General features: G+C 56.3%; 53 protein-coding genes, 1 other RNA gene and 1 pseudogene (1 of these 55 running past the window's edge). 22 read left to right on the forward strand and 33 right to left on the reverse strand.

Annotated elements, in window-relative coordinates; all coding sequences use genetic code 11:
* The first annotated feature begins 72 nt into the window (after positions 1-72).
* From ACMGEE_RS15475 to ACMGEE_RS15485, 3 genes are all read left to right on the forward strand, one after another.
* A non-coding RNA gene (locus ACMGEE_RS15475) (RtT sRNA) lies at positions 73-197 on the forward strand.
* Between the two features lie 153 nt (positions 198-350).
* Complete coding sequence (locus ACMGEE_RS15480) at positions 351-1,868, forward strand: hypothetical protein (protein ID WP_436830317.1); 1,518 nt, start codon at positions 351-353, stop codon at positions 1,866-1,868.
* A gap of 175 nt (positions 1,869-2,043) precedes the next feature.
* Positions 2,044-2,394: a FlxA-like family protein gene (locus tag ACMGEE_RS15485; protein WP_253459500.1), complete on the forward strand. Its 351-nt coding sequence runs from the start codon at positions 2,044-2,046 to the stop codon at positions 2,392-2,394.
* Here ACMGEE_RS15485 and ACMGEE_RS15490 read toward each other — a convergent pair.
* Positions 2,391-3,311 (reverse strand): LysR family transcriptional regulator, encoded by a 921-nt coding sequence (locus ACMGEE_RS15490; protein WP_301251982.1) that lies wholly within the window; start codon positions 3,309-3,311, stop codon positions 2,391-2,393. The two genes, ACMGEE_RS15485 and ACMGEE_RS15490, sit on opposite strands and share 4 nt — an antisense overlap.
* Positions 3,312-3,406: 95 nt before the next feature.
* Between ACMGEE_RS15490 and ACMGEE_RS15495 the strand changes: the two genes are divergently transcribed.
* Positions 3,407-4,423: a bile acid:sodium symporter family protein gene (locus tag ACMGEE_RS15495; RefSeq protein ID WP_253459494.1), complete on the forward strand. Its 1,017-nt coding sequence runs from the start codon at positions 3,407-3,409 to the stop codon at positions 4,421-4,423.
* A gap of 32 nt (positions 4,424-4,455) precedes the next feature.
* On the opposite strand, the gene ACMGEE_RS15500 is transcribed toward ACMGEE_RS15495, so the two are convergent.
* The 3 genes from ACMGEE_RS15500 to zipA form a co-directional block, all read right to left on the reverse strand.
* Positions 4,456-4,671 carry a DUF3820 family protein gene (locus ACMGEE_RS15500; RefSeq protein WP_125289609.1) on the reverse strand — a complete coding sequence of 72 codons (216 nt, stop codon included), beginning with the start codon at positions 4,669-4,671 and terminating at the stop codon, positions 4,456-4,458.
* Positions 4,672-6,690: an NAD-dependent DNA ligase LigA gene (gene ligA, locus ACMGEE_RS15505; RefSeq protein ID WP_301251984.1), complete on the reverse strand. Its 2,019-nt coding sequence runs from the start codon at positions 6,688-6,690 to the stop codon at positions 4,672-4,674.
* A 73-nt stretch (positions 6,691-6,763) separates the two neighbouring features.
* Positions 6,764-7,792 (reverse strand): cell division protein ZipA, encoded by a 1,029-nt coding sequence (gene zipA, locus ACMGEE_RS15510; protein ID WP_436830318.1) that lies wholly within the window; start codon positions 7,790-7,792, stop codon positions 6,764-6,766.
* A gap of 219 nt (positions 7,793-8,011) precedes the next feature.
* Here zipA and cysZ point away from each other — a divergent pair, with 219 nt between their 5' ends.
* From cysZ to crr, 5 genes are all read left to right on the forward strand, one after another.
* Positions 8,012-8,773: a sulfate transporter CysZ gene (cysZ, locus tag ACMGEE_RS15515; RefSeq protein WP_253459484.1), complete on the forward strand. Its 762-nt coding sequence runs from the start codon at positions 8,012-8,014 to the stop codon at positions 8,771-8,773.
* A 128-nt stretch (positions 8,774-8,901) separates the two neighbouring features.
* Positions 8,902-9,870: a cysteine synthase A gene (cysK, locus tag ACMGEE_RS15520; protein ID WP_301251988.1), complete on the forward strand. Its 969-nt coding sequence runs from the start codon at positions 8,902-8,904 to the stop codon at positions 9,868-9,870.
* A 390-nt stretch (positions 9,871-10,260) separates the two neighbouring features.
* Positions 10,261-10,518, forward strand: coding sequence for a phosphocarrier protein Hpr (ptsH, locus tag ACMGEE_RS15525; RefSeq protein WP_125289603.1), 258 nt, complete (start codon positions 10,261-10,263; stop codon positions 10,516-10,518).
* 185 nt (positions 10,519-10,703) lie between these two features.
* Positions 10,704-12,431 carry a phosphoenolpyruvate-protein phosphotransferase PtsI gene (gene ptsI, locus ACMGEE_RS15530; protein WP_253459478.1) on the forward strand — a complete coding sequence of 576 codons (1,728 nt, stop codon included), beginning with the start codon at positions 10,704-10,706 and terminating at the stop codon, positions 12,429-12,431.
* 43 nt (positions 12,432-12,474) lie between these two features.
* The gene (gene crr, locus ACMGEE_RS15535; RefSeq protein ID WP_436830319.1) at positions 12,475-12,978 is read left to right on the forward strand and encodes a PTS glucose transporter subunit IIA; all 504 of its coding nucleotides are present in this window, start codon (positions 12,475-12,477) and stop codon (positions 12,976-12,978) included.
* Between the two features lie 48 nt (positions 12,979-13,026).
* Here crr and ACMGEE_RS15540 read toward each other — a convergent pair whose 3' ends face one another.
* The 11 genes from ACMGEE_RS15540 to ACMGEE_RS15590 form a co-directional block, all read right to left on the reverse strand.
* Positions 13,027-13,710: a GntR family transcriptional regulator gene (locus ACMGEE_RS15540; RefSeq protein WP_436830320.1), complete on the reverse strand. Its 684-nt coding sequence runs from the start codon at positions 13,708-13,710 to the stop codon at positions 13,027-13,029.
* A 57-nt stretch (positions 13,711-13,767) separates the two neighbouring features.
* Positions 13,768-15,117, reverse strand: a complete 1,350-nt coding sequence (locus ACMGEE_RS15545; RefSeq protein WP_301251990.1) for an ATP-binding protein — start codon at positions 15,115-15,117, stop codon at positions 13,768-13,770.
* Positions 15,114-15,794, reverse strand: coding sequence for a response regulator transcription factor (locus ACMGEE_RS15550; RefSeq protein ID WP_253459466.1), 681 nt, complete (start codon positions 15,792-15,794; stop codon positions 15,114-15,116). The genes ACMGEE_RS15545 and ACMGEE_RS15550 overlap by 4 nt, the downstream gene beginning before the upstream one ends.
* 168 nt (positions 15,795-15,962) lie before the next feature.
* The gene (gene cysM / locus ACMGEE_RS15555) at positions 15,963-16,853 is read right to left on the reverse strand and encodes a cysteine synthase CysM (protein WP_301251991.1); all 891 of its coding nucleotides are present in this window, start codon (positions 16,851-16,853) and stop codon (positions 15,963-15,965) included.
* A 74-nt stretch (positions 16,854-16,927) separates the two neighbouring features.
* A complete protein-coding gene (gene cysA / locus ACMGEE_RS15560; RefSeq protein ID WP_253459460.1) occupies positions 16,928-18,022 on the reverse strand; it encodes a sulfate/thiosulfate ABC transporter ATP-binding protein CysA in 1,095 nt (364 codons plus the stop codon).
* The gene (gene cysW / locus ACMGEE_RS15565; protein WP_253459457.1) at positions 18,019-18,879 is read right to left on the reverse strand and encodes a sulfate/thiosulfate ABC transporter permease CysW; all 861 of its coding nucleotides are present in this window, start codon (positions 18,877-18,879) and stop codon (positions 18,019-18,021) included. Before cysW ends, cysA begins: the two co-directional genes overlap by 4 nt.
* Positions 18,879-19,712, reverse strand: coding sequence for a sulfate/thiosulfate ABC transporter permease CysT (gene cysT, locus ACMGEE_RS15570; protein WP_253459455.1), 834 nt, complete (start codon positions 19,710-19,712; stop codon positions 18,879-18,881). The genes cysW and cysT overlap by 1 nt, the downstream gene beginning before the upstream one ends.
* Positions 19,712-20,728: a sulfate ABC transporter substrate-binding protein gene (locus ACMGEE_RS15575; protein ID WP_436830321.1), complete on the reverse strand. Its 1,017-nt coding sequence runs from the start codon at positions 20,726-20,728 to the stop codon at positions 19,712-19,714. The genes cysT and ACMGEE_RS15575 overlap by 1 nt, the downstream gene beginning before the upstream one ends.
* 345 nt (positions 20,729-21,073) lie before the next feature.
* Positions 21,074-21,685 carry an RpoE-regulated lipoprotein gene (locus tag ACMGEE_RS15580; RefSeq protein ID WP_253459451.1) on the reverse strand — a complete coding sequence of 204 codons (612 nt, stop codon included), beginning with the start codon at positions 21,683-21,685 and terminating at the stop codon, positions 21,074-21,076.
* A 94-nt stretch (positions 21,686-21,779) separates the two neighbouring features.
* The gene (locus tag ACMGEE_RS15585; protein ID WP_253461253.1) at positions 21,780-22,232 is read right to left on the reverse strand and encodes a DUF2919 domain-containing protein; all 453 of its coding nucleotides are present in this window, start codon (positions 22,230-22,232) and stop codon (positions 21,780-21,782) included.
* Positions 22,233-22,251: 19 nt separating this feature from the next.
* A complete protein-coding gene (locus tag ACMGEE_RS15590; RefSeq protein WP_125289591.1) occupies positions 22,252-22,677 on the reverse strand; it encodes a GNAT family acetyltransferase in 426 nt (141 codons plus the stop codon).
* A 276-nt stretch (positions 22,678-22,953) separates the two neighbouring features.
* Between ACMGEE_RS15590 and amiA the strand changes: the two genes are divergently transcribed.
* The 4 genes from amiA (at position 22,954) to tkt (ending at position 28,175) form a co-directional block, all read left to right on the forward strand.
* Entirely contained in the window at positions 22,954-23,814 is an 861-nt protein-coding gene (amiA, locus tag ACMGEE_RS15595) for an N-acetylmuramoyl-L-alanine amidase AmiA (protein WP_253459449.1), read from the forward strand.
* A 48-nt stretch (positions 23,815-23,862) separates the two neighbouring features.
* Positions 23,863-24,771, forward strand: a complete 909-nt coding sequence (gene hemF, locus ACMGEE_RS15600) for an oxygen-dependent coproporphyrinogen oxidase (RefSeq protein WP_253459447.1) — start codon at positions 23,863-23,865, stop codon at positions 24,769-24,771.
* Positions 24,772-25,130: 359 nt separating this feature from the next.
* Entirely contained in the window at positions 25,131-26,081 is a 951-nt protein-coding gene (tal, locus tag ACMGEE_RS15605) for a transaldolase (RefSeq protein WP_253459445.1), read from the forward strand.
* Positions 26,082-26,174: 93 nt separating this feature from the next.
* A complete protein-coding gene (tkt, locus tag ACMGEE_RS15610; protein ID WP_253459443.1) occupies positions 26,175-28,175 on the forward strand; it encodes a transketolase in 2,001 nt (666 codons plus the stop codon).
* On the opposite strand, the gene ACMGEE_RS15615 is transcribed toward tkt, so the two are convergent.
* A complete protein-coding gene (locus tag ACMGEE_RS15615; protein WP_253459441.1) occupies positions 28,172-29,551 on the reverse strand; it encodes a heavy metal sensor histidine kinase in 1,380 nt (459 codons plus the stop codon). The two genes, tkt and ACMGEE_RS15615, sit on opposite strands and share 4 nt — an antisense overlap.
* Positions 29,544-30,224 (reverse strand): response regulator transcription factor HprR, encoded by a 681-nt coding sequence (gene hprR / locus ACMGEE_RS15620; RefSeq protein ID WP_253459439.1) that lies wholly within the window; start codon positions 30,222-30,224, stop codon positions 29,544-29,546. Before hprR ends, ACMGEE_RS15615 begins: the two co-directional genes overlap by 8 nt.
* Positions 30,225-30,358: 134 nt before the next feature.
* On the opposite strand from hprR, the gene hiuH reads away from it, so the two are divergent.
* On the forward strand, positions 30,359-30,769 hold the full coding sequence (gene hiuH, locus ACMGEE_RS15625) for a hydroxyisourate hydrolase (protein ID WP_253461251.1): 411 nt from the start codon (positions 30,359-30,361) through the stop codon (positions 30,767-30,769).
* 100 nt (positions 30,770-30,869) lie between these two features.
* Here the strand turns inward: hiuH and ACMGEE_RS15630 are convergent, their stop codons facing one another.
* The 4 genes from ACMGEE_RS15630 to ACMGEE_RS15645 all read right to left on the reverse strand — a co-directional run bounded on the left by ACMGEE_RS15630 (position 30,870) and on the right by ACMGEE_RS15645 (position 35,287).
* Positions 30,870-31,955, reverse strand: coding sequence for a DUF1176 domain-containing protein (locus ACMGEE_RS15630; RefSeq protein ID WP_436830322.1), 1,086 nt, complete (start codon positions 31,953-31,955; stop codon positions 30,870-30,872).
* A gap of 580 nt (positions 31,956-32,535) precedes the next feature.
* Entirely contained in the window at positions 32,536-33,117 is a 582-nt protein-coding gene (gene nudK, locus ACMGEE_RS15635) for a GDP-mannose pyrophosphatase NudK (protein WP_369895784.1), read from the reverse strand.
* Between the two features lie 116 nt (positions 33,118-33,233).
* The gene (gene ansP / locus ACMGEE_RS15640; RefSeq protein WP_436830323.1) at positions 33,234-34,703 is read right to left on the reverse strand and encodes an L-asparagine permease; all 1,470 of its coding nucleotides are present in this window, start codon (positions 34,701-34,703) and stop codon (positions 33,234-33,236) included.
* Positions 34,704-35,014: 311 nt separating this feature from the next.
* Positions 35,015-35,287: a YdgH/BhsA/McbA-like domain containing protein gene (locus tag ACMGEE_RS15645; RefSeq protein ID WP_125289577.1), complete on the reverse strand. Its 273-nt coding sequence runs from the start codon at positions 35,285-35,287 to the stop codon at positions 35,015-35,017.
* 395 nt (positions 35,288-35,682) lie between these two features.
* Here ACMGEE_RS15645 and ACMGEE_RS15650 point away from each other — a divergent pair, with 395 nt between their 5' ends.
* Both ACMGEE_RS15650 and acrD read left to right on the forward strand, forming a co-directional pair.
* Positions 35,683-37,197, forward strand: a complete 1,515-nt coding sequence (locus tag ACMGEE_RS15650; protein ID WP_253459431.1) for a type IV pili methyl-accepting chemotaxis transducer N-terminal domain-containing protein — start codon at positions 35,683-35,685, stop codon at positions 37,195-37,197.
* Between the two features lie 180 nt (positions 37,198-37,377).
* Complete coding sequence (acrD, locus tag ACMGEE_RS15655; RefSeq protein ID WP_436830324.1) at positions 37,378-40,494, forward strand: multidrug efflux RND transporter permease AcrD; 3,117 nt, start codon at positions 37,378-37,380, stop codon at positions 40,492-40,494.
* A 94-nt stretch (positions 40,495-40,588) separates the two neighbouring features.
* Here the strand turns inward: acrD and ypfM are convergent, their stop codons facing one another.
* Together ypfM and ACMGEE_RS15665 are read right to left on the reverse strand one after the other, a co-directional pair.
* Positions 40,589-40,651 carry a protein YpfM gene (ypfM, locus tag ACMGEE_RS15660; protein WP_148101251.1) on the reverse strand — a complete coding sequence of 21 codons (63 nt, stop codon included), beginning with the start codon at positions 40,649-40,651 and terminating at the stop codon, positions 40,589-40,591.
* A gap of 414 nt (positions 40,652-41,065) precedes the next feature.
* Positions 41,066-41,260, reverse strand: coding sequence for a hypothetical protein (locus ACMGEE_RS15665; protein WP_125289573.1), 195 nt, complete (start codon positions 41,258-41,260; stop codon positions 41,066-41,068).
* A 132-nt stretch (positions 41,261-41,392) separates the two neighbouring features.
* On the opposite strand from ACMGEE_RS15665, the gene ACMGEE_RS15670 reads away from it, so the two are divergent.
* The 3 genes from ACMGEE_RS15670 to ACMGEE_RS15680 are packed head-to-tail and all read left to right on the forward strand — an operon-like array spanning position 41,393 to position 43,080.
* Complete coding sequence (locus ACMGEE_RS15670) at positions 41,393-41,752, forward strand: ArsC family reductase (RefSeq protein WP_253459427.1); 360 nt, start codon at positions 41,393-41,395, stop codon at positions 41,750-41,752.
* A gap of 2 nt (positions 41,753-41,754) precedes the next feature.
* Positions 41,755-42,882 carry a succinyl-diaminopimelate desuccinylase gene (dapE, locus tag ACMGEE_RS15675; RefSeq protein ID WP_253459426.1) on the forward strand — a complete coding sequence of 376 codons (1,128 nt, stop codon included), beginning with the start codon at positions 41,755-41,757 and terminating at the stop codon, positions 42,880-42,882.
* A 9-nt stretch (positions 42,883-42,891) separates the two neighbouring features.
* Positions 42,892-43,080 carry a YpfN family protein gene (locus ACMGEE_RS15680; protein WP_253459424.1) on the forward strand — a complete coding sequence of 63 codons (189 nt, stop codon included), beginning with the start codon at positions 42,892-42,894 and terminating at the stop codon, positions 43,078-43,080.
* Positions 43,081-43,104: 24 nt separating this feature from the next.
* Here the strand turns inward: ACMGEE_RS15680 and ACMGEE_RS15685 are convergent, their stop codons facing one another.
* The 5 genes from ACMGEE_RS15685 to dapA all read right to left on the reverse strand — a co-directional run bounded on the left by ACMGEE_RS15685 (position 43,105) and on the right by dapA (position 48,961).
* Complete coding sequence (locus ACMGEE_RS15685) at positions 43,105-45,123, reverse strand: tRNA(Met) cytidine acetyltransferase TmcA (RefSeq protein ID WP_436830358.1); 2,019 nt, start codon at positions 45,121-45,123, stop codon at positions 43,105-43,107.
* A 1-nt stretch (position 45,124) separates the two neighbouring features.
* Positions 45,125-45,988, reverse strand: a complete 864-nt coding sequence (ypfJ, locus tag ACMGEE_RS15690) for a KPN_02809 family neutral zinc metallopeptidase (RefSeq protein ID WP_253459420.1) — start codon at positions 45,986-45,988, stop codon at positions 45,125-45,127.
* Between the two features lie 169 nt (positions 45,989-46,157).
* Entirely contained in the window at positions 46,158-46,871 is a 714-nt protein-coding gene (gene purC, locus ACMGEE_RS15695; RefSeq protein WP_253459418.1) for a phosphoribosylaminoimidazolesuccinocarboxamide synthase, read from the reverse strand.
* Positions 46,872-47,035: 164 nt separating this feature from the next.
* Entirely contained in the window at positions 47,036-48,067 is a 1,032-nt protein-coding gene (gene bamC, locus ACMGEE_RS15700; RefSeq protein ID WP_301730789.1) for an outer membrane protein assembly factor BamC, read from the reverse strand.
* 15 nt (positions 48,068-48,082) lie between these two features.
* Positions 48,083-48,961, reverse strand: a complete 879-nt coding sequence (gene dapA / locus ACMGEE_RS15705; RefSeq protein WP_125289566.1) for a 4-hydroxy-tetrahydrodipicolinate synthase — start codon at positions 48,959-48,961, stop codon at positions 48,083-48,085.
* A 158-nt stretch (positions 48,962-49,119) separates the two neighbouring features.
* On the opposite strand from dapA, the gene ACMGEE_RS15710 reads away from it, so the two are divergent.
* Together ACMGEE_RS15710 and bcp are read left to right on the forward strand one after the other, a co-directional pair.
* Complete coding sequence (locus ACMGEE_RS15710) at positions 49,120-49,731, forward strand: glycine cleavage system transcriptional repressor (protein ID WP_125289565.1); 612 nt, start codon at positions 49,120-49,122, stop codon at positions 49,729-49,731.
* A complete protein-coding gene (gene bcp, locus ACMGEE_RS15715; RefSeq protein ID WP_369895789.1) occupies positions 49,691-50,164 on the forward strand; it encodes a thioredoxin-dependent thiol peroxidase in 474 nt (157 codons plus the stop codon). The genes ACMGEE_RS15710 and bcp overlap by 41 nt, the downstream gene beginning before the upstream one ends.
* A gap of 62 nt (positions 50,165-50,226) precedes the next feature.
* On the opposite strand, the gene ACMGEE_RS15720 is transcribed toward bcp, so the two are convergent.
* From ACMGEE_RS15720 to ACMGEE_RS15740, 5 genes and pseudogenes are all read right to left on the reverse strand, one after another.
* A complete protein-coding gene (locus ACMGEE_RS15720) occupies positions 50,227-50,709 on the reverse strand; it encodes a hypothetical protein (RefSeq protein ID WP_436830325.1) in 483 nt (160 codons plus the stop codon).
* 36 nt (positions 50,710-50,745) lie between these two features.
* Positions 50,746-51,474: pseudogene (locus ACMGEE_RS15725) on the reverse strand (zeta toxin family protein).
* 95 nt (positions 51,475-51,569) lie between these two features.
* Complete coding sequence (locus ACMGEE_RS15730; protein WP_369895792.1) at positions 51,570-52,643, reverse strand: AI-2E family transporter; 1,074 nt, start codon at positions 52,641-52,643, stop codon at positions 51,570-51,572.
* Between the two features lie 79 nt (positions 52,644-52,722).
* A complete protein-coding gene (locus ACMGEE_RS15735) occupies positions 52,723-54,321 on the reverse strand; it encodes a sensor domain-containing diguanylate cyclase (RefSeq protein ID WP_253459405.1) in 1,599 nt (532 codons plus the stop codon).
* A 236-nt stretch (positions 54,322-54,557) separates the two neighbouring features.
* A complete protein-coding gene (locus ACMGEE_RS15740) occupies positions 54,558-55,163 on the reverse strand; it encodes a DsrE family protein (protein ID WP_253459402.1) in 606 nt (201 codons plus the stop codon).
* Between the two features lie 658 nt (positions 55,164-55,821).
* On the opposite strand from ACMGEE_RS15740, the gene bepA reads away from it, so the two are divergent.
* A protein-coding gene (gene bepA / locus ACMGEE_RS15745; protein WP_436830326.1) for a beta-barrel assembly-enhancing protease crosses the window boundary here: on the forward strand, positions 55,822-56,396 show its start. 880 nt of this gene lie beyond the right edge of the window; only the first 575 of its 1,455 coding nucleotides appear in the window; its start codon is at positions 55,822-55,824; its stop codon lies off the right edge, out of view.

The following is a 56,396-nucleotide window of genomic DNA, read 5'->3' on the forward strand; positions in this document are numbered from 1 at the left end:
TAATCAATTGGTCGCAGGTTCGAATCCTGCACGACCCACCAATGTAGAAAGGCGCCCTAAAGGCGCCTTTTTGCCGTGCGTAATTCGGGCGGGGTTCGAACCTGCCGCAGGTCGAGTCGACCAGAGGGAGACAGCGTTGCCGCAGGCAACGACCCGAAGGGCGAGGCTTCAGCCGAGTCATCCTGCACGACCCACCAATGTAGAAAGGCGCCTTTTTGCCGTTTGTAATTCGGACAGTTTCCATTTACCACGGGGTGTCATTTTCCTTCAGTCATTGCTACTAAACATTACATCCATTAATCTGTTATCTTCGTTACTGACCTGCGTGGCTGAAGTACGGACTGATGATAATGGATAATATAAGTAAAGTTGCGGGACTCATCACGGCGCTGGCAGCTGTAGCGGCATTGCTATTTTTTAACCATACCGCCTTTTTCTTCTTCCTGAATTATTGGCGAACGCCAATAATTAGCCTTTCAATAGCCCTGATTCTGGCTATGTCCGGTTACTTTTATTACAAAAAGAGGTGGCCTGGCAAAAATGGCTGCGTTGTTTTTATCCTGGCAATAGCAACCAGCCTTACCGCATTGTTCTATAATCCCTATCCATCGGCATCCCTGATCGGTATTTCAGGTTTTTATAGCGAAAAAGACGGCGCATGGGTCAGCGCGGCGACAGATACCAATGCGGAAAAAATTAGCCAGAATTTAAAGCGAATCAGCCAAAAAATTAGCGCGAAAGAAAATCCATATTTTACTTTTACCTCACCAGATGAGACAGAAAGCTGGCGTTTCCCCTCTTTATTTCTGACGAATATGTCGAAAGAAGAACTGATTGCCCTGGCGCAAAAGAAATCGCAGGCGCCGGTCACTCTGGTCGGTTTTTCTCAGGAAGGCAAACTCAGCGAGCTGCGTTACAGTATCAATCAAAACTATATGGATCCTAATGCCCATTCATTGACACATGAAAACGATTGGTATAACCATCTTTTCGCTAAAGTTATCAGTAATAAAACGCTAAGTGAAGATCAGAAGCATTCCATCATTGCTACCATCCTCTTTATCGATATTAACGCGCGGTCATTAAGGGCTAAAAAAGCAGAGATCGGCTCAATTGGTATCGCTAATCAGATCGTTAAGACGCTTGATGCAATCAGTGAACTACAAAAAGCGCATCCCTTTATCAAACCCGAGCTCAATTATTTAATGAGCGGACTCATCATCTCTTTCAGTGATGTCTATAATGATGAGCTCGATAACGCCACACATGCCGAACTGCTGATGCAGGCGCTAACGACTTATCCTTATTACCCCTATACGGATGAAGCAACGTTTAACCGGAATTTTGCCAAAGGTAATTATGCTTCCTGGCAATTAGATAAAGATACCACTGCCGATCTGACACTGATCGATCGTTTGATTCAGATTACGGAGACGCTGCCACAAGAGATTAAAAATCAGGTTATTGGCGATTTTTATGAATATGTCTTTGAAAAAAACCCTACGCCCGTCATGTTCTATTCCTGGTTGGAATTAATCAAGGCCGATCGTCCGCTTAATACGTTTACAAAAGAGGAAGCACCATTTGTAAAATTCCTGGAAGATTTAACGGACCATTTTCTCAAGGAACATGCCGATATGGATGACGATTATATCGCACTAAAAAGCGCGGCGCTCTATGCGGTATACAACTCTTATTATCAACGCATTGGCCAACCTAAAAAAGCACGACGTCTGGAAGAAAAAATCGGTAAGATTTTTTCTGACCATCCTGGCGTGTCGATCCTGTCTACAGAAATAGCTAAAAAGTGTGAGCTGGACGAGAAGGAGGATAAATGCAATAGCGGCGGCAATAAGGCCTCTCCCTGAGCCGGTGTTGCGGATGTTCCATTTTATGCGAGGGTTAACTTTTGCACGCAAATCTGCCATTAATGTAAGTTCTCGCCCCCTTTCGAATTCTTATCACTTCTTTTACGCTTTTTGTAGTCAAGTCTCCCGTGGTGCTTACCGATAACCGTAGTGGTTAAATACAAAGGAGATAGCGATGACAACAATTACAACCAGTACCAACACTTCGATCGGTTCCGGCAGTTCATCGGCCGGCTCGACGTCCAAAATTGCTGCGTTGAACAAGCAGGTAGTCAACCTGCAAAACCAGCTAAAATCGCTGGCGACGGATACCACCCTCACCAATGAGCAGAAAACGGAGCAGGAACAGGTTATCAATAGTCAGATCCAGCTGCTACAGGCACAAATTACTCAGCTGGAGCAGCAGCAGGCGCAGAAAGCGCAGGATAAAAAGGAAGCACAGCAGGATCCGGCCTCGGCCTACAGCAAAGTAGCCGACGGCGTAAACCGGCCAACCGCAGCTAATTCGCTCAACGTTTATATCTAAAACGCTGGCGCAAGCGCGCGTTGCTGCGTCAGCAGGGCAGCCTGCTGGCGCACTTCCTGCCAGATAGCTTCCGCCGCGGGCGACAGCGAGCGGTTCTTGCGTCTGACCAGCATAATCGAGCGATTGATTTCCGGCGTTATTCTTCTTACCAGCAGCGGCCTCCCCTGCGGCAGCGGCAGCGCAAGCGCCGGCAAAATGCTGATGCCTATTCCCGCTTCCACCATCGGGTAAAGCGTCGCCGGATGCCCTATCTCCTGCACGATTTCCACCTTTACCTGTTGCTGGCGCAGCGCCTCGTCGATTAATACCCGACTGCCTGATGAATAGTCCTGTAGCACCAACAGCCGTCGGTTCAGCATTTGCCAGCTAATTTCTTTCTCTGCGGCGAGCGGATCGTCCTGCCGACAGAGCAGCAGAAAAGGTTCTTCCAGGATCGCTTCGCCCTCCAGATCGTCTACCTGGAGCGGCCCTATCACGATCCCGAAATCCACTTCCGCGTTGCGGATGCTTTGCAGTACCCACTGCTGTGGCCTGTCGCGAAGCATGATTTTAATTTCAGGAAAATGCAGTTGGCTGGCGGCCAGGCACTGCGGCATCAGATGCGCGGAGATGGTCTGGCTGGCGGCGATCCTGACCGTGCCGCTGCGCTGCTGACCGTAGCTGCGCACGTCCAGCAGCGTGGTATTCAGCTCTTCCAACAGGCGCTCCAGGCGGCTGGCCAGCTGGACGCCAGCTTCGGTCAGCATCACTTCACGCGTTGTACGGTCCAGCAGACGGATACCCATCTCGCTTTCCAGCTCTTTGACGCTGTGGCTGACGGCCGACTGGCTCAGCCCTATCATCTGGCCCGCCTGGCTGAAGCTCCTCTGCTGCGCGACGGCGACAAACACCCGCAGCTGCCTGAGCGTATAATTCATCGATTTAACTCATATATGAATTCAATAAATCAATTTTATTTCTAAACCCTGCTGACGCACAATAGCGACATTGATTTATTAACGAGGCATTAACAATGCGGTTTCTCCGGCTCGATCCCATGATGGTTAAACTGATTATTACCGTACTGCTGGCAACGTTCCTGCCCGCGCGCGGCCACTTTGTGACTTTCTTTGAGTGGCTGACCACGGCCGCTATCGCCCTGCTGTTTTTTATGCACGGCGCCAAGCTGTCGCGCGAAAAAATCATTGCCGGCGGCGGCCACTGGCGGTTGCATTTATGGGTAATGATCAGCACCTTCGTGCTGTTTCCTTTGCTCGGCCTGCTGTTTGTCTGGTGGCATCCGCTGCCGGTCAGCGCAGAAATCTATACCGGCTTCCTCTACCTTTGTATTTTGCCCGCGACCGTGCAGTCGGCAATTGCGCTTACTTCGCTGGCTGGCGGCAACGTGGCGGCTGCGGTGTGCAGCGCGTCGGCTTCCAGCCTGCTGGGCGTGTTTATCTCTCCGCTGCTGGTCGGGCTGGTGATGAACGTGCATAACGATGCCGCCAACGGTAGCCTGACGCAGATAGGCAGCATTATGCTGCAGCTGCTGGTGCCTTTTATTCTGGGGCATATCTCGCGTCGCTGGATTGCAGAGTGGGTCGAAAAACATCGCGGGCTGATTGGTAAAACGGATCAGGCTTCTATTCTGCTGGTAGTCTATTCCGCCTTTAGCGAAGCGGTGGTAAACGGCATCTGGCACCGCGTCGGCGCGATGACCCTGCTCTATATCCTGATCGGCAGCCTCGGCATTCTGTTTGTGGCGCTGGCCATTAATCTGCTGGCCGCGCGTCTGTTTGGCTTTAACCGGGCGGATGAAATTACCATTCTGTTTTGCGGATCGAAAAAGAGCCTGGCGAACGGTGTGCCGATGGCAAATATCCTGTTTCCTTCTGCTGCGGTCGGCATCATCGTGCTGCCGCTGATGATTTTCCATCAGGTGCAGCTGATGGTCTGCTCTATGCTGGCGCAACGCTATAAAAAGGCAGGAGAAAAACAGGTGGAAAAGCAGGTATCGAAAGCTAAAACGGTGGTGGAATCGCAGAAATAGCCGCAGCGGGGGAAGCGACTTCCCCCGTTATTTCAGCTTTTTTTAAGTGGTTTAAGCAGGCCTTCCAGGCCTTCAATCTTTATTGCCAGCGTAAGACGCATTAACTCGCCCAGATGACCTGCCGGAAACTCGTCCTTACGCGCAAACCACAGCAGATAAGGCTCCGGCAAATCGATCAGGAAACGCCCTTTATATTTTCCAAAGGGCATTTCGGTATTGGCAATCTCAATCAGGTGCTCTTTTTCCATTTATTCACCCAGCAGTCGAATCATCTCCGCTTCGTCGATCACCTTAATTCCCAGCTCCTGCGCCCTGGTCAGCTTGGAGCCTGCTGCTTCCCCGGCAATCACCAGATCGGTTTTTTTCGAGACGCTGCCGCTGACTTTAGCGCCCAGTGCGGCCAGGCGATCTTTGGCCTCATCGCGCGAAAGCTGCGTCAGCGACCCGGTCAGCACCACGGTTTTGCCGGCGAAAGGACTGTCGATCTCCTCCGCTTTGACTACCGCAACCGCTGGCCAGTGAATACCGGCCTCTTCCACCAGCTGGCGGATAACCTCGCGGTTGCTCTCCTCGTCCATGAAATTTCGCACATGGGCAGCCACTACCTTACCGACATCCTGCACGCCGATCAACGCGTCCAGATCGGCGCTGATGATGCTTTCCAGCGAGCCAAAATGCGCGGCGAGGTTGGCTGCCGTCGCCTCGCCCACCTCCGTAATGCCCAGCGCATAAAGGAAACGGGCCAGCGTGGTTTGCTTCGATTTTTCCAGCGCGTCCACCACGTTCTGTGCAGACTTCGGCCCCATGCGATCCAGGCCGGTGAGCTTGCCCGCGGTCAGCTTATACAGGTCGGCAGGCGTTTTGACGTACTCTTTTTCCACCAGCTGGTCGATGATTTTATCGCCCATGCCGTCCACGTCCATCGCACGGCGGGAAACGAAATGTTTTAACGCGCCTTTGCGCTGCGCGCCGCAAATCAGGCCGCCGGTACAGCGCGCCACCACTTCGCCTTCTACACGCTCCACGTCCGAGCCGCAAACCGGGCAGTGCGTAGGAAACTCTACCGCTCTGGCATCTGCCGGACGATCGGCCTCGATCACGCCGACTACCTGCGGGATAACGTCACCCGCGCGGCGGATCACCACCCGATCGCCGATACGCAAGCCCAGACGGTCTATCTCATCAGCATTGTGCAGCGTGGCGTTGCTGACCATCACGCCCGCGACCTGTACGGGCTCCAGCCTGGCGACCGGGGTAATCGCGCCCGTCCGGCCAACCTGGAATTCAACGTCGCGCACGTGCGTCATCTGCTCCTGGGCCGGGAATTTAAACGCTATCGCCCAGCGCGGCGCGCGCGCCACGAAGCCCAGCTGCTCCTGGAGATCCAGCGAGTCCACTTTTATCACCACGCCGTCAATATCGAAGCCCAGCGTGGCGCGATCCTCTTCCACCTTGCGATAGAAAGCCAGCACCTCTTCCGGCGTGTGGCAGAGGCGCACACGGTCGCTGACCGGCAGCCCCCAGGCCTTAAACTGTTGCAGGCGGCCCAGGTGGCTGCGCGGCATTTCACCGCCTTCCAACAGCCCCAGCCCGTAGCAGAAAAACGTTAGCGGACGCTTAGCGGTAATACGCGGGTCGAGCTGGCGCAGCGACCCGGCCGCAGCATTACGCGGGTTGGCGAAAACTTTGCTGCCGGTACGCCGCGCTTCTTCGTTCAGCGCCTCGAAACCTGCCTGCGGCATAAAAACCTCACCGCGTACTTCAACGCGTGCCGGGATATTGTCACCGTGCAGCCGCAGCGGTATAGCGCGGATGGTGCGCACGTTAGAGGTGATGTTCTCGCCGGTGGTGCCGTCGCCGCGCGTTGCCGCCCGCACCAGCAGCCCGTTCTCATACAGCAGGCTGACGGCCAGGCCGTCCAGCTTTAGCTCACAGCAGAAAGTGATTTCATCAACGCTTTTTAGCCTGTCCTGCACGCGTTTGTTAAAGGCAAGGTAACTTTCATCATCAAAAGCATTGTCCAGTGACAGCATCGGGATTTCATGACGCACCTGCTCAAACGCGCTCAGCGGCGCGGCGCCTACGCGCTGGGTCGGCGAATCGGGCGTCACCAGATCGGGATGCGCCGCTTCCAGCTTGCGCAATTCGCCCATCAGGCGATCGTATTCGGCGTCCGGCACTACCGGTTCATCAAGGACGTGATACTGGTATTCGTAATGGCGAAGCGTGGTTTGCAGAGCGATGATTTTGTCTTGTACGGATTCCATAGCGGCACCATAGCGATAAAAAACCCCCGGCTGGCGGGGGTCTTGTGTACAGAGAGGAAGGCGTGCCGGTAACTCAGGCGTTCGCCTCAATAACGTCACGAATGCGGTTTTTATAGGTTTCCAGCTTTTGCGGCGTCATCATCCGGCGCTCGTCATCCAGCACCACGCCGCCAACGTCGTCAGCGATGCGCTGGGCGGACTGCAACATCAGCTTAAAGTTCTGATTCGCATCGCCATAGGAAGGCACCATCATAAAGATAGAGACGCCGGGCGTAGAAAAATCTGACATTTCATCAGGATTAAACGAGCCGGGCTTGACCATATTCGCCAGGCTAAACAGCACCGGGCCGCTGCCCGCCGGGCTGAGATGACGATGGAAAATGTTCATTTCGCCAAACTGGAAACCGGCCTGCAGCACGCCCTGCAGGAGCGCCTCGCCGTTCAGTACGCCGCCGGCATGGGCGCTAACGTGCAGCACCAGTACCGTTTCTTTAGGTTTTTCCTGCGGTGCGACCGGGCGCTCAGGCTGCGGCGCGGGTTCCGGTTCCGGCTCGACGAAGGTCGGTTCAGACTGTACCGGCTGCGGCCGTGCCGGAGCAGGCTGAACAGACGGGGACGGCTGCGGCTGTACCGGAGCAGACTCAACCGGCTGAGGCCGTGCCGGAGCAGACTGAACCGGCTGCGGCGCTTCCGGCTGCCTGCGGCTTACCGGAACGGAAGGTTCGTCATCGGCTTCCTGCGGCAAATCGCCGCCGAAGAGCGGATCCAGCTCGAGAGACTCATCAACCGGATGCTGATGGCGAACAGGTTCTGGCTGAGCGCGCGGTTTTACCGGGCGCGGCGGCGCCTGCTCGTCAAAGCTGCCGACTACCGGCTCATCTTCTTCTGCTTTACGCGGACGCGGGCTTTTGCCGCGAGCACTGCCCGCGTCATCATCGACGTCGTCAAAAGCCTCTTCTCTATCCTGTTTTAAACGTTTGTGAGGACGATCGCGAAAAACGGATGAGCGCTCTTTACGGCTGGTCCAGAAGCCGTGAAGCAGAAGCGCTATTATAGCGATCGCGCCAACAACGATTAATATCAGACGCAAATCCTGCATCATTGTATTCTCTGTTGTTCCAATACCTTGCCACCGCGGCAAACTTTATCCCCTAACTGTATTTGCCCCGCTGCACAAGTGCAAGTCCGTGCAGTATTTTCTGACAAATAAGCGTGAAACGACACGGTTATTTGCTGTTTTTTCGCGCAAATCTCTTCTGCTCAGCGCAAACGGCTGAGTTATGATAGCCGCGCACGGCTTGTTAACTTAAGGAAAGCAGACATGGCTCTTCACCGTACCGGCGCTTCCGGCAATGGGATCCACTATTTTGCCCAAGGCTGGCAGCTGATCCGACTGCCCGGCATTCGCCGCTTTGTTATTGTGCCTTTGGCGCTTAATTTTTTATTGATGGGTGGCGCGTTTATCTGGCTGTTCTTCAGGCTGGAGCAGTGGCTTCCCGCTTTAATGTCTCATGTGCCCGACTGGCTGCACTGGCTCAACTATCTGCTGTGGCCGCTGACGGTTATTTTTGTGCTGCTGGTATTCAGCTATTTCTTTTCGACCGTGGCCAACTGGATAGCCGCGCCCTTTTGCGGGCTGTTAGCCGAACAGCTGGAGGCTAAACTCACCGGAAAACCGATGCCGGACAGCGGCTGGGCGGGCATGGTGAAGGATATTCCGCGCATTATGAAGCGCGAATGGCAAAAGCTGGCATGGTATCTGCCGCGCGCGCTCGTTCTGCTACTGCTCTATTTTATCCCCGGATTTGGGCAAACGGTCGCGCCTGTTCTCTGGTTTTTATTCAGCGCCTGGATGCTCTCGATTCAGTACTGCGATTATCCGTTTGATAACCATAAGGTCAGTTTTCGGCAGATGCGTACATCGCTAAAACGGCATAAAACGGATGTGATGCAGTTCGGCGCGCTGGTGAGTTTATTTACCATGGTGCCGATACTGAATCTGGCGATTATGCCGGTAGCCGTTTGCGGCGCGACCGCCATGTGGGTCGATCGCTATCGCGGCGCGCTGGGGCAGGTAAAATAAGGCTTATGCTTTTTGCTTCACCCTTATTGCCGCAGAACATATATATATACTATTTCTTTACTTCCTTGAAAAATTGAACCGGGTATGCTTGATGCAGTTCCCATTTTTCATACAGTTAAGGACGGGTTATGAGTAAGATCTATGAAGACAATTCGTTAACAATCGGCCATACGCCTCTGGTTCGCCTGAACCGGATTGGTAACGGACGCATTCTGGCTAAAGTCGAATCCCGTAACCCGAGCTTCAGCGTGAAATGCCGCATCGGCGCCAACATGATCTGGGACGCCGAGAAAAGAGGCATTCTGAAACCTGGCGTCGAACTGGTTGAGCCAACCAGCGGCAACACCGGCATCGCGCTGGCCTACGTGGCCGCCGCGCGCGGCTACAAGCTGACGCTGACCATGCCGGAAACCATGAGCGTGGAGCGCCGCAAGCTGCTGAAGGCGCTGGGTGCGAATTTGATCCTGACGGAAGGCGCTAAGGGCATGAAGGGCGCGATTGCCAAAGCGGAAGAAATCGTCGCCGGCGATCCGGACAAATTTGTGCTGCTACAGCAGTTCAGCAACCCGGCTAACCCGGAAATTCATGAAAAAACCACCGGCCCGGAAATCTGGGAAGATACTGACGGCGAAGTCGACGTCTTTATCGCCGGCGTGGGCACGGGCGGCACGCTGACCGGCGTCAGCCGCTATATCAAAAATACCAAAGGCAAAAAGGATCTGATCGCCGTCGCGGTAGAGCCGTCGGATTCGCCGGTCATCGCCCAGGCGCTGGCTGGTGAAGAGATCAAGCCTGGCCCGCATAAAATTCAGGGTATCGGTGCCGGCTTTATCCCTGGCAACCTGGATTTGGATCTGGTCGATCGTGTGGTGGCTATCACCAACGAAGAGTCTATCTCTACGGCGCGCCGTCTGATGGAAGAAGAAGGCATTCTGGCCGGGATCTCCTCTGGCGCTGCGGTTGCCGCTGCCCTCAAGCTGCAGGAAGATGAAGCTTTTGCCAATAAAACTATCGTGGTGATCCTGCCCTCTTCCGGCGAGCGCTACTTAAGTACGGCGCTGTTTGCCGATCTCTTTACCGAGAAAGAATTACAGTAGCGATTGCGGCTGCCTGAAACTGTCTGAAAAAGCACCCGCCAGGGTGCTTTTTTGTGGAGCACGTCAAACTTTTGCCACTTTCCACATTGCTTTTACCTGCGGGTGTCTGGTATCTAAGCAACCAATTATTTCGAACCTCAAAATTAATCGCTGCGTGAATTGCCTGTAGCTGAATCGATTTACCGGTTTGGCGCGAAAGCAGAAAGCACGGCATAATGAAGAGGAAGAAAGCGCAGCCGGTGTGCCATGTTATCCGCGCGCTATCTGTCATATTTCGGCGCATTTCTGGCACGTTGTTAAACACGGACCTGCGCGAGACATTCAGGCCAAAGCGGCGCCGCCAGGCTAAGCTTTGGAATAACGCCAAATAAATTAAGTTGGGGAAACAACATGTTCCAGCAAGAAGTCACCATTACCGCGCCTAACGGTCTACACACTCGCCCTGCCGCTCAGTTTGTTAAAGAAGCCAAGGCTTTCGTTTCTGAAATCACCGTGACCTCTAACGGCAAATCCGCCAGCGCCAAAAGCCTGTTTAAACTGCAGACGCTGGGCCTGACTCAGGGCACCGTCGTGACGCTTTCCGCCGAAGGCGAAGACGAGCAGAAAGCCGTTGAGCACCTGGTCAAACTGATGGCCGAACTCGAATAAGCGTCAGCTTTTTCTACGCGACAGGCACTTTATTGCAACATAATTGATCGCGGACAGCATGTCCGCGTTGTTGTTTTAATACAGTGGAGCGCCTGTCAGATGCGGGTGGCCGCCGGGTTTCTCGCCGGTGCCGGGTTCGCCGCAGTTTCTCGCTCGCGATTATCAGTAATTAAAAAGGTAGGGTTATGATTTCAGGCATTTTAGCATCACCGGGTATCGCTTTTGGCAAAGCGCTTCTGCTGAAAGAAGATGAAATAGTCATCAACCGGAAAAAAATTACTACCGACCAGGTTGAGCAGGAAGTTCAGCGTTTTCTCGATGGTCGCAGCAAGGCTGCCGCGCAGCTTGAGGCGATCAAAACCAAAGCCGGGGAGACCTTCGGCGAAGAGAAAGAGGCCATCTTTGAAGGCCACATCATGCTGCTGGAAGATGAAGAGCTTGAGCAGGAAATCATAGCCCTGATTAAAGACGAGCTGGCCTCAGCCGACTCGGCCGCCCACTCCGTGATTGAAGGCCAGGCGAAAGCGCTGGAAGAACTGGACGACGAGTACCTGAAAGAGCGCGCCGCCGACGTGCGCGACATCGGTAAACGTCTGCTGCAAAACATTCTCGGCCTGCATATCGTCGATCTCAGCGCCATTGCCGAAGAAGTGCTGCTGGTTGCCAAAGATCTGACGCCGTCTGAAACCGCGCAGCTGAACCTGAACAAAGTGCTTGGGTTTATTACCGACCTGGGCGGCCGTACTTCCCACACCTCCATCATGGCGCGCTCGCTGGAGCTGCCGGCCATCGTCGGCACGGGCGACGTAACCAGCCAGGTGAAGAATGGCGATTATCTGATTCTGGACGGCGTGAACAACCAGGTTTACGTTAATCCAACGCCGGAGCAGATCGACGAACTGAAAGCTATCCACACTCAGTACGTGACGGAAAAGAACGATCTGGCCAAGCTGAAAGATCTGCCTGCGGTAACGCTTGACGGTCATCAGGTTGAAGTCTGTGCCAACATCGGCACCGTGCGCGATGTAGCTGGCGCGGAGCGTAACGGCGCGGAAGGCGTGGGCCTCTACCGTACCGAATTCCTGTTTATGGATCGCGACTCGCTGCCGAGCGAAGAAGAGCAGTTCCAGGCCTACAAAGCCGTGGCGGAAGCGATGGGTTCGCAGGCCGTTATCGTACGCACGATGGACATCGGCGGCGATAAAGATCTGCCGTATATGAACCTGCCAAAAGAAGACAACCCGTTCCTCGGCTGGCGCGCCATCCGTATTGCGATGGATCGCCCGGAAATCCTGCACGCCCAGCTGCGCGCCATCCTGCGCGCTTCCGCTTTCGGCAAGCTGCGCATTATGTTCCCGATGATTATTTCCGTTGAGGAAGTGCGCACGCTGAAGGCCGAGCTGGAAACGCTGAAGGCGCAGCTGCGTGAAGAAGGCAAAGCTTTTGACGAGCAGATTGAAGTCGGCATTATGGTGGAAACGCCAGCTTCAGCCGCAATCGCGCATCATCTGGCTAAAGAAGTCGATTTCTTCAGTATCGGCACCAACGACCTGACGCAGTACACGCTGGCGGTCGATCGCGGTAACGATCTGATTTCGCATTTGTACAACCCAATGACCCCTTCCGTGCTGACGCTGATCAAGCAAGTTATTGACGCATCTCATGCTGAAGGGAAATGGACAGGGATGTGTGGTGAGCTGGCAGGCGATGAACGTGCTACACTACTGTTACTGGGAATGGGGCTGGACGAATTCAGCATGAGTGCCATTTCTATCCCGCGCATCAAAAAAATTATTCGTAATACGAATTTTGAAGATGCTAAGGCGTTAGCAGAACAGGCTCTGGCTCAACCGACAGCGGAAGAGTTGATGAACCTGGTCAACAAGTTCATTGAAGAAAAAACACTCTGCTGAGATCCAGAAGCGCTGGCCAAATATTACTGCTTAGGAGAAGATCATGGGTTTGTTTTCAAAACTTTTTGGCGATAAGTCAGATACCGCATCTGGTGCCATTGAGATCGTGGCACCGCTGTCCGGCGAAATCGTAAACATTGAAGACGTGCCGGACGTGGTATTTGCGGAGAAAATTGTTGGCGACGGTATCGCAATCAAACCTGCCGGCAACAAAATGGTGGCGCCTGTTGACGGCACCATCGGTAAAATCTTCGAAACCAATCATGCATTTTCCATTGAATCGGACAGCGGCATTGAGCTGTTCGTTCACTTCGGGATTGATACCGTTGAACTGAAGGGTGAAGGGTTTAAGCGTATCGCTGAAGAAGGCCAGAAAGTGAAGAAAGGTGACGTGATCATCGAATTCGATCTGCCTTTGCTGGAAGAAAAAGCGAAATCTACGCTGACGCCGGTGGTGATCTCTAATATGGACGAGATCAAAGAGCTGCTTAAGCTGACGGGTAGCGTTACCGTGGGCGAAACACCGGTGATCCGCATCAAAAAGTAAGCCGTGCCTGTCTGAAAGGTCGCCTGAGCAATCAGGCGGCCTTTTTTTTCAGGCTAACGCATCGCGCAGGCTGGGCACTTCTTCTATCTCATCCAGCGACAGCTGTAGCTCAAGTTCATGCATATGATGATGCATCAACTGCTGTGCGCGGTGGTTGTCACCCGCCTGCAGCGCAGCGACTATCAAGCTGTGCTGTTCGCAGTGGCTGGCCGGATCCTCATTGCGCTGGTAGAGCGCGACAATCAGCGAGCTGCGTACGGTAAGATTGGTAAGAATTTCGCTGAGCACGCGGTTATCGCTGATTTCCGCCAGCAAAAGATGGAACTGCGACAGCTGCCGTACAATTTCCAGGCGGTTATTGCTGGCAATTGCCTCTTTCTCCGCCTGTCGCTGCGCGATCAGCTCAGTCTGATAGCGCTGCATCTGCTGCGTGGTGATACCGGCTATAATGGCGTTCTCTACCGCTCGCCGGGCGGTAAAGACTTCCCGGGCTTCGCGCGCTTCCGGTTTGGCGACCATCGCGCCGCGATGCGGTTCAATGGTGACGATATGCTGCATCGCCAGACGCTGTAGCGCGCTCTGCACGTGATTGCGGTTGGCCACCAGCACCTCGACAATCTGGGCTTCGATTAACCGTGTGCCCGGCTTAAGCCGATGCTGCGCAATGGCGTTGGAGATGGCATCCACAATCCGCTGCACTTCCTGTTGCTTACTGGACGACGCTTTATTCATCCTTTACCTCATAAATGCGAATAAAAGGTGTCGGACAATGATAGCACCCTCGTTAAGCTAAGCCACCCAGTGCGGTAGCTTCAGCGTCAGTTCCAGCCCGCCGTTTTTACCGTTCACCGCGCTGACCTCGCCCTGATGCGCCAGGATCACCTTACGCACAATTGATAGCCCCAGGCCGTAGCCTTTGCCGGATAGCGGCGAATTCACGCGCACAAAGGGATCGAAAATGCTGGAAAGCTTGTCCGCATCCACGCCGGGGCCCTGGTCGCTGACGCCGATGGTGAGCCAGCCGCTGTCCTGCTGTAGCGAGATCCTGACCTGCTGCCCCTGCCCGGAAAAACGCAGCGCGTTACGCACCACGTTTTCCACTGCGGAACGGATCAGCTTGGCGTCGCCTTTAACCGTGTAGTCGCCGTTCTGGTCCGCATTCAGCATGATTTCCACGCCGGAACCCTGAGCCTCGTAGCGCGCATCGTTGGCGACCGCCTCCAGCAGCCCAAGCAGATCGAAATACTGCTCGTCCGGCAGGCTTTGATGCTCGGCGCGCGACAGCGTCAGCAGCTCGCCGATCATCTTATCCAGCCGCCGCGCCTCTTCGTCGATCCTGTCGAGCGATTGCCCTACCGACTCCGGCGTTTGCCGCGCCAGCCCGGTCGCCAGCTGAAGACGCGCCAGCGGCGAGCGCAGCTCGTGAGAAACATCGTGCAGCAGCTCCTCGCGCGCCTTAACCAGCACGGAAAGGCGTTCAACCATGGCGTCAAAATCCTGCGCCACCACCGACAGCTCGTCATGCCGCCGACGCATTTTGGGAAACAGCCGCACGGAGAGATCGCCTTTGGAGACGCGATCGAAACCTTCTCGCAGCTGACGCATAGGTCGGGTCAGGTTCCACGCCAGAAACAGGCTGAACAGCAGCCCGCCGCCGCCCGCCATAAACAGCATGGGTTCAGGAATATTCAGAAAGCTGCGGTGGCCACCGGCCATATGGCTGTCTTCGCGCAGCCCCTGCACGTCGTAGCGCAGCTGATACTGCTGACCATCGGCACCGGTCACCCATTCGATCACTTCTTTCGGGAACTCGCCGGGCCGCAAATCGCGGTTAAGGTCGCCGTGCGGTAGCTCCTGCGGCGGCTTTTTCATCACCTGTACCGAGAAGAAGCGGCGATCGTTGGCGGACCAGTCCGCCATCATATCGTTGAGCGCATCCATGCCGCCGCGCTGCAATACCGAGACGGCCGAGGTCATCTGCAAATTAACGATGCGCCGGGCCGCCAGGTTTTCCGGCGGTTCGTGGTGCCGGCCATACAGGGAAAAGCTCAGCCACAGCAGCTGGCTCATAATCAGAAACGTCAGCCAGAAACCCAGCAGGATCTTCCAGAAGAGCAGCCCACGAAAGCCCGCCGTCATCGGATGCGATAGCCGATGCTGCGAACGGTTTCGATGGTGATGGCGTCACAGGTTAAAGCGGAAAGCTTCTGGCGGATATTGCTGATATGCACGTCCACGCTGCGATCGTAGGCTTCGCGAGGACGACCCAGCCCCTTTTCCGACAGCTCATCTTTAGAAACCACGCGATCGGGCGAGCGCAGCAGCAGATCCAGCAGATTAAATTCCGAAGCGGTGAGATCGAACGGCTGCTTCTGCCATTCGCTGATGCGCGTGGCCGGGTTTAGCGTCAGCTCGCCCCAGCTGACCACTTCACGGCTTTCCACCACCACCGGCTGTTCTTCAACGCGGCGCAGCACGGCGCGCAGCCTGGCGACCAGCTCGCGCGGATAGCAAGGTTTAGGCATATAGTCATCGGCACCCATTTCCAGGCCGATGACGCGATCGATATTGTCACCCTTCGCCGTCAGCATGATGACCGGCAGGCGGCTACTCTGCCGCACCTGACGCAGCACATCAATGCCGCTCATATCCGGCAGCATGATGTCCAGGATCATTGCGCTATAGCCGCCCGACATCGCCCCTTCAATCCCCGCTTTGCCGCTCAGTACCAGCGTGGCGTCAAATCCTTCGGCAATCAGATACTGGCTGAGCATGGTGCCCAGCTCCAGATCGTCATCAACCAGTAAAATTTTCATGCGTTATCTCTCTCCAGGCCAGGCGCTATTTTCACCTGTTGCTCAAACAATAGCAGCAGGTTTTACCCAATCCTTACAGTGTAACGGCATGAGCACAAATTGAGCGGCCCGAAAGCGTGGGCCTGCCAGGAGGGAGAGCGGGCTGGCGTATGCACGCCGATAGAGGGATCAGTCTGGTGACGAATGCACGCCGGTAGAGAGGTACCTGTCGCCACGATCGCAGACGATAGCGACAATAACGCTGCCGGGCTGCTCTTGCGCAATACGCAGCGCGCCGGCCACCGCCCCGCCGGAACTGACGCCGCAGAAAATGCCTTCACGGCGCGCCAGCAGGCGCATGGTTTCCTCCGCCTCCTGCTGGGTCATATCCAGGATACGGTCGATCAGCTCCGGTCGATAGATGGCGGGAAGATAGGCCTGCGGCCAGCGGCGAATGCCGGGAATGCTGTTGCCTTCGGCGGGCTGTAACCCCACGATAGCTACCGTTCCGCTCTGCTCTTTCAGATAGTGTCCCACGCCGGTGATGGTGCCGGTAGTGCCCATGCTGGAAACAAAGTGCGTCAGCCTTCCTGCGCTTTGCTGCCAGATTTCCGGGCCGGTGGTAACGTAGTGGCCCAGCGGGTTATCAGGATTGTTAAACTGATCGAGCACTTTGCCCTCTCCGCGCGCTTCCATATCGCGGGCCAAATCGCGCGCGCCCTCCATGCCCAGCTCGCGGCTTACCAGCAGCAGCTCCGCGCCGTAGGCCCGCATCGCCGCCTGACGTTCCATGCTCATGTTATCGGGCATCAGCAGCTTGATACGGTAGCCTTTCATCGCGGCGATCATCGCCAGCGCGATGCCCGTATTGCCGCTGGTCGCTTCGATCAGCATATCGCCGGGCCGGATTTCGCCACGCCGCTCCGCCTGCTGGATCATCGACAGCGCGGCGCGATCTTTGACCGAGCCGCCGGGGTTATTGCCCTCAAGCTTCAGCCAGATTTCGCTGCCGTTGTCTGGCGTCAGCCGCTGAAGCTTGATCAATGGCGTGTTGCCGATGGTGTGTTCGAGCGTGGTCAAGTGATGGTTCCTGAAGAAGGCCTTACCGGCAAAAAAGGTCAGGCATAACCTGACCCGGATGGCGGTAGAAAATATCAGGCGCTCTGCGCAAAGGCAACCTGCCGCAGCGGCGTATCGCCTTTATAAAGGCGCGCCTGTTGCAGGCCGACAAAAAGACGCTCGCCGCGGATCGGCGCGGTTTGCTCGCCTTCCATCACTACGGTGATCGGTTCATGCTGCTCACCCCAGCCCGTGGGCTGTGCCACCAGCTGCCAGTAGTGGCCGCGCGGGCTGACTTCCAGCACCTGCACCGGCAGCGGCGTTTCCAGGCTGCTCTGGCGGCTGACGTCGATTTCCCACGGGCGCAGGAACAGTTCGACCGCACCCTGGTGCGCTGGCGCATAGCCCAGTGGCCAGCGATGCGCGCCGACATGGAACTGCGAACCGTGCACTTCAGCATCAAAGCGGTTCACTTCGCCCAGGAATTCCAGCACGAAACGGGTGGCCGGATCGCGCCATACTTCATCCGGCGCGCCAGCCTGCTCGATATTGCCCTGGCTCATCACCACCACGCGATCGGCGACTTCCATCGCCTCTTCCTGATCGTGGGTAACAAAGACGCTGGTGAACTTTAGCTCTTCGTGCAGCTGTCGCAGCCAGCGGCGCAGCTCTTTACGCACCTGCGCATCCAGCGCGCCAAAGGGTTCATCAAGCAGCAGAATTTGCGGATCGACCGCCAGCGCACGCGCCAGCGCCACCCGCTGTTTCTGACCGCCGGAAAGCTGTGCCGGGAAACGCCCGGCCAGATGTCCCAGCTGCACCATCTCCAGCAGGCGCGTGACTTTTTCTTTAATGGCCGCCGCAGAAGGACGCTCGCGGCGCGGCAGCACGGTCAGTCCAAAAGCGATATTGTCGAATACCGTCATATGGCGAAACAGCGCATAGTGCTGGAATACAAAGCCGACGCGACGGTCGCGGGCGTGCAGCCGCGTCACATCGTTGCCGTGAAAGCTCAGACGGCCGCTGTTCTGGCTCTCCAGACCGGCGATAATACGCAGCAGCGTGGTTTTCCCGGAGCCGGACGGGCCCAGCAGCGCCACCATCTGACCAGAAGGGATATCCAGCGAAATATCGTTCAGCACTTTAGTCCGGCCAAAGGATTTGTTGATGTTACTGATTTCAATGCTCATTGTTCCCCCTCCCGTTGCGCGCGGCGTTCTAAACGCCATTGCAGCGCGCTTTTCAGAAACAGCGTGACTATCGCCATCAGGGTCAGCAGCGCGGCGGCGGTAAAAGCGCCCACGCTGTTGTAGTCCTGATGCAGTAATTCTACCTGTAGCGGCAGCGTGTAGGTTTCGCCGCGAATCGATCCCGAAACCACCGAAACCGCGCCAAACTCGCCAATCGCGCGCGCGTTAGTTAATACCAGGCCGTACAGCAGCGCCCAGCGGATATTTGGCAGCGTAACGCGCCAGAACATCTTCCAGCCGGAGGCGCCAAGCAGCACCGCGGCTTCATCTTCGCTGCTGCCCTGGCTCAGCATCACCGGCACCAGTTCGCGCACCACAAACGGACAGGTCACGAAGATAGTGACCATCGCCATACCCGGCCAGGAGAACATCAGCTGAATGCTGTGCTCGTCCAGCCAGCCGCCCGCCGGGCCGTTTACGCCCCAGAACAGCAGATACATCAGCCCCGCCACCACCGGCGACACGGCAAAAGGAATATCAAACAGCGTCAGCAGCAGCTGGCGGCCGGGAAAGGTGAAGCGCGTCACCAGCCAGGCCAGCAGCGTGCCGAACACCAGGTTAACCGGCACGGTGATCAGCGCCATCAGCACGGTCAGCCAGATGGCGTGCAGCATGTCGCCATCTTTCAGGTTGCTGAACATGGCCGTCACGCCATCGGAAAAGGCGCTGGCGAAAATAGCGATAAGCGGCACCACCAGCAGGCCGAGCGAGACGATCATGCCCGTGGCGATCAGCAGCCATTTGCCCCAGCGCGGACGCTCGCGTCCAACGTGATTCAGTTCGGTAACGTCAGCCATTATTGACCTCCAAGACGACGGCCAAAGCGGCTTTGTAGAGTGTTAATCGCAAACAGCAGCAGCAGCGAGGCGGCCAGGATCACTGAAGCGATGGCGCTGGCTGCCGGATAGTCGAACTCCTGCAGACGCACGAAAATCATCAGCGAGGTCACCTCGGTTTTCCAGGCGATATTACCGGCAATAAAGATCACCGCGCCGAACTCGCCCAGGCTGCGGGTAAAAGAGAGCGCCGTGCCGGCCAGCAGCGCCGGGCCAACTTCCGGCAGCACCACGCGGCGGAAGCTCTGAAACGGCGTGGCGCCGAGGGTTTCCGCCGCCTCTTCATATTCCGGGCCAAGCTCTTCCAGCACCGGTTGCACCGTGCGCACCACGAAAGGAATGCTGGTAAAGGCCATCGCCACGGCGATCCCCAGCCAGGTGTAGGAAACTTTAATATCGAACTGCGCCAGCCACTGCCCGTACCAGCCGTTCACGGAAAAAAGCCCGGCCAGCGTCAGGCCTGCTACCGCCGTCGGCAGCGCAAAAGGCAGATCCATTAAGCCATCCAGCAGCGCGCGCCCCGGAAAACGGTAGCGCGTCAGGATCCAGGCCATCAGCATGCCGAAAAAGGCGTTAAACACCGAGGCGACGCCCGCCGATAGCAGCGTCACCTTATAGGCGGCAATCATCTGGGGATTGGTTACCACATCCCAGTACTGTGCCAGCGTCATCTCAGACAGCTGCATCAGCAGCGCGCTGATCGGCAACAGCAGGATCAGACAGGTAAAAAACAGACTACTGCCCAGGCTCAGTCCAAAGCCGGGCAGCACGCGCTTACTTTTAGTGGCAAACATTACTCACGTCCCGCTGCTAACAACTTATCCAGTTCGCCACCGCTGGCGAACTGCGTTTTCATGACCTGCTCCCAGCTGCCGAATACCTGTTCCACGCGGAACAAATCGACGGCCGGAAAGCGCTGCCGCTGCTGCGCCATCAGCTCAGGATTATTTACGCGGTAATAATATTGAGTGATGATTTTCTGCGCCGCAGGCGTGTAGAGATAGTTCAGGTACGCTTTGGCCGCTTTTTCCGTATGGTTGGCCGCCACGTTTTTATCGATCCATGTGACCGGGAATTCCGCCAGCACGTTGCTGTGCGGGATAATTACCTCAAAATCCTGCTGCGGGTACTGATTACGGATAGTGTTCACTTCCGACTCAAAAGTGATCAGCACGTCGCCAAGCCCGCGCTCGACGAAAGTGGTGGTCGCGCCGCGCCCGCCGGTATCAAAAACCTCGACGTTTTTAAGGAACTGCGCCATAAACCGTTCGGTTTTTGCTTTGTCGTGCCCGTCCGCTTTATCCGCCGCGCCCCACGCGGCCAGCCAGGTATAACGACCGTTGCCGGAGGTTTTTGGATTAGGAAATATCAGCTTTACGTCGCTTTTGACCAGGTCGCGCCAGTCATGGATCTGCTTTGGATTGCCCTTGCGCACCAGAAAAGCCATGGTGGAATAGAAAGGCGAGCTGTTGTTGGGCAAACGCTGCTGCCAGTCCGCCGGAATGAGGTTGCCGCGATCGTGCAGGATCTGCACGTCGGTCAACTGGTTATAGGTTACGACATCGGCTTTCAGGCCCTGCAAAATGGCCAGCGCCTGTTTGGACGACCCGGCGTGTGACTGCCTAATCGTCAGCTTGTCGCCGCCGTTTTGCTGCGCCCAACGCTGTTCAAAAGGCGTGTTCAGGGCCGCAAACAGTTCGCGTGAGACATCATAAGAGCTGTTCAGCAGCTCTGTCGCCTGGGCTGACCCGGCCAGCAGCAGCAGAAAGGCGCCGCTACAGATTTTTTTCAGTGTGGTCATGCTGTTCATCCCGGAAAGATGGCCCGTCTCACGGCCTGAGAGGGTTCAGTTTATTTATAACCACACGAAAAGGAGTAACTGTTTTATATACCGTTTGGTGATTTGGAAGTTTAAAAAGCTATAAGCGGGCGGGACAGGTTATGCAGCGGGCAGAAATAGAAAGCCTGTTTGAAGCAACGATCGCGCAAGGGGAACACCATGTCCAGGGAACGGTCGCGGATACGCCGGGCGGCGTGTGCTGGCTGCGCGCGTGGAACAATCGGGAAAGGGACAGCAAGCGCAATGACTATCCCGATCTGTTTCTGATAACGGTAGCGGCGGCTATCTGTCCTGTGACACACAGCCGCAGGCCAATCAGCGGCGCCAGACGATCTGGCTTACCTGCCATTTCTTCAGCGTATCATCAGACGGCAACAGCCCTTCCGGCCCGTGCCATTCGCCGGTAAAGACGTAGCTGATATGCTGGCTGTCCGGCGCGCGGCACTCTACTCCCTTGCCGCCAGCCGCCTTCTGACAGGCACCGAAAGCGCGGCTATAGAGGTCGCTAAAAGGCGTGCCGATCTTCACACCAGAGGTAGTCTGGATGCTGTCATCCATCACCCGCACCTCGCTGACGCTGGTTTCGCCCGTGATTTCCAGCTTCACCTCTTTGCCGTCGAGCGCCTGGAAGAAGGTGATAACCTTGCCGTTTTCGCCGCGCATCCCTTTACGTATCTGATAGTCGTCGTTCAGCGCTTCGCCAACCGCCTGCTCGTTCATCGCGGTCGCGCCGTTCAGGCCGCCAACGCCCTGCTCGCTGACCTCAGTAGCAGAACCGAACCAGTGCCAGGGCGAGAGGCTGGACCAGGAATAGGTCAGCGGGTTCCACCAGGTGGCCCCGTGAGTGGCCGGTGCGGCGTCGCCGGAACTGGCGCAGCCAGCCAGCATAACGGCCGCGGCCAGGGCTAAAGGACGAACGGTTTTCATGAAAACTCCTGACAAAAAGAGAGGCGGCTGCCATAGCACAACGCCTTTTACGGCAGCCCCAAAGAAAGGTTGGAGTACGGATCGGCAGAAAAGTTTATTCGAGGTGCTGCTCTGGCGCAAAACAGTCGCGCAGCCGCGCGCTGAAGGCAAACCAGCCCAGCGCCAGCAGATCGAAACCGGTAAACAGGATCATCCACGGCGACAGCGTGTCCTCGCCCAGCCAGAGGCTGGCGAACTGCACGCAGAGCATCACGGCCAGCGACAGGCAGAGTACCCAGCGCCACGCCTGCCAGAGCCGCGGCAGACGCTGGCGATAGCCGGTCAGCAGCAGCCCTACCGCCGCAGGCACGCCCAGCGCAATGCCCGTCCAGAACGCGCGCGTATCCGGATAGAACAGCGCCAACAGCGCCGTGCCCTGATCGCGAGAGGCACCGGCCATAATAAACAGTAGCCAGGTGCGCGCCTGCAGCAGCAGCACGCCCCAGAAGGCCAGCGGCAGCTTCAGCTGGCCTTTGGCATCGTAGTCGTCGGGCGTGTAGAGGCACATGGCGGAACGGTCGGCTGGCTTAATATTCGCGGTCTTCAATCAGGCGCTTACCAAGTAACATGCTGTCCTGCGTCTCGTAGTCCAGCTTTTCATAGAAACCCAACACCGCGTCGTTCTCTTCCCGCACCATCACGTTGATTTTCGGACAGCCGCGCGCAATCAGCTTTTTTTCAAGCCGGTTGATCAGCGCATTGGCGAAGCCACGGCCCTGATAGTCGGGATGCACGCCCAGATAGTAGGCTGAACCGCGATGGCCATCATAACCGCCCATCAGCGTACCGACCACGGCGCCACCGACCACCGCCACCAGAAACAGGTCGGGATCGTGATTAAGTTTGCGCTCAATATCCATTTCCGGATCGTTCCACGGGCGCAGCAGATCGCAGCGTTCCCACAGGGTGATCACTTCTTCAAAATCGTCCTGGCTAAATACGCGAATTTCCATAGCGTTGTCCCAGATGTTAACCACAATTCGCTGATTATCGCGGTTTCTTTCGCGGGCGCAACCCTCCGAAGAGATAATTGCCAGAAAGTGGCAGAAAGCGGCTACATAATCCCCAGATAGCGCGCGATCGCTTTTCCAGCTGGCTGCACGAGCAGTGAATTTACGCTGCCGTTAGCGGCCTGAAATAAAAAGTAAAACGTTGAAATAGTTCCCGCCTCGCTGTCGTCTTATTGTTACGATATAACAGTAAGCACTTTGCGCCCTGAGGATGTTGTAATGAAAAAGTTTGGCCCGATGACCCCGCTTACTTCCCGCCGTCAGCTGCTGCTTTCCGGCCTGGCGCTGGCGCTGCTGGGCGGCAGTGCCGCCAGGGCAAAAGAAGCACCGCTTAAAACAGCATCCGCGCACGGGGCCACGCCGCCTAAAGCAAAGGGTAAAAGGATTGTGATGATCGATCCCGGCCACGGCGGCATCGATTCTGGCGCGGTAGGTGAAGAAGGTTCGGAAGAAAAACACGTGGTGCTGGAGATAGCCGGACATATCCGTCAGATGCTGAGCGATCATCCTCATATCGAGGCGCGACTGACGCGGGATAACGATCGCTTTATCCCGCTGGGCGAGCGCGTGGAAATTGCACACCAGCACGGCGCCGATCTTTTTATGTCGATACACGCCGACGGTTTTACCAGCCCCGATGCCAACGGCGCTTCGGTTTTCGCCCTTTCTAACCGTGGTGCCAGCAGCCGAATGGCCCGCTATCTGTCCGAGCGCGAAAACGCTGCCGATGCCGTGGGCGGCGTCAAGGTAGCGCAAAAGGATCACTATCTACAGCAGGTGCTGTTTGATTTGGTGCAGACCGATACGATTAAAAATAGCCTGACGCTGGGCAAGCACGTGCTGAGCCAGATCCGGCCGATTCACCATTTGCACAGTCAGCATCCCGAGCAGGCCGCTTTTGCCGTGCTGAAATCGCCTTCTATCCCTTCGGTGCTGGTGGAAACCTCTTTTATTACCAACCCCGCCGAAGAGCGCTTGCTGGGCACCACCGCTTTCCGTCGGAAAATCGCCGGCGCTATAGTGGATGGCGTTATCAGCTATTTTAATGAGTTCGATGCCAACAACCGCCGCCCCGGCTAGGGCATTTTGACGTATACTTCGCGCGTCATTTTACAGTCAGGCAAAACCATGAATACACCCGATATCGCCCTGGTAAAGCAGTTTCTGCTCAGGTTACAGGACACAATCTGTCAGCAGCTGGCGCAGGCTGACGGCAAGGCGCAGTTTGCGGAAGACAGCTGGACGCGCGAAGGCGGCGGCGGCGGCAGAAGCCGCGTGCTGCGCAACGGCGCGGTGTTTGAACAGGCTGGCGTTAACTTTTCTCATGTGCACGGCGACCAGATGCCCGCCTCCGCCACCGCGCACCGGCCGGAGCTGGCCGGCCGCAGTTTTGAAGCGATGGGCGTATCGCTGGTGATCCATCCGTCCAATCCTTACGTGCCCACCAGCCACGCCAACGTGCGCTTTTTTATTGCCGAAAAGCCGGGCGCCGACCCGGTATGGTGGTTCGGCGGCGGTTTCGATATGACGCCTTACTATGGCTTTACGGAAGACGCGGTGCACTGGCATCAAACCGCGGCCGATCTCTGTCAGCCCTTTGGCGAAGAGGTCTATCCACGCTACAAAAAGTGGTGTGACGACTATTTCTTTATTAAACACCGTAACGAGCAGCGCGGCATCGGCGGCCTGTTTTTTGACGATTTGAACACGCCGGATTTTGACCACTGTTTTCGCTTTATGCAGGCGGTCGGCGAAGGCTTCCTCAACGCTTATTTGCCGATAGTGGCGCGGCGCAAAACGCTGCCGTGGGGCGAGCGCGAGCGCCAGTTCCAGCTTTACCGCCGTGGCCGCTATGTGGAGTTCAACCTGGTGTGGGATCGCGGCACGCTGTTTGGTCTGCAGACCGGCGGCCGTACCGAATCCATTCTGATGTCGATGCCGCCGCTGGTACGCTGGGAATACGACTACCAGCCGCAGCCGGGCACGCCGGAAGCCGCGCTGTACACCGATTTCCTGCCGGTTAAAGCCTGGATTTAACATTGATATAGCGAGCCGGAAGCCGCCGCTCGCTATTTTTCCCCTCGCCTTCCCCAAAAATGTAGCAGCCAGTGCTGCCGCCTGCCGTAATCCTGAAGAAGTGCTACACTTTCAGGTACCGCGTTTTACCAGCCATTGGGCTAACCCATTGCAACAATCAGAGAAAACGCATTCCCATTACAGGACGTCTGATGCAATGTTTGGCCTGAGAATAATCCACCGCGTCGGAAGCCGGCCCTGCGTAAATGCACAGGATTGCGGCCCGGTTCGTTCGCTATTGGGCTTTGTAGCCCGGCGACAGCCGATGTTCCGGCACGGTCATCATTAGTTTTGCAGATTGCCCATCAAGGAGCCATGAGATGAACCAGCTAGACGCACTGAAACAATACACCACCGTGGTGGCGGACAGTGGCGATATCGAATCTATTCGTAATTATCACCCTGAAGATGCCACCACCAACCCATCTCTGATCCTGAAAGCCTCCAGCCTCGACTCTTACAAGCACCTGATCACCGACGCTATCGACTACGCCAAAAAACAGGGCGGCAGCAAAGAGACGCAAATCATCAACGCCAGCGACAAAGTCAACGTCAACCTCGGTATGGAAATCCTGAAAAGCGTGCCTGGCCGCGTTTCTACCGAGGTGGACGCTCGCCTGTCGTTTGACCGCGGCATGTGCGTGACCAAAGCCGAGAAGCTGGTGAGAATGTACGAAGACAACGGTATCGACCGTTCACGTATTCTGATCAAGCTCGCTTCCACCTGGGAAGGCATCCGCGCGGCGGAAGAGCTGGAGAAAAACGGCATCAACTGTAACCTGACGCTGCTGTTCTCCTTTGCCCAGGCGCGCGCCTGTGCGGAAGCGGGCGTGTTCCTGATTTCGCCGTTTGTCGGCCGTATCTACGACTGGTACAACACCCGCAAGCCGCTTGACCCTTATGTGGTGGATGAAGATCCAGGCGTGGTTTCCGTTCGTAAAATCTACGAGTACTACAAGCAGCACCGCTATAACACCATCATCATGGGCGCCAGCTTCCGTAAAACGGAACAAATCATCGCGCTGGCGGGCTGCGATCGCCTGACTATTTCACCAAACCTGCTGGAAGAGCTGCAGGCCAGCGACGCGCCGGTTGAGCGCAAGCTGACGCCGTCAACTGAAGCTTTCCACCAGCCTGCTCCGCTTTCTGAATCGGAGTTCCGCTGGGAGCACAATCAGGATCCTATGGCGGTAGAAAAACTGGCCGAAGGTATCCGCCAGTTTGCCGTTGACCAACAGCACCTGGAAGACGTGCTGGCCGCTAAGCTGTAATTTCGTTCACGGGCCTCCCCGACGCGCGTCGGGGAAAGTCGCCCGACGTTTATTTGCCCAGTTCGTCCCCCCAAAAATATCAGGGAGAAAAATATGTCTTCACGTAGAGAGTTGGCTAATGCAATCCGTGCGCTGAGTATGGATGCGGTGCAAAAAGCCAAATCGGGTCACCCAGGCGCCCCAATGGGCATGGCAGATATTGCAGAAGTGCTGTGGCGCGACTTTTTGCATCACAACCCGACTAACCCTGCCTGGGCCGATCGCGACCGTTTTATCCTTTCCAACGGTCACGGCTCCATGCTGCTGTACAGCCTGCTGCACCTGAGCGGCTATGACCTGCCGATTGAAGAACTGAAAAACTTCCGCCAGCTGCATTCCAAAACGCCGGGCCACCCGGAAATCGGCTACACGCCAGGCGTGGAAACCACTACCGGCCCGCTGGGTCAGGGTCTGGCCAACGCCGTGGGTCTGGCGATTGCCGAACGCACGCTGGCCGCGCAGTTTAACCGTCCCGATCATGAGATCGTCGATCACCATACCTATGTGTTTATGGGTGACGGCTGCCTGATGGAAGGTATCTCGCATGAAGTTTGCTCGCTGGCCGGCACGCTGGGCCTTGGCAAGCTGATCGGTTTCTACGATCACAACGGCATTTCGATCGACGGCGAAGTGGAAGGCTGGTTCAGCGATGATACCGCCAAGCGTTTTGAAGCCTACAACTGGCATGTGATCAGCGAAGTAGACGGTCACGACGCCGAAGCGGTAGCGAAAGCGATCAAAGAAGCGCAGAGCGTGACCGATAAGCCTTCTCTGATCATCTGCCGTACCATTATCGGCTACGGTTCGCCAAACAAAGCCGGTAAAGAAGAAGCGCACGGCGCGGCGCTGGGCGATGAAGAGATCGCACTGACCCGCAAACAGCTGGGCTGGAACTATCCGCCGTTCGAAATCCCGCAGGAAATCTACGCACAGTGGGATGCCAAAGAAGCGGGCCAGCAGTACGAGAAAGCGTGGAACGACAAGTTCGCAGCTTATAAAGCGGCTTATCCGGAACTGGCGAAAGAGTACGCTCGTCGTATGGATGGCGGCATGCCGGAAAACTGGCAGCAGGAAACGCAGAAGTTTATCGAAGAGCTGCAGGCTAATCCGGCGAAAATCGCCAGCCGTAAAGCTTCCCAGAACTCGCTGGAAGCCTATGGCAAGCTGCTGCCGGAATTCCTGGGCGGTTCCGCTGACCTGGCGCCAAGCAACCTGACTATCTGGTCCGGTTCCAAATCGATTAAAGACGACCTGGCGGGTAACTATATCCACTACGGCGTGCGCGAATTCGGTATGACCGCTATCGCTAACGGCATCGCGCATCACGGCGGCTTTGTGCCTTACACCGCTACCTTCCTGATGTTCGTCGAGTATGCGCGTAACGCCGTGCGTATGGCGGCGCTGATGAAGGCGCGTCAGATCCTGGTCTACACACACGACTCCATCGGTCTGGGCGAAGATGGCCCGACGCACCAGCCGGTTGAGCAGATCGCCAGCCTGCGCGTTACGCCAAACATGAGCGTCTGGCGTCCTTGCGATCAGGTAGAAACCGCCGTGGCCTGGAAACACGCGATTGAGCGCCACCACGGCCCGACCGCGCTGATCCTTTCCCGTCAGAACCTGGCGCAGCCGGAGCGTACCAAAGAGCAGCTGGAAAACATCTCTCGCGGTGCCTACGTGCTGAAAGATAGCGAAGGCACGCCGGAAGTGATCCTGATCGCAACCGGTTCTGAAGTGGAAATCACGCTGGGCGCGGCAGCAAAACTGACCGCCAACGGCCATAAAGTTCGCGTGGTGTCTATGCCTTCAACCGACCTGTTTGATAAGCAGGATCTGGCCTATCGCGAATCGGTGCTGCCTTCCGGCGTTACCGCTCGCGTGGCGGTAGAAGCGGGCATCGCAGACTACTGGTATAAGTATGTCGGCCTGAACGGCGCGATTGTCGGGATGACCACCTTTGGTGAGTCCGCACCGGCAGAGAAGCTGTTTAACGAGTTTGGCTTTACGGTGGAAAACATCGTCAGCCATGCAGAAAAACTGCTGAAGCCTCACTAAGCCTGTTCTCCTGCCCGCCCCTGGCGGGCAGGAGTCTCACCGCCCAGCCTGATACCAAACAGATTTTCCCCTTCGCGATGCTGATACCAGGCGTAGCCGCCGTGCAGTTCCGCAATAGCTTTAACCAGCGCCAGACCCAGTCCCGATCCCACGCTGTTGCGCGCCTCGTCTCCGCGCCAGAAGCGCTCAAATAATTTTTCCGTCTCCGCCAAAGGCTCACCCTTATTACCCACGGCTATATCGACAGCTTCTCCTGTCGCCTCGGTTTTTATGCGAACCAGCGTGTTTTCCGGCGCGTGGCGAACGGCATTGGTAATCAGATTGACCAGCGCCCGCTGAAACAGCATTTTATCGGCCTGAATATCGCCTTCCGCCTCCAGCGCAAAACGTAGCCCTTTTTCTTCCGCCAGCGGCTCCAGAAAATCGGTGATATTTTCCAGCGTGTCGGGCAGCGAAAAAACCTCTTTTCTGAGCGCCACGTTGTGGTGATCGGCTCTGGCCAGGAACAGAATGTTGTCGGTCAGGCGAGAGAGATTCTCCAGCTCTTCGATATTTCCTTCCAGCAGCTGCTGGTACGCTTCCGGCGTGCGCTCCTGCCCCAGTGCGACCTGATTCTGGCTGAGCATCACGTTGACCGGCGTGCGGAGCTCATGTGCCAGATCGTCGGCAAATCGGGTCAGCCGGGTAAAATCGTGCGCCAGGCGGCTGCGCATCACGTTAAGCGCCTCGCCCAGCGGCAGCAGCTCGCGGGGCAGAGTATTCAGTGGAACGCTGTCAGAAAGCCTGTCGGCGTGGGTGGCCGCGGTGATTTTGCTGAGCGCGCCTATGGCTCTTAGTCCCCGCCGGATCAGCAGAGGACTCAGGATAGCCCCAAGCATCAGCGCAGCCAGGCACACCAGCAGGCTTTCCTGGCGATACTGCTCCAGCATTTTGGCTCTTTCGCGCGCCAGCCGCGCTACCGTCAGCGTCACCGCGCCGCCGTTCGATTCGCCTTGCAGACTGAGAATGGTTAGCTCTTCACCTTCTTTGGTGCGCTGTCGGCGAAGCACGCCCGGCTGGTTTTCTGCGGTCAGCGCCGCCAGCCCAATGCCCGTCTGGTTAATCGTCACGTCCGGCCCCGCAGCCTGACGGATCAGCAGGATATCCTGCTGCGTGTCCACCATGCGGCTGAAATAAAGCGGCAGCATTTCCGGCTTCGCGCCATCCTGCAACAGCTGGCGCAGCTGAAGCGCCCGATTAATCAGCGTGCGATCGTCACGCCAGATCAGCTCGTGGCGTAACGCGCCGTAAAGCGTCAGCGTGATGCCGCCGCAGGCCGCCGCCATAATCAGCACAAAAATGATCGTGAGTCGGGCCGTCAGCGAGATCTTACGCATGCGGTTCTCCCGGCTCTGCCAGCCGGTATCCCATCCCGCGCACGGTGTCGATCAGTTTCGGCTCATAGGGGTCGTCTATCTTGCGGCGCAAACGGCGGATGGCTACGTCAACCGTGTTCGTTTCGCTGTCAAAATTAATGCCCCAGACCTCGCTGGCGATTAGCGTTCTCGGCACTATTTCTCCGCGTCGGCTGGCAAGCAGCCACAGCAGCGCGAATTCTCTACGGGTCAGCGCGACCGATTCGCCCTGCCGGCTGGCCGTCTGCCGCACCGAATCCATGACCAGATCGCCAACCGTCAGCACCGCTTGCGTAGGGTGATTCTGGCGCAGCTGCGCTCTGATGCGGGCCAGCAGCTCGGCAAAAGAGAAAGGTTTGACCAGGTAATCATTGGCGCCCAGCTCCAGCCCTTTAACACGATCGTTTACCGAATCTCTTGCCGTCAGGCAAATTACCGGCGTGGCGCGGGCGGTACGCAGCGAGCGTAATACCTGCCATCCGTCCATGCCGGGCAGCATGATATCCAGCACGATAAGCGCATAGTTCTGGCTCAGGGCCAGGTGCAGTCCGTCGCGGCCGTCGGTGACGCTGTCCACCACAAATCCGGCTTCGCGCAGGCCCTGACAAAGCCAGTCGCTGGCTTTCTGGTTATCTTCAATCAGCAATAGTTTCATAAGCACAAGTCTGCCACGAGGCGGAAATTTTGTCCCCGAACTTCAGCCAATCTGACATTTTTGTCATGCTCGCGTCAGGTTGTTTCCCTTTGTTCTACGTTATAAAGAGGCATATTCAAACAGGAGAAGTGATGATGAAACAGTATTTCAACGCGGCAGCGCTGGCGCTCGCCCTTACCGCTTCTGCCTCCGCGATGGCCGCAGAGCAGAATCTTTTAAGCGTACACGTGCTGAACCAGCAAACTGGCAAACCGGCATCGAATGTGGAAGTTACGCTGGAGCAGAAACAGGACGCGGGCTGGAAATTCCTTAACAAGGCCAGCACCGATAAGGATGGACGTATTAAACAGTTCTGGCCTGCGCAGCCTGCAGCCACCGGCGATTACCGCGTCGTATTTAAAACCGGACGCTATTTTAGCGAGCAAAAGCAGGAGAGCTTCTTCCCGGAGATCCCGGTAGAGTTTCATATCAGCAACACGGCCGAGCATTATCATGTGCCGCTGCTGCTTAGCCAGTACGGCTACTCAACCTATCGCGGCAGCTGATCGCGTAAACGGGCGCCTCACCGGGCTGGGGCGCCGTGAATCAGGTAAAAGCTTTGCGCTTTTCTACGCCGTTCAGGAAAGCATACTCAATGAAGCCTTTTCACTCCGTAGACGCCTGCTCTGGCGCAGGCGGCATATCCCTTTTGCTGGTCCAGAGCGTCGGCCAGTCGTCGCTGCCGTGCCAGGCATCGCAGGTTCCCTCTTCCGCATATTCCGTCAGCACAAACTCGCGCCCGTCATACTGCCAGCGGGTAGCCGTACCGCAGTCGCCAAGGCCTCTTCCTTTGCCAAACGTCAGCAGCTCGCCGCGGCTGGCATCATAATCGGCATTGATCAGCTCCAGCTTTTTTTCTCCATGACGCGGCGGCGTAAAAGGCAGCGTCAGGGTCAATCCTCTGGCCATATAGGGCTGGCTGCGGGTGACCTCGAAAGCAAGATCGATAACGTTATAGGCACCCATTTCACAGCTGACCAGCAACAGGGCTTTTTTATCGTTCAGCGGCGCGACGCTGACCTGGCGACGCTGAGGATCCAACGAGCAGCGATCGGTATTGACGCGCCAGGTGCCGTAATCCAGCAGGCCGGTAGTTTCTTCACGCGTCAGGGCGGGCGGCACCGGTTGCAGACGGGGAGCTACGGGGAAATCGGGCGGTGGCGGCACGTCCATTGCCGGACGTTCACCCTTTTTAATCCAGGCGCTCATGCCGTTGACCCGCCCCTGGATATCATCCATCAGTAGCAGCGCCGCTTTCAGGCCGTGCAGCGAGATAGTGGCGCGCGGCCGATAAAGCAGCTGTAGATTATCAGCGTCCATCACCAGCGACAGAAACTCATTGATGGAGATAGCATGGCCGGTAGAAAGGTGATGCGGCTGAACCTCCCAATGTTTTAAATCGGGCTTCAGCCGCTGGCCGTCCAGCAGCAGATTGTCCTGCAAAGGCGCGCCGCTCAGCTTGCCGGTATAGCGACTGCCGTAATCAATACGCAGAAAGGGCCGATCGTTAACGCCGGCATGACGACTGATGGTCATCACCAGCCCGTTGACGCCCGGCACGCTCCGGGCCACGCAGTAGTTCTGGTTATTACAGGTTATCTGCCAGTCAGAAAAGGTTTTTTGCAGGGGTTCGGCATGCAGTCCGGCGGCAAAAAACAGCAGCGCCAAAGGTAACTTTATCCAATAATGCATCGATACCCGTATCCCCGAATGACAGTTAAGCAGTAAGCATAGCGTAGCGGTTACCGCTCGGCACAATTAAATCAGCCGCAGCGCATTAAAAGAATAATTACCCGCTTTAATTATATTGAACTTTATGTGCAGGCGGCTCAATCAGATAAATCGGACAAGGAAAAAAGCGCCGCAGGACCGTCAAAAAATCGCTTATTATCAGATGAAAATAAAGTTTTTTTGTTTAGAAAGGATTAAAACTGCAGTAATAGTGTGAGCTTTGTCACCTTTTGCGCCCAGCGCGGCAAAGCCTGTGCGGCGGCTGCAAGCTGTCCGAATAAGATTGTTAAGCCTGAAATTTCATCATATAAGCAGATAGTTCTGATGCCAGCCTGAATAGCCTGCTCAGAGGCACATGCAAAAAGTTTATTCTCCTCCCTGTTTAGCTTATATTTATGCCATCGTCTGCGAAGATATTAAATAAATAATTAACTGAAGTTAACCCGCAAAAACTAAGGTTAATATTTGCGGATTATTTTATTTATTGACCCGGACGCTCTTATCTTATTAAGACCAGCTGTTAATCATCAGTCCGTCATTTTTAACCCAGCGTTAACCAACCTTCAATCAGCGCATACTGGAGCAGCATCACCGTTTTAGCATCTTTAATCTGCCCTGTTTTCACCCTGCTCCAGGCATCGGCAAAGCTCAGCTCCATCACGTCAATATCTTCATCGTCAACGCCGCCGCCTGCTGTGGCCCGCAGCGAGTCGTTATACTCTGCGGCAAAAAAATGCAGCCGTTCGGTTACGCCTCCTGGCGACATATAAAGATCGTAAAGCTTGACCACTTCTCCCACTTCATAGCCGGTTTCTTCAACCGCTTCCTTACGGATACAGACTTCCGGCGAATCATCGTCCAGCAAGCCGGCGCAGGTTTCGATCAGCAGGCCGCTGTCGTTGCCGTTCAGCCAGGTGGCGATACGAAACTGACGGGTCAGGACCACGCTGTTTTTTTCACGGTTGTAAAGCAGGATGGTGGCGCCGTCGCCGCGATCGTAAACTTCGCGCTTATGACGCAGGGTTTCCCCATTTTTCGTCGTAAGGTCATAGGTGAAGTTGCGCAGCAGGAACCAATTTTCCGACAGGATTTTATCTTTGATCACTTCGACTTTGACTGACATACAGGCTCCGTTGCCTTTAGCGGAAGTGAGCCATCATAAGGCCTGCCCTGGGGGAAAACTATCAGCGGACATAAAAAAGGCGGCCACCGGGGCCGCCTTTTACTGCTGCTTCAGCTTCAGCGCGACGTCTCTTCCACCACGTGATCGTGCTCGGTCTGCGCGATTTGGTTAGCGCGTTTACGCACGCCGAACCAGCCCAGCACCAGCACGACGGCGATCAGCGGCACGGCGGCGATAGTGTAGGTGCCGTTCGGGTAGTCAAACGCCATCAGCACCAGCACGCTGGCCAGGAACAGCAGCGTCAGCCAGGACGTAAACGGCGCCCACGGCAGCTTAAAGCTGACGTCTTCCGCGCGGCCTTCTTTAATCGCCTTACGCAGACGCATCTGGCAAACCACGATAAAGGCCCAGGAAGAGATAATCCCTAAGGAAGCGATATTCAGTACGATTTCGAACACGCGCGAAGGCACGATATAGTTCAGCCAGACGCCCACGATATAGACGGCTATGGTGACCAGGATGCCCATATAAGGCACCTGTTGACCGCTCATTTTAGAGAGGAACTTTGGTGCCGATCCGCCCATAGACATCGAGCGCAGAATACGGCCGGTAGAATAGAGGCCAGAGTTCAGGCTGGAGAGCGCTGCGCTGAGCACCACGATATTCATGATGCTGCCGATATAGGGCACGCCCAGCTTCGAGAAGAAGGTAACAAACGGGCTTTGACCCGCCTGATAGGCGTTCCACGGCAGCAGCAGCACCAGCAACACCACGGAGCCGACATAGAACAGGCCGATACGCCAGATCACGCTGTTGATCGCTTTCGGCAGCATGGTCTTCGGATCTTTACACTCTCCCGCCGCCGTGCCAACCAGCTCGATAGAGGCGAAGGCGAAAACGACGCCCTGCACCAGCACCAGCGCAGGCAGCAAACCGTGCGGGAAGAAGCCGCCGTTATCGGTAATCAAGTGGAAGCCGGTGGCGTTGCCGTCCAGCGGCTTGCCGCTGCCAAGAAACACCACGCCCACAATCAGGAAAAGCGCGATAGCCAGCACCTTCACCAGCGCAAACCAGAACTCCATTTCGGCAAACCATTTTACGCCGATCATGTTCATGGTACCGACGATAGCCAGCGCGCCCAGCGCGAATACCCACTGCGGCACATCACCAAACGCGCCCCAGTAGTGCATATAAAGCGCTACGGCGGTGATATCCACGATCCCGGTCATCGCCCAGTTAACAAAGTACATCCAGCCTGCAACGTACGAGGCTTTTTCGCCCAGGAATTCACGTGCGTAAGAAACGAAGCTGCCGCTGGAAGGACGATGTAAAACCAGCTCGCCCAACGCGCGGAGTATAAAGAAAGAGAAGATGCCGCATACCAGGTAGACGATAGCCAGCGCCGGACCGGCAATTTGCAATCGCGCGCCCGCACCCAGGAACAGGCCGGTACCAATAGCCCCGCCGATAGCAATCATCTGCACATGGCGATTGTCCATCGCTTTGTGATAGCCGGAATCATGAGAATTTAACCAACGTCTTCTTGCGGCGCGCTTGTCTGCTACCGCTTTTTTATCAGCTTTCATTTTCTTTCCTAATTATCCTGTCCACAGTGATACGGCTACCATTCCCGGGCGACCTGATTTCTGTTGCGCTAACCAAACGATTGCGTTGCCCGCAGGCGTTCGGGCGTTTTCCCCTCTTCCTGTAGTTATTGTGTTGACGGAAGCGGGAAAATCACGGCGATGCATCCTAACCGTTCTGTAAAGCCGACGCAAAAAATCTGTAGGCGAAATCGTGAGGTTTTGTGACTTCCATCAGAGGAGGCAAAAAAAAACCGACCGCTTAAGACGGTCGGTTCTCCAACAGGGAAAGGCTACATGGGACAGGACAGGTTCTAGCGGTAAATCTCGGCGTTGCCGCTCCACAGGCTGGAGTCGCCGGGGGTGTCGGCACGGATCACGCGATAGTGGCTGGCGCCCATCTCTTCGGCTTTTTGCGCCAGCTGCGCGGTGGCGTCATCCAGCGAGCCGGTCACGCCGGTCACGGAAACCGTGCCCATTTGTTGCAGGTTTTGACTCTGTTCAGTGCTGACCTGGGTGGCGGCCAGCGTTGAAAATGAAGTGGCGGCCAGAATGGCAGCGGCAATCGTTGCAGGCAGTTTATTCATAGTTAGCTCCTTATCCGGATTAGCGGATAGCATGATTCGGGATACGGCGTTAACTATGACGGATGAGGTGCAAAGCAGGGTAAGCGCGCGGTAAAAGCGTTAAAGGAATGTGGGCGTGACAAACATTTATCCCAAGAAGCGTCAATAAAAGTTACTTTTTCTGCATGATGTAACTTTATATTAATGCGCAGCGTAATTTTATGACGACTTTTTAACTCTACCCGCCGCCGCGTCTGGCTTCAAGTGCGCGACCGCACACTTTTGATCTTTCGCAAAGCGCCGGCGTTCGTGCGCTGCACCGCGCGAGGAAAAGCTTATACTGCGGCAGGCCTTATCTGGCTGACGCTGGCCGATGACGCTATCCGCAGCGTTAACGCCCTTTACGGGAGCATTGCATGTTAAAACGTTCCGTTACCCGCAGCCTGGCTCGCGCGCTGTTCGCTATCGTGCTGCTGGCCGTGTGCTGTTCTTTTCTGGCGCTGCTGACGCTTTCAGCCAGCCTGCGCGATGCCGAGGCGCTCAATATGGCCGGTTCGCTGCGCATGCAGAGCTACCGCCTGGCGCTGGATGCCGCAACCCGCTCGCCCTCGCTGGACAGCGATATCCTCAGCTATCAGCAGTCGCTTCAGGCGCCGGTGCTGCTTTCGCTACAGCATGCCTGGGTGCCAAACAATGTTAAAGCGCGCTATCACGAAATGCTGACGGCCTGGCAAAAGCTACAGCCCGAGCTGACCAGGGACGATGGTCAGCGCTTCCGGCAGCATGTCTCGCACTATGTCGCGCAGATAGATCGATTTGTGCTTGCCCTGCAGCGCTGGGCGGAGCTGAAAATGAAACTGGTGGCAGGCGCCTGCCTGCTGGGCTTTATTGCCATTGCCCTGCTGGCGAAAGCCTTTGCCCGCATGTCGGGCGATTTAGAAAAACAGTATCTGTGGCTTGAACAGGCGGTCAAAGAGCGAACCGGCGATCTGCGCCAGGCGAATCGCCGCCTGAAACTGCTTTATCGCTGCTCCGAGATGCTGCGCGGACACGATAAGGCCTATGCGCAGGTGCTTGAGCTGGCGAAAGAGCATGAAAATCTGCCGATTATCGCTCTGGACGTGGCGCCTCGCTGGCAGCTGACCGCTGGCGAAGAGGATAAACGTCTCGCCTGGCACAGCCTGCCGCTGGAGCAGACGCAAGGCGGGGTGCTGCGCTGGCAGGCAAGTGACAGCGAACCCTCGCTGATGCAGGGGCTGGCGACGATGCTGGGCCGCTCGTTACAGCTGGACGACGCTGAAGAAAAAGGCCGCCATTTGCTGCTGATGGAAGAGCGCGCCACTATCGCCAGAGAGCTACACGATTCCCTGGCGCAGTCGCTGGTTTACCTGCGCATTCAGCTGGCGCGGCTGAAGCGCGTGGTCGACAAAGAGACGCCGCCGGCAGCTATCGTCGGCGAAATCGACGTGGCGCTGGCCGAAGCCAATCGCCAGCTGCGCGAACTGCTGACCACTTTTCGCCTGTCGGTGGAGCCGGCCGACCTCACGACCGCGCTGGAACAGGTCGTCGCGCAGCTTAACCGGCAAACGGAAGCGGATATTAAGCTTATCAGCGAGGCGCGGCAGCAGCGTTTGAATGCGCAACAGCAGGTACACGTTTTACAAATCGTCCGGGAAGCGCTGCTCAACGCTCTCCGCCACGCGCGCGCCAGCGACATTGCGGTACGCGTTACGCAGTCGGCCGCCGATTTGCTGCATATTGAGGTCAGCGATAACGGCCAGGGATTTTGTCTGGCCGATGCCAAACCCGGCCACTACGGTTTGGCTATAATGCAGGAGCGCGCAAAAAGTCTGAACGCGCAGCTGGAAATTACCCCGCAAGCGCAAGGCGGCACGCGGGTGCTCCTCCGTTTTATACCGGACAAAAGCTAAGGCGCACGGCGCTGAAATTTTGCATGATAATTTACATTTTATCCTCATTTTCTCCACGATTCCGCCAGGGACGCCGGGTAAAGTGAAACGCTCTGCTTAAACGCTTTGTTACGGGCAGCGATGCATTCTGCACGGCGTCGCCCGGTCGTAACCTTTCCCGACGCTAGCCTGGAGCCGCTGATGGCGAATTTTTTTATCGATCGCCCCATATTTGCGTGGGTGATAGCAATTTTGCTGTGTCTGACCGGTACTCTGGCTATTTTTTCGCTGCCCGTAGAGCAATATCCGGCGCTGGCGCCGCCTAACGTCCGTATTACCGCTAACTATCCCGGCGCTTCCGCGCAGACGCTGGAAAATACGGTTACTCAGGTGATCGAGCAGAATATGACCGGCATCGATAACCTGATGTACATGTCTTCGCAAAGCAGCAATACCGGCCAGGCGACGATTACGCTGACTTTTGTTGCGGGCACCAATCCCGACGAGGCGCGCCAGCAGGTGCAAAACCAGCTGCAAACCGCGCTGCGCAAGCTGCCTCAGGCCGTGCAGTCTCAGGGGGTGACGGTAACCAAAACCGGTGACACCAATATTCTGATGGTGGCCTTCGTCTCTACCGACGGCAGCATGGACAAACAAGACATTGCGGATTACGTCGCCAGCAACGTGCAGGATCCGCTGAGCCGCATCGACGGCGTGGGCCAGGTAGACGCCTACGGCTCGCAATACGCCATGCGCATCTGGCTCGATCCTGACAAATTGATCAACTATGCGCTGACCACCTCCGATATCGTCAGCGCCATCGAATCGCAAAACAGCCAGGTTGCCGTGGGCCAGCTGGGCGGCCTGCCTTCCGTAGAACGCCAGGCGCTCAACGCTACTATTAACTCTCAGTCGTTACTGACCACGCCCGAGCAATTTCGTCAGATTACGCTGCGCGTTAATCAGGATGGTTCGGAGGTGCGGCTGGGCGACGTGGCGCAGGTGGCATTGGGCGCGGAAAAATATGACTATCTGAGCCAGTACAACGGCCAGGCCGCTTCGGGTCTGGGCGTAAAGCTGGCTTCGGGCGCGAACGAGCTGCAAACGGACAAGCTGGTCAGAGCGCGCATTGAAGAACTTTCCCACTATTTCCCGCCCGGCCTTAAGGCGGAAATCGCTTATGAAACCACGCCTTTCGTGGTCGCCTCTATCGAGGACGTAGTGAAAACGCTGCTGGAGGCCATCGTACTGGTGTTCGTGGTGATGTACCTGTTTTTGCAGAATTTTCGCGCCACGCTTATTCCCACCATCGCCGTGCCGGTGGTACTGCTTGGGACTTTTGCCATTCTTTCCGCCTGCGGATTCAGTATCAACACGCTGACGATGTTTGCGATGGTGTTGGCGATCGGCCTGCTGGTGGACGACGCGATTGTGGTGGTGGAAAACGTTGAACGCATAATGAGTGAGGAAGGCCTCTCGCCGCGCGAGGCCACGCGAAAGTCGATGGGGCAAATTCAGGGCGCGCTGGTGGGGATAGCGCTGGTGCTCTCCGCCGTTTTCGTGCCGATGGCCTTTTTTGGCGGCACCACCGGCGCCATTTACCGGCAGTTTTCCATCACTATCGTTTCCGCTATGGTGCTTTCCGTGCTGGTGGCGATGGTGCTGACGCCCGCCCTTTGCGCCACGCTGTTAAAACCGCTGCCGCCGGGCGCGCATCATGAACGGCGAGGATTCTTCGGCTGGTTTAACCGCACATTTAACCGTAACGCAGACCGCTATAAGCGCGGCGTAGGGCGCATCGTAGCGAAAGCGGGACGCTGGCTGCTGCTTTATGTGCTGCTTATCGCCGGCATGGCGCTGCTGTTCCTGCATCTGCCGACCTCTTTTCTGCCGCTGGAAGATCGCGGCGTCTTTACCACTCAGGTGCAGCTACCGCCAGGCTCCACGCTGCAACAGACGAATAAAGTGGTGAATAAAGTTGAACAATATTACCTGACCCGGGAAAAGGATAACGTGCTGTCGGTGTTTTCAACTATCGGCGCCGGGCCAGGCGGCAACGGACAGAACGTGGCGCGCATGTTTGTCCGGCTGAAAGACTGGCGGGATCGGCCGGGCAAGGACAACAGCTCGTTTGCCATTATTGAACGCGCAACCGTGGCCTTTAAATCAATCCGCGAGGGCCGCGTGATCGCCAGCAGCCCGCCCGCAATCACCGGCATGGGCAACTCGGCCGGCTTCGATATGGAATTGCAGGATCATGCCGGTCTGGGCCACGACGCGCTGATGCAGGCGCGCGATCGGCTGCTGGCGATGGCGGAGAGCGATCCGTCACTGGCTCGCGTGCGTCATAACGGCCTGGACGATACGCCGCAGCTGCGGATCGATATCGATCAGCACAAGGCGCAGGCGCTGGGCGTGTCGGTGGACGATATCAACGACACGCTCACCACCGGCTGGGGCTCGACCTATGTAAATGACTTTCTCGATCGCGGACGCGTAAAAAAAGTCTACGTGCAGGCGGCCGCGCCTTTCCGCATGCTGCCGGACGATATCAATAAATGGTACGTGCGCAACAGCAGCGGCGGCATGGTGCCCTTTTCCGCTTTCGCCAGCACCCGCTGGGAAACCGGCTCGCCGCGTCTGGAGCGCTATAACGGCTATTCATCGGTAGAGATCGTTGGCGAATCCGCTCAGGGCGTCAGCACCGGCACCGCGATGGACAGCATAGAGCAGCTGGTCAGCAAGCTGCCGACCGGTTTTGGCGTGCAGTGGACCGGCGCGTCGTTTCAGGAGCGGATGAGCGGCTCGCAGGCGCCCGCGCTCTATGCCATTTCTCTGCTGGTGGTTTTTCTCTGCCTGGCGGCGCTTTATGAAAGCTGGTCGGTGCCTTTCTCCGTGATGCTGGTCGTCCCGCTGGGCGTGGTGGGCGCGCTGGCGGCGACCTGGCTGCGCGGGCTGGAAAACGACGTCTATTTCCAGGTAGGGCTGCTGACGGTGATCGGGCTGTCGGCGAAAAACGCCATTCTTATCGTAGAGTTTGCTAACGAGATGAACAGTAAAGGACGCGATTTGCTGGAGGCGACGCTGGAAGCCTCGCGTCAACGCCTGCGCCCTATTCTGATGACGTCGCTGGCCTTTATTTTTGGCGTGCTGCCGATGACTGTCGGCAACGGCGCAGGCTCCAGCAGCCAGCACGCGGTAGGCACGGGCGTGATGGGCGGGATGATCGCCGCCACCGTACTGGCGCTGTTCTTTGTGCCGATTTTCTTTGTGCTGGTGCGCCGACGCTTTCCGTTAAAAGAGAGGCCGATCGCATAAAAGAGCAAAGGCAGCCTGAAGGCTGCCTTTTTTAAATTCGGTTACTGAAGGTAAAGCTTGCCGGCGTGCTGCCGGATTTTTCTTTATGAATGTGTTACTTACGAGTCAACATCGTTTCGATAAAGTCTTTCCAGTTCCCCAGTTCTAAATCAATCATACATCACCTCTCTCGTTGTGTTGCGGTCATTATAGGATTATTCCTAAGGCGAAGTGAACAACTTTCGGCCATGAACAGGGGTATAAAATTAAGAATTATCTTAAAACGTGCGGCCGCGCACATTTCTTATCGGTTGATTTTTAAGGTAATTAATAGCCTGCTTATCATCAGGGATCGGACGATCGGCTAACCGCTTGATTAAGCTGGTGTGTCAGCAAAAGACATTTGGCAAGACACAACAGGGCTTCAGATACGAAGCGCGCGGTAAGAGACATCAGGCACGAAGTACAAGGTTTGAAGTACGTAGTAAGAGACATCAGGCACAAAGTACGCGGGATGAGACATCAGGCACGAAGTACAAGGTTTGAAGCACGGGAAATTTTTGAGGGGGCCTGAAGCCCCCTCGCGCATTTACTACTTCAGCACAATAATTTTGTCGTAGCCGCCGCTCTCGCTGTCTATATGGGTTTTGGCATCGGGATGCTCGGCCAGTACCGCTTCAACGATGTGATTAAACTCATCGCAGCGGGTCTCTTTTTTTCTGGCGATCACAATTGTCGATTTCGTCTCTTCAACCGTATGGGCGGAAGACGCTTCCATATAGTTCATACTATCCCTCCCTCTCCTCTGTTCCTGGGTTTATGCCGTCTTCCGTGCCTCGCAGGCGTATCCATTGTAAACTCAGCGCCTGAGCAGTATCGAATATAGATGAAGCCCACAGAAAATAGAAGGGAACCCGCCATGCTGACGATGTACGGCATTAAAAACTGCGACACCATCAAAAAGGCACGAAAGTACCTGGATGCTAACGGTGTAGCTTACCAGTTTCACGACTATCGCGCCGACGGGCTGGAGGCGGATTTGCTCCAGCGCTTCAGCGATACGCTGGGCTGGGAGGCGCTGCTGAACACGCGTGGAACCACCTGGCGCAAACTGGATGAAGCGACGCGCAGCGCGGTAGACAACGCGGCGGCCGCGCAGCAGCTTATGCTGGCACAGCCGGCGATGATTAAACGCCCATTGCTCTGCCGGGCCGACGGCTCTATGCTGCTGGGTTTTAACGAAACCGCTTACGCATCTTTTATCGTGGAGAAGTCCTGATTATGTATTGTCCGGTCATTGAGCTGACGCAGCAGCTTATTCGTCGCCCTTCCCTCAGCCCGGATGATGCCGGTTGCCAGGCTGTGATGATCGAGCGCCTTAAGGCGCTGGGCTTTACCGTTGAATTAATGAATATTGGCGATACGCAAAATTTCTGGGCATGGCGCGGCGAAGGCGAAACGCTGGCCTTTGCCGGGCATACCGACGTGGTGCCCGCAGGTGATGCCAACCGCTGGATCAACCCGCCGTTTGAACCCGCCATCCGCGACGGCATGCTGTTTGGACGCGGCGCGGCGGATATGAAAGGCTCGCTGGCCGCCATGGTTGTCGCCGCCGAGCGTTTTGTCGCCGCCCATCCGCACCACAAGGGCCGCCTGGCCTTTCTGATTACCTCCGATGAAGAAGCCAGCGCCGTAAACGGCACGGTCAAAGTTGTCGAGACGCTGATGGCGCGCAACGAGCGCCTGGACTACTGCCTGGTCGGCGAGCCTTCCAGCACGGAAATCGTGGGCGACGTGGTGAAAAACGGCCGTCGCGGTTCGATGACCGCCAACCTGACCATTCATGGCGTACAGGGCCACGTCGCTTATCCGCACCTCGCTGATAATCCGGTACATCGCGCGCTGCCTGCGCTGAACGAGCTGACGGCGACAGAATGGGATCGGGGCAACGAGTTTTTCCCGCCGACCAGCATGCAGATTGCCAATGTCCAGGCCGGAACCGGCAGCAACAACGTGATCCCCGGCGAGTTTTTCGTGCAGTTTAATTTCCGTTTCAGCACCGAGCTGACCGACGCGCTGATCAAAGAGCGCGTACAGGCGCTGCTGGATCGGCATCAGCTGCGCTATACGCTTGACTGGGTGGTTTCCGGCCAGCCTTTTTTAACCTCTACCGGCAAGCTGGTCGAGGCGGTGGTAAACGCCGTTGAGCACTATAATGAGATCAAGCCGCAGCTGCTGACGACCGGCGGCACGTCCGACGGCCGCTTTATTGCCCGTATGGGCGCGCAGGTTGTGGAGTTAGGGCCGGTCAACGCCACCATTCACAAAATAAATGAGTGCGTTAAGGCTGCCGACCTCCAGCTGCTGAGTCGGATGTATCAGCGCATTATGGAACAATTGATAGCGTAAGGATCAAATATGGAATGGCTGAAAGAGTACTGGTGGTTGCTGGGGATTGTGCTGATGGTGGGCATTCTGATGAATGTGTATAAAGACCTGAAGCGTATCGACCATAAAAAATATATGGATAACCGCCCGGATTTGCCGCCGCATCGCGATTTTAACGATAAATGGGACGATGAAGACGACTGGCCGAAGAAGAAGTAAACGACAGGGGCGACGGCCCCTGTTTTAATTTATGTCCGACTGCCCTGTCTTCATTATCTTTAGCCGCCATGTTTCTGCCCGCTCATTATCCAGCGCTGTCAGCGCCCGTTCCGCCTCCTGCCGCCAGCCGTTCAGCAACGCCTTACGCCCCGACAGCCCCGACAGCTTGACCAGTTCCGCCTGAGTCAGCCCTTCCGTCAGCGCGCCCTGTAATAACGGCAGCGGCTGCGGGATGTTTTCCAGCAGTCTGCCCAGCGTGCCGATAGCGGCCTCGAACGAGCGCTGCGCCCAGGCAAAGCCCGCCAGCTCGCGCCAGTCGTCCTCATCCAGGCCAGTGACCTCAACGTTCGGGAAAGTCAGATCGACGTCATGAAGAAAAGGACGCAGCCAGCGCCAGTCGCGCGCCAGCCGACGCTCCGCCCTGTCGGCCAGCGCCCTTCCCCGTTCGCTCAGCGGCAGAATCGCCATCGCGGTGTGGCAGCCGCTGCTCGCTTCCGTTCGCGTGCCCACCCGCGCCAGCCGGAACCCGCAGGCCTGCCAGAAACGCCATAGCGAAGGCGTATAGCCAAAACTCACCGAGAAAAAGTCCAGCCCTTCCGCCTGACTGACGCTGTGCCGCACCATCTCCCTGCCGACACCCTGCCGCCGCAGCGCGGGCATGATGGCGATGCGGCTGATACGGCGTGAGCGCATCTGCGCCGCTTCCGGCCAGCCGCCGTGGGCCGCCAGCGACTGCGCCACCAGGTTGCCTGGCGGACGACGCAGTCCCGCCCACACGGCCTGCGCCAGCTCCGCCGTTAATCCGCCTTCCTCCACCAGCCAGAGCGCGCCCTGAACTTTGTCCGCCTGCAGCGCGGCGCTGAAGCGCATGCCCGGCGCGTCCATCATGCGCCGAAGATCGATCGGCGAAGTGCGGTAGTGCGCGCTGGCGAGCAGCTGATAAATCGCCTCCAGCACCGCCGGGTTTTCCTGCCATTCCGCCTGCTGCGGAAAACAAAAGCGCACCGGCGCGCTGACAATTTCAGGCTCCGCTTCGCTGAACAGCAGGGCGCGATCGATAAACTGCTCAAGCGGATCGTGCGCCGACCAGCGCAAAGGCTGGTCAAGTCGGCACAGCGTAGCGTTGGGCAGGCTGTCGCAGAATTTCAGCATAAAGCCGCGCCCCGTCCCTTCATAACCCTGCAAGGTGGTGGTTAACAGCGTGCGCGGAAAAAGCCTGACCAGCTGCGCCAGCATCGGCGCGGGGATCGCAGCCGCTTCGTCAATCAGCAGCCAGTCAACATCCTGGGGACGCGCCTCCGGGCCGAGCGCCAGCAGCCTGTCCGGCGCGATAAAATCAAAAGCGTCGCCCGCGTAGGTTGCCAGCACGTCGGTGGCGGCTTTCGCGGGGGCGGAGATAAGCGCACGGCCGGGCCAGCGGGCGGCAAGCAACCCGGCAAGCGCGGATTTGCCTCGTCCTCGCGGCGCGGTGACCACGTAGATACCCGGTTTCGCCATCAGCAATTGCTCCAACAGAGCCTGCTGCTGACCGTCGTCATCGGGCTGCCAGTCTGGCGCGAACGGCGGCGCAGGCAAAACGGGCGCCTGATGCTGGCAAAACCGCGCGGCCTGTGGATCGGCCAGCAGCAGCTTTTGCAGACGGGAGACAAAATTAGGCGTGGCGAGCGGCGTAGCGGTATCTCCCCAGCGCAGCGAATCTTTATCGGGTTGCGTTGGCCAGCCGGCCCATTCCGGCACCAGCATCAGCAGCCAGCTTCCCGCTTTCAGCGTGCCCGCCAGCACCGCCAGCGCCTCGGCGTTGAAGCCGTGACGCGCGTCAAACACGGCGTGCAGAAACTCCTGCCCCAGCAGCGTCCGCACCGCTTCGGGCGCGCAATGCAGCGGGCTTTGCGGCGCATCGCCAAGCCACAGCCAGTCGCCGGGCAGCAGCGATAGCCACTGCTGCGCCTGCTGCTGGCACCACTCCGCCTCGCCGCTGATAACCATCAGCCTGCGCATTCCCTGCCGCTGTAGCTGTTCCGTTTGCGTAATGACGTCGCGCAGATCAGCCACTGAAAGTGTCACACTGGCCAGGATTGCCGCTGTCGAACCCTTTTTTAAACCAGCTGTAGCGCTGCTCCGAGGTGCCGTGGGTGAAACTGTCCGGCACTACGCGTCCCTGGCTTTTCTGTTGCAGACGATCGTCCCCGATCGCTTCGGCGGCGTTCAGCGCCTCCTGCAAATCGCCCGGCTCCAGCACGTTTTCCTGCTGCATGTAGTGGCCCCAAACGCCGGCAAAGCAGTCGGCCTGTAGCTCCAGCTTCACGGAAAGCTGGTTCGCCTGCTTTTGGCCGCCCTGCTGCTGCAGCTGACGCACCTTAGGTTCAATACCAAGAAGATGCTGCACGTGGTGTCCGACCTCGTGCGCGACCACGTAGCCCTGCGCAAAGTCGCCATCGGCGCCAAGCTTGTTTTTCATTTCATCATAGAACGACAGATCGATGTAGACGGTGCTGTCGGTCGGGCAGTAGAACGGCCCCATCACGGACTGTCCCGTGCCGCAGCCGGTACGGGTTGCACCGCGATACATCACCAGCTTGGGTGGCGTATAGGTTTTGCCCATTTTCTCGAAGATTTTTTGCCAGGTGTCTTCCGTGGTGGCCAGCATCACCGAGGTGAATTTCGCCGCCTCATCCTGCTGCGGCGTGCTTCGCTGCTGCTGCTGTTGTGAAGAGAGCGAGGTCGACTCGCCGGTCAATAAAGGCGTTAAATCGTAGCCGTAGTAGCCCGCAATCATCACGACGATCAGCAGAATAATGCCGCCTTTGCCGCGCGGAATACGCATCCGTCCCGCGCCCATTGAGTTACCACCGGATTCATTACGGCGATCTTCCACGTTATCGCTCTCACGGCGCCCTTGCCAACGCATACACTACCTCGGATTATGAACTGTTGGAGTGATTTTAGTCGCGCATAGCCGCTAACACCAGCCTTGCGGCGGCTGCCGGGCCGGAACGGAAAGGTATTTCAGAATAGAGGTAGATTAGCGGAGCAGGTAAGAGAAAAGCGGCCGTGGCGACACCCACGGCCGGGGGAAATCAGTCCAGCTTCACGCCCAGACGATTCGCCACTTCTTCATAGGCTTCAATCAGACCGCCCAGGCTCTGGCGATAGCGATCTTTATCCATTTTATTCAGCGTCTCTTTGTCCCAGAGGCGCGCGCCGTCCGGGGAAAACTCATCGCCCAGCGTGACTTCGCCGTGGAACAGGCCGAACTCGAGCTTGAAGTCCACCAGGATCAGACCGGCATCGGAGAAAAGCTGGCTCAGCACGTCGTTGGCTTTGTAGGTCAGCTCGCGCATACGCGCCAGGTTCTCTTTGCTCACCCAGCCAAAGGTTTCACAGTAGGATTCGTTGATCATGGGATCGTGACGCGCATCGTCTTTTAAAAACAGATCGAACAGCGGCGGGTTCAGGATGGTGCCCTCTTCCACGCCCAGGCGCTTCACCAGCGACCCTGCCGCGCGGTTGCGCACTACACACTCCACCGGCACCATTTCCAGCTTTTTGACCAGCGCTTCGTTGTCCGACAGCAGCGCTTCCATCTGGGTAGGGATGCCCGCTTCCGCCAGCTTGCTCATGATAAAGTGATTAAATTTATTGTTAATCATTCCTTTGCGGTCAAACTGTTCGATGCGCTCACCGTCCAGGGCTGATGTATCGTTGCGGAATTCGAGTATCAGCAGATCCGGATTTTCGGTGCTGTAAACGGTTTTCGCTTTGCCGCGATACAACTCAGCTTGCTTTTTCATCTCTTTACTCCAAACGTGAAATGCCCGGTGCTTTGCGCCTGCGAACAGGCCGAAACCGGTCGGGTATGAACTGTTGCGTCCATTGTATGATCGGACGCGAAAAAACCGAAGCAATCGATTACGCGGCAGCAAATAAAAAAGGCCGACGCGCGTCGGCCTTTCGATTATTTGTTAAATGCCGCTTGGAACACGGCGACCAGCGCATCGTTTTGCGACTGGGTCAGCGCATGGCCTTTTGGATCCAGGAACTGCAGGCTGCTGCGGTTATCCAGATCGCCGACCTGTAGCTTATAGTTGCCGTCGGTCAGCTCAGGATCTTTCGCGCCAATGCTGTCCCAGGTCTCGCTGGACGGGGCGCTGTAGGTCACGTTCAGGCTGCCCTGCGGACGGTTGCGGTCGGTGATCTTCATGCCCACGCGCTCCAGCGCGGTCGGCAGACGCTCCCAGACCAGGTTAAACGGCGCGCGCACCACCAGCGTAGGCAGGCCGGTATCGTCCGCGCCGCTCTGCACGTTGATTTGCGCAGTGCTGCCTTTAACCGCCGCGTCGTCGCGAGTCGTGGCGATTTTATCCAGGCCAGCGCTCAGCTCGTTCAGCATCTGCGCGGTGTAGCGCTGCAGCTGGACGGGTGAAGTAACGGCTTTACCTTCCTGCTCCAGCTCCAGCAGCTTCACGCTCAGCGCCTGCTGATAGCCCTGCTGCTGCACGGCTATCTGGTAGCGGCCGCGATACTGATGATCTTCATCAGCGCGGTTCCACTGCACCCAGTCGGTGGTCAGCGTCTGGCTGCCGTCGGTGCGGCTGGCAATCGGATAGTTGCGCGTCTGCACTACCGTCACAACCTGCGGCCACAGCGCGCCGCTGGCGTTATCGACCAGCAGCACGCCGGAGTTGCCGGCAAACTGAGTGCGGGCGCCGTTGATCAGCGCCAGCGGCTGGGCCGGTGGACGGATATCCAGCTGCTTGCCGACGGCGCCTTTCGCGCTGGCGGAAGGGATATCAAAATCACCGTTTTGCAGCGGCAGGATCATTCCTGCTGGCGCGTGCAGCTCGTTGATATCCGCAGCTTTGAGGTAAGATTCGTCGCCGCTGACCTGGCGCTTGTAGCGCTGATCGCTCGAACATGCCGCCAGCAACATCACCAGCGACAGGCCAACCACTTTTGCGATTGCCGACTTTTGTACTGAGTAAGCCATTACTTCTCCCTAAATTTACAGCAGGCCTGCGTCTTTCAGTGCCTGCTCAACAACCGGACGACCGGCATCAGTCATCGGCGTCATTGGTAGACGCAGCGTATCGGTTGCAATTAATCCTAATTTTTTAGCAGCCCATTTTACCGGGACAGGATTAGGCTCAATAAATAGCTTCTGATGCAGAGGCATCAGACGCTGGTTAAGGCGGCGCGCTTCCCGGAAGTTGCCCTGCTGCGCAAGCGCGCAGAGCTCCGCCATTTCGCGCGCGGCGATGTTGGCCGTTACGGAGATAACGCCCCTGCCGCCCAGCTGCATAAAGTCGAGGGCAGAAAGGTCGTCGCCGCTGACCAGCACGAAATCGTCATCGACCAGCTCTTGGATCTGGCTAACCCGCGATAAGTTCCCGGTCGCCTCTTTGATTCCGATAATATTTTTGATCTTCGCCAGACGGCCTACGGTTTCCGGCAGCATATCGCAACCGGTACGCGACGGCACATTGTAGAGCATTTGAGGAAGATCGGTGCTTTCGGCGATGGCTTTAAAGTGCTGGTACAACCCTTCCTGGGTTGGACGATTGTAGTATGGGGTGACGGTAAGGCAGCCTACCACGCCGCTGTTTTCAAAACGATGCGTCAGCGCGATGCCTTCTGCCGTGGCGTTGGCGCCGGTACCGGCAATGATGGGAATGCGCCCGTCGGCCAGCTCCAGCGTCAGCATGACCACGTCGCCATGCTCGTCGTGGCTTAATGTTGCCGATTCGCCCGTTGTTCCTACGGAGACAATTGCCGCTGTTCCGCTGGCAACATGATAATCAATCAGTTTTTTCAGACTTGCGCGACAGACGGACCCTTTGTCGTCCATCGGCGTAACGAGCGCAACAATACTTCCCGTAAACATTAGCCATCCCCTCCACAAACAAGTGCTTCATGGTACGTTTGACGGCCCACGAAAAGCAAGCGGGCAAGCCTGCCAGGCCCCTTGGCACAGGGTATTTTTTATGTTTACCTAAGAGTTATCACAATTGCTAATCACTGAGACGTACAGGAAGCATTATTTTGCCGCAGTCAGAGCAACATCACCTGGTTATTACCGCCGTGGGCGTCGACCGACCGGGGATTGTTAATACCATTACCCGCCACGTCAGCAGCTGCGATTGCAATATCGAAGACAGCCGCCTGGCCATATTGGGTGATGAATTCACTTTTATTATGCTGCTTTCAGGAAGCTGGAACGCTATCGCGCTGATTGAATCGACGCTGCCGCTGAAAGGCGCCGAGCTGGAGCTGCTGATCGTGATGAAGCGCACCACCTTTCGCGAAAGGCCGCCTATGCCCGCTACCGTCTGGGTGCAGATTGAAGTCACCGACTCCGCGCATATTATCGAACGCTTTACCGATCTCTTTGATTCCCATCAGATGCATATTGCTGAACTGGTCTCACGCACGCAACCTGCGGCAGAAAATCAGCCGCCCTTGCTCTATATTCAAATTACCGCGCACAGTCCTGCCAGCCAGGATGCTGCCATTATTGAGCAGGCGTTTAACAGCCTCTGTACAGAGTTAAGTGCACAAGGCACTATTAGCGTCGTCCAGTATCCACAGCATGATGAAAAAACGGAGAATAGTGATGAATCCACTGAAAGCCGGCGATCCCGCACCCGTCTTTAGCTTGCCCGACCAGGATGGCGAGCAGGTAAACCTGACCGACTTCCAGGGACAGCGCGTTCTGGTCTATTTTTACCCAAAAGCCATGACGCCGGGCTGCACCGTACAGGCGTGCGGTCTGCGCGACAGCATGGACGAGCTGAAAAAAGCGGGCGTGGAAGTGCTGGGCATCAGCACCGATAAACCGGAAAAACTCTCGCGTTTTGTCGAGAAGGAGCTGCTGAACTTCACGCTGCTGTCGGATGAAAATCATCGGGTTTGCGAGCAGTTCGGCATCTGGGGCGAGAAAACCTTTATGGGCAAAACCTATGACGGCATCCACCGCATCAGCTTCCTGATTGGTACCGACGGCAAAATCGAAAAAGTGTTTGATGATTTCAAAACCAGCAACCACCACGATATCGTGATGGACTATTTGCAATCGGCTCAGGCCTGACTGACAAAAAACCCCGCTTATGCGGGGTTTTATCGTAATAAAACTGTCGTTTACATCTTTGCTTATTTACTCAACTTTTTTAAGCCTGCAGTCGGATTACGCGCGGCTCTTTTTAAACCTGGCAGGCGAGCGGAAGACACCCTGAACACCGTAATATTCTTATCTGCATCTTCAAGAATTTGTACAGAGGCACCTTTATAAGCCAGCGTGTAAATTTTCCCCTCAACCGGTAGCGCAGCCTGTTTCATAAACTTCGGATTTAACTTTTTGGCGCGCTGCCTGGCTCCGAAAGAGGCTCTTCTGTAAAACGCACTGGAATAGGCTTCTGCCAGGTGCTTTTCGCGATCGGTAAGTTCTTTAATGCTTGCCTGCAAAAACTTTTCCGAGGTTAGTTCTTTTGCGCTTTCATACTGATCAATAGCATCTAGCTGAAGCCGAGTGGAACGCTCGGCCACCTTCGTCATCATCTGTTCGACCTCGGGTGATACGCGATCGGCAAACAGATCCAAGGGATCGATTTTATCTTTAACCATCGTCTGCGCCATGTTAGCCCCCTTCGTTCATTTGCTGCTGCTGATTAATCATACCACAAAATCCTCTAAATCTTCCCTGCTGTACATCATTGGCGCTATCATGTCCAGCATGGTCACGTTAGCGTTTTGAGTAACTTTTTTATATAAAATCAGGTCCCTGATCGGTTTATCACGCTCTTCCAGATCTACCCATTTATGCAATATCGTAAGTCGAACATTTTTCGCGGATTCATGTTGCAATAACTTGACTAATACTTCCCGAACAAGGAATACATTACGCTTAAAAGTCTCAGGTAAAATTTTTCGCGTGCGGGTTTTTACAAATCGCCATGCTATGTATGGGTCTAAAGACACATGATAAACCATTATTTTATAGCCAAAGCCCGATGCCTTAAGAAGATTCCTCATGGCCACGTCAAAATTAATAAGATTTGTGTCTAATATGATGTTGAGCTTATTTTTTACCGCATTTTCATAAACATGACTCAACAGAGCAGTACAAGCCCCCTGAAAAAGATGTGAATTATCACCGTTGTATTCTTTAAATAAAGGGCGATAACTATCCGGGTCTATGCTGTTTATGTTTCTTAATTCTTACATAAGCTCTTGTACTACTTCTGTTTTCCCCGCCCCAGGCGCTCCCGACATCATAATCAAGACAGGCTTTTCATTCGCTACAATATCTTTTGAGAAGTCCAAATAAACAGCTTTTTTTAGCGTTTTTGCCTCCGCTTTTGCTCGGTTTGCTATGGCTACTTCTTCAGCATTTAGCTCCATCTGGTTTGCTCCGACCTCAAAAGAAAAGCGTGTAGTAAAAGTTGCTCACTAATCCAGCACGTACGTTGTAAATTACACAACTGCTGATATTTAAATCAATCTTTTTTATTATAAGCGTCGCCATATTCATCAGGCCAGGCATGAAGCACCGCTTTCACCAGCGAGGCCAGCGGAATAGCGAAAAATACGCCCCAGAAGCCCCACAGGCCGCCAAAGATAACCACCGACAGAATAATTACCAGCGGATGCAGATTCACCGCTTCGGAAAACAGCACCGGCACCAGAATATTGCCGTCCAGCCCCTGAATAATCAGATAAACGATAATCATCGTCCAGAAATCGCCGCCCAACCCCCACTGCGCCAGGCCTACGCCAATAACCGGCACGGTCACGGCCAGCGCGCCTATGTAAGGGATCAGTACCGACACGCCAACCAGCACCGCCAGCAGCAGCGCGTAGTTCATGCCGATAGCCAGAAAACCGATCCAGCTCGCCACGCCGACCACCACCATTTCCAGCACTTTGCCGCGAATATAGTTGGAAACCTGCTGATTCATCTCCAGCCAGACCTGTCCGGCCAGGCCGCGATTACGCGGTAAAATGCGGCCGATCGCCGCCAGCATCTGCTCTTTATCCTTAAGCAGGAAGAACACCATCAGAGGCACCAGCACCAGGTAAATCGCCAGCGTCATCAGGCCCACCAGCGAAGCCAGAGAATAGCGCAGCAGCTGATCGCCGATACCGCTCAGCCTGGCGCGCAGGTTTTCCACCACGATATCGACCAGCCCGACATCTATCAGCGCCGGGAAACGCTCCGGCAGACGCGTGGCAAAGTGATACAGGCTGGTTAGCATCGTAGGCAGCTCGTGCGCTAAATTGATGCCCTGTTGCCAGGCGACGGGCGCCACGACCAGGATCAGCACCAGCACAATAGTGGCGAAGAAAATCAGTACGATAGTAGTGGCCCAGGCGCGCGAGCAGCCAAGCCGTTCCAGACGTACCGTCGGCCACTCCAGCAGATAAGCAACAACCAGCGCCACCAGCAGCGGCGCCAGCAGGCCGTTAAAGAAGAAAAGGATGCCGAAAGCGGCAAGCAGTATCGCCAGCAGCGCGATAGCCTGGGGATCGCTAAAGCGCCGGCGATACCACTGTAGTAGAAGATCCAGCATGGAAAAGTCCTGGCTTACTGAAGGAAGCCGCAGAGTCTACCTGAAAAAATGGCTGGCCGCGCGGCTTCCAGCGCAGGCCTCAGCCATACTGACGGTAAATCTCCTGCGCCGTTTCCTGCCATTGCCCGCTCACCACCACGCGGTTGCGTCCGGCATGTTTGGCGCTGTAGAGGGCGTCGTCCGCCTGTTTAAATACCTGCTCCAGCGGCATCTCGTCCGCATTCCACAGCGCTACGCCAATCGACAGCGTCACGCATCCCACCGGGGCCAGCGCCAGCTGTTCAATTTTTTTACGCACGCGCTCGGCAATTACCGCCGCCATTTCCCGGTCCGCGCCCGGCAGGATCATCAAAAACTCTTCGCCGCCGTTGCGGCATACCACATCGGTCTGGCGCGAGCTTTTGCTCAGCTCCTGCGCCACGCTTTTAATCACGCTGTCGCCCACGTCGTGGCCCCAGCCGTCGTTGACGCGTTTAAAGTGATCGATATCCAGCGCCAGCACGGCAAAAGGCTGGCGCGTGGCGTAAAAATACTCCAGCACGGCGTGCAGGCCGCGACGGTTCAGCAAGGAGGTCATAGGATCGGTCTGCACCTCAAACTTCAGGCGACCAATTTTATCCTGCAGCAGGCCGAGGCCGGTGAGCATTGCCCGCTTGATCTGCGCCGCTTCGTAATACCAGGAGCGGATGGCGCCAATCTCCGTAGACGCGCCGGGCGCATCCATCTGGCTGGCGTTGTCCGCCAGCTGCCCCAGCGGCCGCGCGATCAGCCAGGCAAACAGCCAGGCTAACGCCAGCGTCAACAGCGCCAGCGGAACGGCGCGCTGCACCACCTGCAGCATCATGCTGGTAAGCGGCGTCAGCGTGGTGGGCGTCGGCTTCATCGCCACAATCATCCAGCCGGGCGTGGCAACCATTGCGTAGCCCGCCAGCATCGGCTCGCCGTTTTGCTTCGACACCTGCTGAGAGCCGTTATCCTGTTTCATCTCGTCGCTAATCAGCGGCGCGATTTTCTGCCCGATTAACGTGCCGTTTTGGTGATACAGCACGCGGTTGCCGCTGTCGACCACGTAAAGAGAAGAGCCGTCACGGTAGAACTGCTCGCCCAGTAGCTCGTTGAGAATACTCTTTTTCTTCAGGTAGATGGTGCCGCCAACAAAACCCAGATAGACGCCGTTGGGCGACCAGATAGGATAGGAGACGAACACCATTAAATTATTGGCGACCGACAGCGAAGGCTGGCTGACCAGCGGTTTACGCTCTTTCAGCGCCTGTCGGGTAACCGGCGTGGTCAGATGCACGCCTTTGAGCATCAGCGAGTCGGGAGAGATGGCTTTTACCCAGCCGTTGGCATCGACAATCACCGCCGAGTTAAAACTGTTGGTCTGCTCGCGCAGGCGCATGACTTCACGCTGCATCAGCGCGTCATCATTGCCGCCCTGTCCCAGCGTTTTGGCACTGAAAGCCAGCTGCGATTCCGCCAGCTGAAAAAACATTTCCGTGGTAGAGGCGAGCTTGGTCGCATAAACCCGGTTGGATTCCAGCGTATTTTCGATCAGCACTTCCCGCTGCACTTGCCGGGTGGCGTACAGAGAGTTGGCCAACGTGATGGCAATGCTGGCGAAGGCCAGCAGCATAATCAGCGTGCGCAAATCCAGCTTCAGACGAGGAAGCCTCATAGATTAGCCCCGAGGAAACATTTCATAGATGTCGCTTCTTTTTTTTAATTTGGTTTGGTAACGCGTCATGCCCTGGTGAAGCATGGAGTCATACAAGGAGTATCGTCAGCATTAGGAATAATCTTAGAGATTTTAACTCAATTTTTTGCAGATGGGCAGAGGTAACTGATAAGAAGGCGAATTCAGGCGACAGCGGGGGTAGCGTCCCGCACCGATAACGGGCGGGACAAAGATGGCTACATAGCGAGGAAAGCGTAACCCTGGTTTTCCAGCGTGGCGACCGTGGTCGGGCTGGAAAGTGCATGGGTAACGGAGGTATCAATCCACTCATGCTTAAAGTGATGGAAAGCCACTGACTGATCGCAGACGGAGACGTCCACGCCTTTAGCGCGCAGTTCGCTAATCAGCTTCAGATTAGGGTTATCCACGCCGAAGACTTTTTTATATTCCGCGTTATTTAACATTGCTGGCGTACCGTCGCCGGTCACCGAGACCACAAATTTAAGCTGCTCCTGCGGCACCCCGGAAGCAATATATAAATTCACCACGCGGGCAACGCGCTCCAGGCCAAGGTTAGGGACTTTAGGGCCATTTTCCGCTTTGGTTATCTGGAACACGACTTTATTGCTGTCGCCCACGGCCGGCTTATAAGCCGCATCCGCCTCATAATGAATTTTGCCGTAGCCATCGATAGCCGGCGTGCTCCAGAAGCCGTCAGGATCGTTATCCTGAACGCCGAAGTGCTGGCTGATTTTCTCTGCAATAGCCGGGGCGGAAGAGAAGCTGGCGCCAATAAAACCGGCCACGGCAGCGATTAAAACGTAAGACACAACAGGACGCATAGTATGCTCTCCAGAAAGCGTAACGAATCGGAAACGGAACAGAGGGAAGTGAAGTTATCGTGTAAATCTGACGCAAAGATTGAGTAAATTATTTCTTGCTGTAAATAAGCGCTACTCTGCTTTTATAAGTGCGGCACTGCTCGTCGGTTTTATTTATCTGTTTTATTTAAAAGCGAGATATATTTTTAATCAGAAAAAAGTGCCAGCGTATAAAAGCATTTCCTCCTCAACGCTTTTTATTATTCCTGCTGAGTCAGCCATGGTTCTTTGGCTAAGCAAAAAATTCTGATAAAGCCTGGAGCGGGATTATAAAGATAAACGCAAGGAAGGCCTGTGCAAGAGACGGCGAGAAGGATCGGTTTACAGCCATTTTTAGGAGTAAACCTAAACAATTTTCGTGCCATATTCAATTTTACTGAATAAATTTACCTGAATTTACTTAATAATCCGCTTTCCTGCCCCTGTGTGCCAGCAGGGCCTACGTTCAGTTTTTTTCGCTGACTTTAAGGTATGCTCGTCCGGCCCGGTATTTATTCATGCTTAGCGGCGTTTCCTTCCTTATCACCTCTGGTTAAGATAGCCGCTGAAGAGCGCCGTCCTGCAGAACCGTTAATCCTTCTGCCGGGCAATTGAGGACGTTATCAGAATAGGATTTTGCATGATTAACCGACTGAAAAGGTGCGCGCTGGCGTCGCTGATCCTGCTGCCCACGATAGCCGCGCAGCCTGCCAGGGCCGACATCAGCGATACTTTGCCGGATATCGGCACCACCGCAGGCAATACGCTTTCCGTTCATCAGGAACTGGCGATGGGGGATTTCTATGTTCGCCAGCTGCGGGCCAGCGCGCCGCTGATCAACGATCCCCTGCTCAATGACTATATCAACCAGCTGGGCCAGCGGCTGGTGGCGCACGCCTGGTCGGTCAAGACGCCGTTCCACTTTTTCCTGGTCAGCAATGACGAGCTGAACGCCTTTGCCTTTTTCGGCGGCAACGTGGTGCTGCATTCCGCCCTGTTCCGCTATACCGAAAACGAAAGCCAGCTGGCCTCGGTGCTGGCACACGAAATTTCTCACGTTACCCAGCGTCACCTGGCGCGCGCGATGGAAGAGCAGCAGCGTAACGCGCCGCTGACCTGGGTGGGCGCGCTTGGCTCCATTCTGCTGGCGATGGCAAACCCGCAGGCCGGGATGGCGGCGTTAAGCGGCACGCTGGCGGGCGCGCAGCAGGGCGT

Source organism: Erwinia artemisiae (assembly GCF_051400835.1).
Lineage (GTDB): Bacteria > Pseudomonadota > Gammaproteobacteria > Enterobacterales > Enterobacteriaceae > Erwinia > Erwinia aeris.

What these genes read in the sequence shown, in the direction of transcription:
- cysW (WP_253459457.1), bottom strand. Translation starts at nt 18,879, where the DNA reads ATGGCTGACGTTACCGAACTGAATCACGTTGGACGCGAGCGTCCGCGC.
- crr (WP_436830319.1), top strand. Translation starts at nt 12,475, where the DNA reads ATGGGTTTGTTTTCAAAACTTTTTGGCGATAAGTCAGATACCGCATCT.
- ACMGEE_RS15550 (WP_253459466.1), bottom strand. Translation starts at nt 15,794, where the DNA reads ATGAAAATTTTACTGGTTGATGACGATCTGGAGCTGGGCACCATGCTC.
- tal (WP_253459445.1), top strand. Translation starts at nt 25,131, where the DNA reads ATGAACCAGCTAGACGCACTGAAACAATACACCACCGTGGTGGCGGAC.
- ACMGEE_RS15735 (WP_253459405.1), bottom strand. Translation starts at nt 54,321, where the DNA reads ATGAGGCTTCCTCGTCTGAAGCTGGATTTGCGCACGCTGATTATGCTG.
- amiA (WP_253459449.1), top strand. Translation starts at nt 22,954, where the DNA reads ATGAAAAAGTTTGGCCCGATGACCCCGCTTACTTCCCGCCGTCAGCTG.
- dapE (WP_253459426.1), top strand. Translation starts at nt 41,755, where the DNA reads ATGTATTGTCCGGTCATTGAGCTGACGCAGCAGCTTATTCGTCGCCCT.
- cysK (WP_301251988.1), top strand. Translation starts at nt 8,902, where the DNA reads ATGAGTAAGATCTATGAAGACAATTCGTTAACAATCGGCCATACGCCT.
- ansP (WP_436830323.1), bottom strand. Translation starts at nt 34,703, where the DNA reads ATGAAAGCTGATAAAAAAGCGGTAGCAGACAAGCGCGCCGCAAGAAGA.
- ACMGEE_RS15730 (WP_369895792.1), bottom strand. Translation starts at nt 52,643, where the DNA reads ATGCTGGATCTTCTACTACAGTGGTATCGCCGGCGCTTTAGCGATCCC.
- purC (WP_253459418.1), bottom strand. Translation starts at nt 46,871, where the DNA reads ATGAAAAAGCAAGCTGAGTTGTATCGCGGCAAAGCGAAAACCGTTTAC.
- ACMGEE_RS15490 (WP_301251982.1), bottom strand. Translation starts at nt 3,311, where the DNA reads ATGAATTATACGCTCAGGCAGCTGCGGGTGTTTGTCGCCGTCGCGCAG.
- ACMGEE_RS15630 (WP_436830322.1), bottom strand. Translation starts at nt 31,955, where the DNA reads ATGCATTATTGGATAAAGTTACCTTTGGCGCTGCTGTTTTTTGCCGCC.
- ACMGEE_RS15495 (WP_253459494.1), top strand. Translation starts at nt 3,407, where the DNA reads ATGCGGTTTCTCCGGCTCGATCCCATGATGGTTAAACTGATTATTACC.
- ACMGEE_RS15650 (WP_253459431.1), top strand. Translation starts at nt 35,683, where the DNA reads ATGTTAAAACGTTCCGTTACCCGCAGCCTGGCTCGCGCGCTGTTCGCT.
- acrD (WP_436830324.1), top strand. Translation starts at nt 37,378, where the DNA reads ATGGCGAATTTTTTTATCGATCGCCCCATATTTGCGTGGGTGATAGCA.
- cysZ (WP_253459484.1), top strand. Translation starts at nt 8,012, where the DNA reads ATGGCTCTTCACCGTACCGGCGCTTCCGGCAATGGGATCCACTATTTT.
- ACMGEE_RS15665 (WP_125289573.1), bottom strand. Translation starts at nt 41,260, where the DNA reads ATGAACTATATGGAAGCGTCTTCCGCCCATACGGTTGAAGAGACGAAA.
- ACMGEE_RS15540 (WP_436830320.1), bottom strand. Translation starts at nt 13,710, where the DNA reads ATGAATAAAGCGTCGTCCAGTAAGCAACAGGAAGTGCAGCGGATTGTG.
- ACMGEE_RS15670 (WP_253459427.1), top strand. Translation starts at nt 41,393, where the DNA reads ATGCTGACGATGTACGGCATTAAAAACTGCGACACCATCAAAAAGGCA.
- ACMGEE_RS15580 (WP_253459451.1), bottom strand. Translation starts at nt 21,685, where the DNA reads ATGAAAACCGTTCGTCCTTTAGCCCTGGCCGCGGCCGTTATGCTGGCT.
- ACMGEE_RS15575 (WP_436830321.1), bottom strand. Translation starts at nt 20,728, where the DNA reads ATGAACAGCATGACCACACTGAAAAAAATCTGTAGCGGCGCCTTTCTG.
- ACMGEE_RS15590 (WP_125289591.1), bottom strand. Translation starts at nt 22,677, where the DNA reads ATGGAAATTCGCGTATTTAGCCAGGACGATTTTGAAGAAGTGATCACC.
- ligA (WP_301251984.1), bottom strand. Translation starts at nt 6,690, where the DNA reads ATGGAATCCGTACAAGACAAAATCATCGCTCTGCAAACCACGCTTCGC.
- cysA (WP_253459460.1), bottom strand. Translation starts at nt 18,022, where the DNA reads ATGAGCATTGAAATCAGTAACATCAACAAATCCTTTGGCCGGACTAAA.
- ACMGEE_RS15545 (WP_301251990.1), bottom strand. Translation starts at nt 15,117, where the DNA reads ATGACGGCGGGCTTTCGTGGGCTGCTCTTCTGGAAGATCCTGCTGGGT.
- ACMGEE_RS15480 (WP_436830317.1), top strand. Translation starts at nt 351, where the DNA reads ATGGATAATATAAGTAAAGTTGCGGGACTCATCACGGCGCTGGCAGCT.
- cysT (WP_253459455.1), bottom strand. Translation starts at nt 19,712, where the DNA reads ATGTTTGCCACTAAAAGTAAGCGCGTGCTGCCCGGCTTTGGACTGAGC.
- ACMGEE_RS15615 (WP_253459441.1), bottom strand. Translation starts at nt 29,551, where the DNA reads ATGCGTAAGATCTCGCTGACGGCCCGACTCACGATCATTTTTGTGCTG.
- hemF (WP_253459447.1), top strand. Translation starts at nt 23,863, where the DNA reads ATGAATACACCCGATATCGCCCTGGTAAAGCAGTTTCTGCTCAGGTTA.
- zipA (WP_436830318.1), bottom strand. Translation starts at nt 7,792, where the DNA reads ATGATGCAGGATTTGCGTCTGATATTAATCGTTGTTGGCGCGATCGCT.
- ptsI (WP_253459478.1), top strand. Translation starts at nt 10,704, where the DNA reads ATGATTTCAGGCATTTTAGCATCACCGGGTATCGCTTTTGGCAAAGCG.
- dapA (WP_125289566.1), bottom strand. Translation starts at nt 48,961, where the DNA reads ATGTTTACGGGAAGTATTGTTGCGCTCGTTACGCCGATGGACGACAAA.
- ptsH (WP_125289603.1), top strand. Translation starts at nt 10,261, where the DNA reads ATGTTCCAGCAAGAAGTCACCATTACCGCGCCTAACGGTCTACACACT.
- bamC (WP_301730789.1), bottom strand. Translation starts at nt 48,067, where the DNA reads ATGGCTTACTCAGTACAAAAGTCGGCAATCGCAAAAGTGGTTGGCCTG.
- ACMGEE_RS15585 (WP_253461253.1), bottom strand. Translation starts at nt 22,232, where the DNA reads ATGTGCCTCTACACGCCCGACGACTACGATGCCAAAGGCCAGCTGAAG.
- tkt (WP_253459443.1), top strand. Translation starts at nt 26,175, where the DNA reads ATGTCTTCACGTAGAGAGTTGGCTAATGCAATCCGTGCGCTGAGTATG.
- hprR (WP_253459439.1), bottom strand. Translation starts at nt 30,224, where the DNA reads ATGAAACTATTGCTGATTGAAGATAACCAGAAAGCCAGCGACTGGCTT.
- nudK (WP_369895784.1), bottom strand. Translation starts at nt 33,117, where the DNA reads ATGTCAGTCAAAGTCGAAGTGATCAAAGATAAAATCCTGTCGGAAAAT.
- ACMGEE_RS15720 (WP_436830325.1), bottom strand. Translation starts at nt 50,709, where the DNA reads ATGGCGCAGACGATGGTTAAAGATAAAATCGATCCCTTGGATCTGTTT.
- bcp (WP_369895789.1), top strand. Translation starts at nt 49,691, where the DNA reads ATGAATCCACTGAAAGCCGGCGATCCCGCACCCGTCTTTAGCTTGCCC.
- ACMGEE_RS15485 (WP_253459500.1), top strand. Translation starts at nt 2,044, where the DNA reads ATGACAACAATTACAACCAGTACCAACACTTCGATCGGTTCCGGCAGT.
- hiuH (WP_253461251.1), top strand. Translation starts at nt 30,359, where the DNA reads ATGAAACAGTATTTCAACGCGGCAGCGCTGGCGCTCGCCCTTACCGCT.
- ACMGEE_RS15500 (WP_125289609.1), bottom strand. Translation starts at nt 4,671, where the DNA reads ATGGAAAAAGAGCACCTGATTGAGATTGCCAATACCGAAATGCCCTTT.
- ypfJ (WP_253459420.1), bottom strand. Translation starts at nt 45,988, where the DNA reads ATGCGTTGGCAAGGGCGCCGTGAGAGCGATAACGTGGAAGATCGCCGT.
- ACMGEE_RS15645 (WP_125289577.1), bottom strand. Translation starts at nt 35,287, where the DNA reads ATGAATAAACTGCCTGCAACGATTGCCGCTGCCATTCTGGCCGCCACT.
- ACMGEE_RS15680 (WP_253459424.1), top strand. Translation starts at nt 42,892, where the DNA reads ATGGAATGGCTGAAAGAGTACTGGTGGTTGCTGGGGATTGTGCTGATG.
- ACMGEE_RS15740 (WP_253459402.1), bottom strand. Translation starts at nt 55,163, where the DNA reads ATGCGTCCTGTTGTGTCTTACGTTTTAATCGCTGCCGTGGCCGGTTTT.